The organism is Chloroflexia bacterium SDU3-3 (assembly GCA_009268125.1).
Classification (GTDB): domain Bacteria; phylum Chloroflexota; class Chloroflexia; order Chloroflexales; family Roseiflexaceae; genus SDU3-3.
In genome coordinates this window covers 1-57215 of sequence record WBOU01000019.1, presented here as the reverse complement: position 1 = coordinate 57215, position 57215 = coordinate 1, and the positions used below count along the sequence as shown (strand labels likewise).

Genomic DNA, 57215 nt, shown 5'->3' with positions numbered 1-57215 from the left:
TGCAGCTTCCCGTGCCGAATAATGCCGTCACCAACGTGCCGCTGGCGGCGGGCTACCTGAAGGCCTACGCCCACGCCATGGGCCTGCTGGATCGCGCCCAGATCGACATCCTGCCCCGCGCCCTGGCCGACGAGGCCGGCGACGCGCTGCTGGTGGATGCGATCGTGGAGCGCGCGCCGGATGTGCTGGGCCTGTCGCTCTACACCTGGAACAGCGAGCGCAGCCTGGATGTGGCCCGCCGCGCCAAGCAGCGCCTGCCCGGCCTGGTGGTGGTGGTGGGCGGGCCAGAGGTACAGCGCGAGAACGAATGGGTGCTGGGCCACCCCGGCGCGGATGTGTGGGTGTTTGGCGAGGGCGAGGCCAGCTTCGCCGCGCTGGTCGAGCGCTTCGCCGCCCGCCTGGCCGGGCTGCCCGCCCTGTCGCTCGACCACGTGGCCGGGGTGGCGTTCCGCGGCGCGGGCGGCCAGCTGGTGCACACGCCCGAGCGCCCCGCGCTCGATGACCTGTCGGTGGTGCCCTCGCCCTACCTGCTGGGCTACCTGCCGCTGGAGCCGGGCGGCATGCAGATGGTCGAGATCTCGCGCTGGTGCCCCTACGCCTGCTCGTTCTGCCTGTATGGCCGCAACATGGGCGCGAAGCTGGGCAGCCGCTACTTCCCGCTGGAGCGCGTGCTGGCCGAGATCCGCTGGGGCAAGGAGCGCGGCGCGGCCCAGGTGCACTTCATCGAGGCCAACCTGAACCTGGTGCCGCTGTTCCAGCCGCTGATGGCCGCGCTGGCCGACCTGAACGCCGACGGCCAGCTGGCGCTCTACGCCGAGCTGCGCGGCGAGCACCTGCGCGAGGACGCCGTGGCGGCGCTGGCCCAGGCCGGGCTGCGCGTGGCCGAGGTGGGCCTGCAGACGGCCAACCTGGATGCCCTGCGCGCCGCCCACCGCCGCACCGATCTGGCCAAGTGGGCCGCAGGCACCCGCCGCCTCTACGATCACGGCATCGAGGTGCTGCTGGATGTGATCGTCGGCCTGCCCGAGGATGACGCCCAGGGCATCCGCCAGACCCTCGACTTTATCGCCGCCGAGCGGCTGGGCGAGTACGATGCCTTCACACTGCAGGTGCTGCCGGGCACCGCCGTGCGCCGCGACGCCCAGCGCTACCAGATCGCCCACCAGCCGCTGCCGCCCTACTACGTGCTGGCCACCGACCGCATGGACTACGCCACCATGCGCCAGCTGCGCCGCGAGGTAAAGCTGGGCGCGGGGGTCGACCCCGATGCGGTGGAGGGCTGCCCCGAGCCGCGCCGCACGCTGGCGGGCCGCGAGGGCGCGCTACCGGCCACCCTAGCGCTGCCCCACCGCAGCCCGCCCGCCGCCGAGCAGCTGGCCTACCACGTGGATGTGGCGCTGCGCTGGGAGGATCGCGCCGAGCACCGCGCCCTGCTGGAGGCCTACCTGCGCGCCAACCCCAGCGGCCTGCTCGACCTCTACATCCACGCCGACACCACACCATCCCCCGCCGCGCTGCGGGCCTGGCGCGACGCGCTGCCCTTCGCGCCGGGCTACCTCGACCGCGTGGCCGTGTACCTGCGCGAGCAGCCAGGCCCCGGCTACGAGCGCATCCGCCCGCGCCTGTGGCTGGTGGTGCCCTGGACCGAGCAGATCGAGCCGGACGACTACGCGGGGGCCGCACAGGTGATCTGGCGTGCGGAGGCCGAGGGCGGCGAGGCCCCGCTGGGCGCGTGGCGGGCGGCGGGCGGCGCGGGCGTGTGGGTCGAGCAGGCCACGCCCGAGCAGGCCGCCCGCTGGGAGCGCGCGGGCGAGCTGCGCGTCTGGCACGGCCCGCTCCCGCGCTGATCATCCGCATGGCCGATGCGCAGGCAGCCTTTTCGCCCTCGCCGCATGGCCATTTTGCGCCTATCATAGCCGCAACGCAGCACTGCGCTCTTGGAAAGATACGAGGACACTATGTCAACATTTACAGCGTTGTTGGTTGGCGCGGGCGGCATGGGCCAGGCCTGGGCGAAGAACCTGCACGCCCACCCCGACGTGCGCATCGGCGGCTGGGTCGACATCCAGCCGGGGGCCGCCGCCAAGGCCGCCCAGAAGCTAGAGCTGCCGCCGCTGCACGCCGACACCGATCTGGCCAGCGCCATCGCGGCGGTGCGCCCCGACTTTGTGGTGGATGTGACCATCCCCGAGGCCCACCACGACGTGACCCTGGCCGCTCTGGCCGCCGGGCTGCCGGTGCTGGGCGAGAAGCCCATGGCCACATCCATGGAGCAGGCCCGCGCCATGGTGGCCGCCGCCGAGCGCGCTGGCAAGCTCTACATGGTCAGCCAGAGCCGCCGCTACGATGGCCGCCTGCACGCCTTCCGCCAGCTGATCGACCAGCACACCGGCCCGCTGGGCATCCTCAACTCCGACTTCTACATCGGCGCGCACTTCGGCGGCTTCCGCGACGCCATGCCCAGCCCGCTCATCCTCGACATGGCCATCCACACCTTCGACGCCGCCCGCTACCTGTGCGACGCCGACCCGGTGGCGGTCTACTGCGAGGAGTTCAACCCGCCATGGAGCTGGTACAGCGGCGACGCCAGCGCCACCGCGATCTTCGAGATGAGCGGCGGGCTGCGCTACACCTACCGCGGCAGCTGGTGTGCCGAGGGTCGCCCCACATCCTGGGAGGCCGAGTGGCGCGCGGTGGGGCCGAAGGGCACCGCCACCTGGGATGGCACAGGCGCGCCCAGCGCCGACGTGGTCGAGCAGCCCGGCGGCTTCGTGGCCCAGACCGGGCCGCGCAGCCTGGCCGTGCCCGAGGTGGCGGGCGGCATCGCGGGGTCGCTGGCCGATTTCCTGCGCGCACTCGATACCGGCGCGACGCCCATGGGCGAGTGCCACGACAACATCAAGTCGCTGGCCATGGTCTTCGCGGCCATGGAGTCGGCCCGCAGCGGGCAGCGCGTCTCGATCAGTATCTAGCGCGGCAGCTCCCCTGGCGCGCAGAACGTGGCATAGTCGTGCTATGGCATGGGCGTGGGGCACCAAAACGAAAGGGGGAGCTGATGACAACACGGATCGTGGGCGTATTCGCGCGGCGCGAGCAGGCCGAACAGGGGATCGAGCGCCTGATCGGCCAAGGCATCCCCGAGCGCGAGATCAACGTGATCATGCCTGCGGCAAAGGAGGGGCAGCAGCTGAGCGCCGCCGAGGCCGGGGGCACAGCGGTGGGGGCCGGGGCGCTGGCCGCGCTGGGCTTCGCCAGCCTGGCGATCATCGGCATCGGCCCGCTGATCGCGGCTGGCCCCTTCGCCGCCGCCCTGGTGACGGCGGCCAACGCCAACCGCAGGCACGCCGAGGCCCTGGCCCAGCTGGAGGAGGTGCTGGCCCACAGCGGCCTGAGCGAGGCCCAGGCCCGCGCCTACGCCCAGCGTCTCGGCGAGGGCAACAGCATCGTGGCGGTGGATGTGGCCGATGATCAGGTCGATGCCATCGCCGAGATCTTCCACCAGAGCGGCGGCGCGGGGCTGGACTACCGCCCGACCGACCAGCTCTAGCCCAGCGAACGGCCAGCGGCATGTGTGTGCCGCTGGCCGTTATGTATCGCGTTTCCACAATAATCATATGGTTCCACGGTAGACGACTGCGTCTCCACGATAGAAGACCGCGTTTCCACGGGGTAGACAGTCACATTCCCAAGATCACCCAGGCATAGGCGGCAGCACCATTGGCAGAGCCATGGTGAAGGTGCTGCCCTGGCCCAGCGTGCTGTCCACATTGATCGTGCCGCCGTGGCGCTCGACGATCTGGCGCACGATCGCCAGGCCCAGGCCAGTGCCGCCGGTGGCCTTCTCGGCGCGGTAGAAGCGCTGGAAGATCTGCGCCAGATCGGCCTGCGCGATGCCGCTGCCAGTGTCGGCCACCGCCAGGATGGCCTGATCGCCCCGCTGCTCAAGCCGCACCTCGACCCAGCCGCCAGATGGGGTGTGGTGGATGGCATTCACCACTAGGTTAATCAGGGCCTGCTTCAGGCGGTCGTGGTCGCCCTGGATGGCCACCTGCTCGCTGATGGCGGGCAGGATGCGCACCCCCGCCGCCAGCGGGTGCACCTCGCGCACCACCTCCAGCACCAGCTCATCGAGCGCCACTGTGGTGGTGTGCAGGGCCAGCCCGGTATCGGCCTGGGCCAGCACCAGCAGATCCTGCGTCAGTCGCACCAGGCGGGCCACCTCGCGCTCGATGCCCGCCAGCGACTGGTCGAGCGCCTCGGGGCTGCGGCCAGCGCCGCGCCGCAGCAGCTCGATATTGCCCAGCATAGCGGTGAGCGGCGTGCGCAGCTCGTGCGAGACATCGGCCACAAAGCGCTGCTGTGCGGTGAACAGCCGCTCCAGGCGGGCCAGCATCTCGTTGGTGGTGCGGGCCAGCTGGCCGATCTCGTCCTGCACCGCTGGCTCGGGCAGCCGCGCGGCCAGATCCTCGGCCCGCACGATCTGGGCGGCGGTCTGGGCGATCTGCTCGACGGGGGCCAGGGCCTGCCGCGCCAGCCAAGCCCCGCCGCGCGTGGCGGCGGCCAGCGCGATCGCGCTGGTGATCGAGAGCGTGGCCAGCAGCAGGGTGAGCGTGCGGTCGATATCGCTGAGCGGCTGGGCGATCTGCAGAAAGCCGACCCGCTGGGCATCGTCGATCAGCGTGCGGGTGAGCAGCATGATGCGGGTGTCGCCCAGCATCACCACCTCGCGCACCTGCTGGCCCTCCTCGGCCTGGGCCAGGGTGTGGGGCGAGAGCGGCAGGCCCAGCTGCCTGAGGCTGGGCGAGCGCAGCACGGTGCCGCCATCCGCCGATGTGGCCTGCACCAGCAGCGTGGGCGACTCCAGCTGCTCAAGCTGGGGCAGGTGCGAGCGCAGCATGAAGCCGGGGTCGTCAAAGTAGTCGCTCAGCTCGGTGTTGCTGGCGTCGAAGTCGTGCTGGATGAGCTGGGCGCTGGTGTCGAGCTGGCGCGAGACCTCGGCGAGCAGGGCCGCGCGCACGGTGAAGAAGATGCCAATGCATAGCAGGGCCAGCACCAGCCCGAAGAAGGCCGCGTAGCCCAGGGCCAGCCGGGCGCGCAGCGAGCGCATGCGGTCGCGCATGGGCTACTCGTCCACCCGCAGCACATAGCCCACGCCGCGTATGGTCTGGATGAGGCGCGGCGCGCCCTTGGCCTCCAGCTTCTGGCGCAGCGCCCGCACATACACCTCGATCACGTTGCTGTCGTTGCCGAAGTTGTAGTTCCAGACGCGGTCGTAGATCACCTCGCGGGTGAGCACCTGCTGGGGGTGGTGCAGAAAGAGGTCGAGCACCTCGAACTCCTTGGCGGTCAGCTCGACCAGCTGTCCGTTCACGCGCACCTCGTGGGCGGCGCTGTTGAGCACCAGCGGGCCGTAGCGCAGCGTAGTGGGCTGCTGCTGGGCCTGGCGCTTGCGCAGCTGGGCGCGGATGCGGGCCAGCAGCTCCTCGAAGGCGAAGGGCTTGGGCAGGTAGTCATCCGCGCCGCTCTCCAGGCCGATCACGCGGTCGGCCACGGTGTCGCGGGCGGTGAGCATGATGATCGGCACGTCGGAGACGGCCCGCAGCCGCCGCGTCACCTCCAGCCCATCGATGCCGGGCAGCATCAGGTCGAGCACTACCAGGTCGGGCATCTGCTCGCGGGCGAGGGCCAGGGCGGCGTGGCCCTCGGCGGCCACATCCACCGCGAAGCCCTCGTAGGAGAGGCCGCGCCGCAGGTAGCTGGCGATCTCGTCCTCATCTTCTACCACCAACAGACGGTATTCCATGGCAGCGCTCCTCGCGTGCTTAGTTGAGCGTGCGGCGGGCCAGGCGGTAGCCGCCGCGCCGCACCTCGATCTGGATCATGCTATTCATCTGCAGCAGCGCCTGGCTGAGGTGGGCGATCGAGCGGTCGAGGCTGCCGCAGGCGGGCAGGGCCGCGCGCAGGGACTGGGGCGGCACCACCTGGCCCCGGTGGGCGCGCAATATGGCTAGCAGCTGGGCGTCGTGGTGGCCCAGCTGCGCCCACTGCGGGTGCCAGTTGTCGGCCAGGGTGGGCCGTGCGCCTCGGCGCTGCAGGTGGGCCAGCAGATCGGCGGCGAAGGGGCGGCGCAGCACCGTGGTGGCCCCGCCGCGCAGCAGCGCCACGTGCTCGTCGAGCATGTCGGTGGCGGCCACCGCCACGATGGGCGCGGCGCAGATCGCGCCGAGCTGGGCGCAGCGCATGGCCGCCGCATCGAGCCGCGCATCCAGGATGACCGCATCAACCTGCGACACCGCCACCACGCGATGCAGCCAGCGCTCGGTGGCGATCCAGCGCACGCCAGCCAGCCCCAGCGACAGCACCTCTTCGACAAACTGCGGCTCGTGCGTGTGGATGAACACTTGCATAGGCTCCCCCAAGCACATGCAAAAGATGGCGGCGCAGCCTGCGCCCCACGCCGCAACTATGCCGCCCAGAGGTAAACCCCGCGTGAGCGCAGGATAAATGCTGCCTAATAAAAGCACCAAACGGAAGATTTAGCAAGGGCTTAGCGCACGCTCATTCCCAGCTTATGCGCGAGTGGCATACTACCTCTGGGCTGCTCGCCTCGCTGCGGCGAGGCTGGCGAGCGGCCGCTGGCGCGGCAGGCCGCGCCGCCATCACTGTGATCGGGGGAGGATATGGGCGAGCTAGGAATTCCTGAGCTGCTGATCATCCTGGCCATTCTGCTGGTGCTGTTCGGCCCGAGCAGGCTGGCTGGCCTGGGGCGCACGCTTGGCCAGGGCATCCGCGAGTTCCGCACCAGCATGCGCGGCGAGACCACGAGAGGCGAGAGCAAGGCTGCCGCCGACAGCGAGCCGCCCACCGCCCACGCCTAGCGCCACCCGCCTGCAAACACAGCCCCCGCCGCGCATGCTCTTGAGCGGGCGCGGCGGGGGCCTTCTGCATGGCGCTAGGGGCGCAGCGCCAGCTCCGCCGCAGCCTGGGCGTGCAACACGGTGGTGTCGAACACCGGCACCGGGCTGTCGGGCTGGCCCACCAGCAGGCCGATCTCGGTGCAGCCGAAGATGATGCCCTGCGCGCCCGCCTCAGCCAGCCGCGCCATCACATCGCGGTAGATCTGGCGCGACTCGGGCAGCACACGGCCCAGGCACAGCTCCTCGAAGATAATGCGGTGGATGGCCTCGCGCTCCTCGGGCGCGGGCACCAGCACCTCCATGCCATACTGCTGGGCCAGCCGCCCGCGGTAGAAATCGTGCTCCATGGTGAAGCGGGTGCCCAGCAGCCCCACGGTGCGGATGCCATGCCGCGCGATCGCCTGGGCGGTCGGCTCGACGATGTGGATGAAGGGGATGGCCACGGCGGCCTCCACGGCGGGCGCGACCTTGTGCATGGTGTTGGTGCAGACCAGCACCATGTCGGCCCCGCCGCGCTCCAGGCGGCGGGCGGCGTCGGCCAGCAGCGCGCCCGCCTCATCCCAGCGATCCTGCCGCTGCAGCGCGGCCACCTGCTCGAAGTCGACCGAGTACATAAGGCACTGGGCCGAGTGCAGCCCGCCGAGCGCGCGCTTGACCGATTCGTTGATAATGCGATAGTACGAGGCGGATGACTCCCAGCTCATGCCGCCGATCAGGCCAATAGTGCGCATAGCATCCTCTATCAAACAAAGCAAAAAACATCGCCCATGATAGCGGGCGCGGGTGGGGACGAACAGGGACAATCCGGCCCAGATGTGCGGGATAAGTGGGGTGGCGCGCAGGGCTGGCTCCTCAGCGGGAGCGCGGCGGTGGCGGGCCGACCGGCTGCGGCCTCGATGATGCAGGGTTCTCTTCGTTGGTGGGTACATGCCCTGCGCGGGCGGCACGAAGGGCTACGCGCCCTTGGAACCCCGCCAGGGGAGTGGCCACTGGACGCCAATTTGAGGCGTTCCTATGCTGCTCCCTAGCGGCAGGTGTTCGTGCATATGGCCATCAAAACATCAGCGGCACCGTCGCCGCATGGGCCAGGTGGGTGGGGTTTTGGCCGTGGCGAGAATGGGTGATTGCGGCCCTCTGGCCCAGCCCATCCGGCGAAGACGCGCGCAAAGGCATGCTGGCCATAATCTCCACCGTAGCGGGAAGGCCACGCCTAGCGCTGGCAGTCCAATTTTCCCCGATATTTCTCCCCTTCGTGCCCTCGCGTCTTCGTGGTGAATCGGCCCCTTGGTGCCTTGGTGGTGAAAATGCTTCGTGGTACAATGCGACGGGGCCGCCGGAGGCCTGCCAGCTGATCGCCCAGGACCGCCGCACATCCGGCCCGCGCCCTTTGCACCCAGGGGGCGTGTTTTTGTGTCATTAGGTCGAGGCGATCACAGAGGGATGGAGCGATCGTATGAGCACCGTCGCAATTATAGGTGTGCCGGTCGATCTTGGCGCGGGCCGCCGAGGCGTGGACATGGGGCCGAGCGCCATCCGGCTCGCCGGGCTGAAGGAGCGGATCGAGGAGCTTGGGCACACCGTGGTGGACACCGGCAATATCGCTGTGCCTCTGGCCGAGCAGTTCGCCATCCCCGACGCGGATGAGCGGCTGCGCTACCTCGACCCGCTGGTGGGCGTGAACCAGGCCCTGGCCCAGCGTGTGGCCGAGGCGGTGGCGGCCCAGCAGTTCCCGCTGATCTTGGGCGGCGACCACAGCCTCGCGATCGGCTCGGTGAGCGGCACCACCTGGGGCGGGCGGCGGGCGGGCCTGATCTGGGTCGACGCCCACGGCGACTTCAACACCCCCGAGAGCACGCCATCCGGCAACATCCACGGCATGAGCGTGGCCGCCCTGACCGGGCGCGGCCACCCCGCGCTGCTGGGCATCGGCCAGCGCACGCCGGTGCTGCGCGACCGCGAGGTGGCGCTGGTGGGCATCCGCGACCTCGACCGCGAGGAGCGCGCGGCGCTGAAGGCCTCGGGCATCCACGTGTTCACCATGCACGACATCGATAGGCGCGGCATGGCCACGGTGATGGAGGAGGCGATCGTGCACGCCAGCACGGGCAACGCCGGGTTCCACCTGAGCTTCGACATGGACGCTATCGACCCCAGCGCGGCCCCCGGCGTGGGAACGCCGGTGCCGGGCGGCATCAGCTACCGCGAGGCCCACCTGGCCATGGAGGTGGTAAGCGACTCGCGGCGCATGCTGAGCATGGATCTGGTGGAGGTAAACCCCATCCTCGACCAGCGCAACGCCACCGCCGAGCTGGCGGTGCAGGTGGCGCTCTCGGCGCTGGGCAAGCGCATCTACTAGCGCTTGGCAAAAAAAGACGCCAGGGGCAGCCCCTGGCGTCGCGGCGGGCGGGCTAGGCAGGCAAAATCTCGCCCAGCTTGCGCTGCCAGTTGCCGCCCATCACGGCATCCACATCGGCCTGGCTATAGCCCCTGGCCAGCAGCGCCTCGCCGATCTTCGGCAGGTCGGCGATGGTGTCGATCTCGCGCGGGGTGGCCTCGGTGCCGAACCCGCCGTCGGAGTCGCTGCCGATGCCCACGTGCAGCGCATCGCCCGCGATCTGGCACACGTGGTCGATATGGGCCACCACCGCATCCAGGCCCACCGCCCGCTTGCCCTGCTCCTGGGTCCAGCCCTCCACTAGGAAGCGGTTGTAGAGCACTGTGCCGATCACCGCGCCGCGCCCCACCAGCTCGCGGATCATCTCGTCGGAGAGGTGGCGGTCGGCGCGCGAGTTGGGCACCAGCGCGCGGCAGTTCGAGTGCGAGGCGATCACCGGGCCGTCGAACAGGCCCATCGCATCCCAGAAGCTCTGCTCGGCCATGTGGCTCACATCCAGGGTCAGCCCGGCGGCGCGCAGCTCGCCCATCAGCTCGCGGCCCAGCGGCGTGAGCGGCCCCGGCTGCCCCGTGCCGCCGCAGTAGCGGGTGGCCTTCCAGGCCGGGCCGATGATCCGCACGCCCCGCGCCTGCCACTCCGCCGCCTGGCTCGGCGCAAGCACCGGGTCGGCCCCCTCCATCAGCACCACCACCCCCTGCAGCTGCTGGCCGCGCGCGCGGGCCGCCAGCAGCGCGGCCATGTCGGCCTGGCGCTCCACCATCACCACATCGTGGCGGGCGCTCAGGCCGTGGTAGTAGGCCAGCTGATCGAGGGCCTGCTGATGCGCCTCCTCGGGGGTGTGGTAGACGATCGGCGAGTGCAGCGCATCCGCCGCAGGCGAGACAAACAGCGTGCCGAACACCAGCCCTAGGCCAGCCTTCAGCGCGTCGGGCAGGCCCACGGTGGCGATATCCAAATCGCGCGGGCCTTCGCGGCGGCGGGTCTCGGCGGCAGAAAGGGTGTAGTCGCGGCCAAAGTTGAGGGCGTTGTAGGCGATGTCGAGATGTGCGTCGATGATCATTAGCGGCCAGGCTTCCCAGCCGCCCGCAGTGCGCTGCTGCGGGTCGGCATCCTACAGGTGTACAGCACCGGTGTACTAGGCGGTATATGGTGCAAACAGGTGGGCGAACATGCGCTCGAACTGCTCGGCGTCGCTGTCCACCTGATCGAACAGCTGGATGACGCGGGCCGCCTGATCGCGGCGCTGCCAGATCGCGCTGGCGAAGGCGTCGTCATCGATGATCTTCTCGGCTTTGAGAAAGGCGTAGAACTGCTTGACCGAGGTGCAGATCTCGCGCACGTGGCGCTCGGTGCTGTTCATCACCTTGCGCGGGTAGAAGAAGAACAGAAACTCATCGAGCGTGGCGTAGCCGCCCGCATCCAGCGCGTGCCCGTAGTAGTGGCTCAGGAAATCGGCGTAGAGCCACAGGTCATCCGCGCGCGACTGGGATGTCTGGCGCGACTTGCGGTGGCGCACCTGGTAGTCGACAAACTGGGCCATCAGGGCCTTGCTGCGCGCCATGGCGCGGCGGGCTTGGCGGCTATCGACAAAGATGTCGATGTCCTCATCCCAGTCGTCGTCATCGTCGTCCTCGTCCCAGTCGTCGTCATCGTCGTCCTCGTCCCAGTCGTCGCCGTCCTCGTCATCGCTCCACGCCAGGTCGGGCGCGATCAGGTCGGGGGAGGGCAGGCCAGACAGATCGAGCGGTGCCCCCTTGGCCTGGATGTTGGCCCCGTTGGTGTCCAGCGAGCCATCGCCCTTGGCCACCAGCGGCACGAACAGCGATGGCTCGGTGCGCAGCAGGTCGGCTAGGTGGGGGCCAAGCACCTGCTGCACATCCTCCATGGTGCGGGCCGCATCCAGCCGCCGCTGCTCGTCGGGGGTGAGCGAGGCCATCAGGCGGCGGGTGGCCTCGGCCACCTCGGGGTTCTGCTCGACAAACGACTGCACGTCATCGATTGGCTCGAAGTCGCCCAGGCCGAAGCCCAGGCTCGGCATATCGCCAAGCAGCACCTGGGCATCCGCCGGGTCGGCCTCGTACTCTAGATCCGACAGGTTCTCCTCGATCGTCGCGGTGTGGTCCTCCAGCGTGTTGATCTTGCCGCCGTAGAGGATCTGCTGGGCGTGGTGCTCTAGGTCGAAGATCGTCTGCGCCGAGGATGCGCGGGCGCTAAAGCCATCCCACAGGCCGCGCGCGGCATCCTGGCGGCGCGTGGCCAGCAGCTCGTGCTGGAAGGCGAAGATCTCATGCAGCAGGTTGCTCTCCAGCTTGCTCTGGCCCTCCTCGTCCATCAGGAAGGTAAACATCGTGGTGGTGTTCAGGTTCTCGATCAGCGCGCCCTGGGCCAGGTGCAGCCGCCGGTCGGCCTGCACCACATGCTGCCAGGCGCTGCCGGGGTAGCCGGTGCGCCACGCGGCCCGCGCGAACACCGCCAGCACGCTGTTGTGGGGCTGGCGCGCCGCGCGGCTGCCGATCGCGGTGAGCGCCACCAGGGCGTCGGCCAGCTCGCGGTCCTGGCGCTCGGCCTCGGCACGGCGGAACGCGGCGGCAGGCTCGCGCTCCAGCACGATCACGCGCGGCGTGACGCTGGCCACGGTGGCCAGCAGGCTGTCGCCGGCCTGCACGCCCGCCTGGCGCATCCAGCCGCCCAGCGACAGCGCCGCAGGCTCGGGCCGCAGGTAGCGGTACTTGTTGAGATCGAGCGTGGAGAAGCCGCCTACGATCGGGCGCTGGGCCGCATCCACAAACTGCAGCGGCGTGGCCTCATCGGCCCCGATAAAGGGGTAGAGCGAGAGCGCCTGGATGGCCCCGGCGGCGATCTCGGCAGCCGAGGGGGTCAGGCGGAAGCGCAGGCCCTGCAGCACCACATGGAGCGGGATAAGCTCCTGCGGGCTGATCGACACCCAGCCCATGCTAGGGCCATCGGTGCGCAGCTGGTTGCGGATGACAGACTCTGGCCGCTTGGCGCTGGTGGGGCGGCGCTCAAGCACCCGCCCGTAGATCTCGCTCGCGGGGACCACCGCGTCATACTCGTTGGCGAGATCCCGCAAGATGCTGGCGATCGTCGGTTCGTTCGGTGCCACAGTAGCTCCTTCTAGGCTGAGCCGAGCTAAATCAAGCGCCCCAGCAGCGCACACCAGATCGGCTGCGAATACGATGCGATTGGCGCTCCATTGGGCTGCTGCGAGTGGCTACAGGGTAGCACCGCAGCAGAAGGGATGTCAAGAACCTAGCGGGGCAAATACGCAGGTAGATCGCGCAGCGCGGCGCTTTTGGCAGGTGGGATGTGCTGGTGCGCCATCGCCGATGCCGGTCATCCTGGCGCGGTGACGCGCGATCACATGGTGTCAGATTCTTGACGTGTTCCCCATAAAACGATGGCGGTAGTGTTTGATTGGTGGGTGCATGCCCTGCGCGGGCAGCGCCGAGGGGCCAGCCCCTCGGAACCCCGCGAGAGGGTGTTGCCCCCTTCAAAACCCCCAATTTGCAGCGTTCCGATACCGAATGCTGGCAGCTGGTGTTCGTGCATATGGCCAGCTGGCGCGAGCGGCACCTTCGCCACATGGGCCGGGTGGGTAGGATTCGTCGATGCAGCGCATTGCCCTCATCGTCCCAGCCCGATGCCCACGGCGTGTGCATCGCAATGCGCCATGGGCGGGCACGAGACCCGCCCCTACGGCCATGGTCGCATCGCTGGCAGTGACACCTGTTTTGGAGCCTTCGTGGTAAACATCTTCGGGGCTCATCGGCGCTAGCCTTTCTATCGCCCAGAAGAGAACCCGGCTCCTTGCGCTTCTCTCATCCAGCGCTAAAGCCCTGATGGTATACTGGCAACCACATCGACAGTCGGTAGCGCTATGGCGCATAGGAAAGAACGCAATGCAAGAATCACCCCTCCCACAGCGGCGCTTCCAGATCTCTGGCTGCATCGTGCTGCCGCTGCTGGTCTTCACCTTGGCGATCGGCCTGGCTGGCGGCTTTGTGGCCAGCAGCTTCCTGATGGGGCGCGGCCTGCTGCCCTTCCAGTCCAACGGCAGCTGCCCGCTGGCGCAGGAAGAGTGCAAGGAGTTCGCCACCTTCTGGCAGGCCTGGCAGATCGCATCCAGCAACTATGTCGATACCAAGGCGCTGGTGCCGCAGAAGATGACCGACGGCGCGATCGAGGGCATGCTCGACAGCCTGGGCGACCAGGGCCACACCCGCTACCTGCCCAAGGAGGTGGCCCAGGAGTACCAGGAGTCGCTCCAGGGCCGCTTCGAGGGCATTGGGGCCTACATCGATGTGAAGGACGGCCAGCCCCTGATCGTGCAGCCGATCGAAGGCTCGCCCGCCGAGAGCGCGGGCATCAAGCCAGGCGACCTGATCATGAAGGTGGATGGCAAGAGCGTGTTCGGCGTGACGGTGGAGGAGCTGCGCACCCTGGTGCGCGGGCCGCGCGGCACCACGGTGCGGCTGAGCGTCATCCACACCGGCAGCACCTCGGCGGTCGATATCGATGTGGTGCGCGACGAGATCAAGGTGCCCAGCGTCACCTGGCGCATGCTGCCCGATGGCGTGGCCCTGATCAAGCTCTCGCAGTTCTCGTCGCCATCCAGCGACGAGATGAAGCAGGCGCTTGAGGAGGCCAAACAGCAGGGCATGAAGTCGCTGGTGCTCGACCTGCGCAACAACCCGGGCGGCTACGTCACCTCGCTGGTCGATATCGCCAGCCAGTTCATGGCCGCCGACACCGTGGTGCTGCTGGAGGAAGATCGCGACGGCAAGCAGAGCCCCTACAAGACCCACGACGGCGGGGTGGCGCTGGATGTGCCCATGGTGGTGCTGGTGAACAACAACACCGCCAGCGCCGCCGAGATCCTGGCGGGCGCGCTGCGCGACCAGGGCCGCGCCAAGGTGATCGGCGAGCCGACCTTCGGCACCGCCACCGTGCTCAACCAGTACGACCTGAACGATGGCGGGCGCATCCTGCTGGGCACCTCGCAGTGGCTCACGCCCAAGGGGCAGGAGGTGCGTGGCGTGGGCATCGCCCCCGACGAGACCGTGACGCTCGACGCGGGCGCGCTGCCGCTCTCGCCCAGCGAGGCCTCGACGCTCACCCCCGAGCAGCTGAAGGAGACCACCGACAAGCAGCTGCACCGCGCCCTGGAACTGGTGGGCGAGCAGGCCAAGAAGTAGAAGCGAGGCACCATGCAGCCATTTCACCCCAGCGAGCTGGATGAGCGGGTCTACCTGGCGGTGCAGCAGATCCCGCATGGCCAGGTGGCCACCTACGGCGAGATCGCCGCCGTGGTGGGCGGGCTGGATGCCCGCGAGGTGGGCGCGGCGCTCGGCGGCCTGGCCGAGGCCCGCGCCGCCGAGGTGCCCTGGCAGCGCGTGGTCAGCCGCGAGGGCGGGATCAGCACGCGGGGGCTGCGCCAGCGTGAGCTGCTGGAGGCCGAGGGCGTGAGCTTCGACGATCAGGGCCGCGTGCGCATGGCCCGCCACCAGTGGGATGGCCCTAGCGCCCAGTGGGCCGCCGAGCACGGCTTCACCCCGCTGCCCGAGCGCGGCGAGCGCGGCGAGCAGCTCTCGCTGTTCTAGCCCGCCGTCCCTTCGCCCCGCCGATCAGGTCGCCCTGGTCGGCGGGGCGCTTTTTTTTATCACGAAGACGCGAAGACACCAAGGGACCGTTTTACCACGAAGGCACGAAGACACGAAGGGGAGAAAAAACGCAGGAGAAAGCGGCGGGCCAGCCCTACCCACCTGGCCCATGCGGCGAAGGCGCTGCTAACGTCTTGATGGCCATATGCACGAACACCAGCAGCCAGGGAAAAGCATTGGAACGCTCAACATTTGAAAATCGAAGGGGGTTACACCCTCAACAGGTGCCACGTTCTTGGGTGGGGTATCGGGATGAAACGGCGTGCCGGGCATGCGCGCGATGTCATCATTGCCATAGGGGCGGGCCTCGTGTCCACCCACGCCGCGTTTCATCGGTATCATCGGATACCGTGCGATGCGTACGATAAAACGCGGAGCGCATCGGAACACGCCATAAGCATCGGATCGGGCCTCGATGCACGCGGCGCATCGCGATGGGGCGGACACCAGGTCCGCCCCTACACCCGGTGCGGCTCATTGTAATCATCGGGTCGGGGGCGATAACCGCAATGCCTCATCATCGTCGATGCATCCCCACCTGGCCCATGCGGCGAAGGCGCTGCTAACGTCTTGATGGCCATATGCACGAACACCAGCAGCCAGGGAAAAGCATTGGAACACCTCAAATTGGGGGTTCCAAGGGGGCGATGCCCCATGGCGGGGTCACTAGGGGCTGGCCCCTAGTCGCCGCCCGCATAGGGCACGCACCCACCAACCAATAAAGAACCGTTTTACCACGAAGGCACGAAGACACCAAGGGGAGAAAAAACGCAGGAGAAAGCGGCGGGCCAACCCTCCCCACCTGGCCCATGCGGCGAAGGTGCTGCGACGGCAAGCTGGCCATATGCACGAATACCAGCGGCCAGGGAACAGCAGAGGAACGCCTCAAATTGGGGGTTCCAAGGGGGCGCAGCCCCATGGCGGGGTCACTAGGGGCTGGCCCCTAGTCGCCGCCCGCGTAGGGCATGCACCCACCAATCAAGAGAAACCATCATCATCACCAGAACCCGATTGCACCACCCAGGAACCCGATTGCATCACCCAGGAACCCGATTGCATCACCCAGGAACCCGATTGCATCACCCAGGAACCCGATTGCACCACCCAGGAACCCGATTGCACCACCCAGGAACCCGATTGCACCACCCAGGAACCCGATTGCACCACCCAGGAACCCGATTGCACCACCCAGGAACCCGATTGCACCACCCAGGAACCTGATTGCACCACCCAGGAACCCGATTGCACCACCCAGGAACCCGATTGCATCGCACCGATAGCGCCAAAATGCACCAGCCCCGCGTCAAAATGCACCGTCCCCGCGCTACAATAGGGCACACCGCCAAGACCTGCGCCAGAGCCAAGGGGCGCAGGCATAGCAGCAACGGAGATGCCCCATGACCGCCAACGAAGGCCCCTACGTCCTCACCATCGACATCGGCACATCCTCCACCCGCGCCCTGCTGTTCGACCGGCAGGCCCGACCGCTCGACGCCATCTTCGCCAAAGAGCCGACCGAGATGACCACGGGGCCGGATGGCGCCGCCATATTCGACCCGGAGGCGCTGCTGGACGCGATGGCGCGCTGCATCGACACCGCCCTGGCCAAAGCTGGCCCGCTGGCAGGCCAGATCGGCGCGGTAGCCATCGACACCTTCGTGTCCAACTTCATCGCCCTCGATGCGGCGGGCCAGCCGCTCACGCCCCTGATCACCTACGCCGACACCCGCAACACCGCCGACGCCACGCTGCTGCGCCAGCGGCTCGACGAGCGCGATACCCACCAGCGCACCGGCTGCCTGCTGCGCACCAGCTACTGGCCAGCCCGCATCGCCTGGCTGCAGCGCACCCAGCCGGACGTGTGGCGGCGCACCCGCGCCCTGGCCACCCTGGGCGAGCTGATCGAGCGGCGGCTGTTTGGCCGCAGCCGCGTGAGCAGCAGCGCCGCCTCGTGGGGCGGCCTGCTGGATCGGCGCACGCTGGGCTGGGATGCCGAGCTGCTGGGGGCGCTGGGCGTGCCGCGCGAGCTGCTGGGCGAGGTGGTGGATGCCAGCGCGCCGCTGATGGGCCTGGCCGCGCCGTTCCGCAGCCGCTGGCCCGCCCTGGCCCAGGTGCCCTGGCTGCCCGCCATCGGCGACGGCGCGGCGGCCAACCTGGGCAGCGGCTGCGTGGACAGCCGCACCATGGCGCTCACCGTGGGCACCACCGGGGCCATGCGCGTGGTGCGCGAGCATGTGGATGCGATGCCCGCCGGGCTGTGGTGCTACCGCGTGGATGCCCGCCGCGCGCTGCTGGGCGGCGCCACCAGCGAGGGCGGCAATGTCTTCGCATGGCTGCAGCGCACCACCCAGCTGCCCGGCCCCGGCGACGCCGCCCTGGCCAGCGTGGCCCCCGACAGCCACGGGCTGACCATCCTGCCCTTCTTCGCGGGCGAGCGCAGCCCCGGCTGGGCGGGCGACGCCCGCGCCACCATCACCGGCATGACCATGGCCACCACCCCGCTCGACATCGGGCGCGCCGCGCTAGAGGCGGTGGCCTACCGCTTCGCTCTGATCGCGCGGGCCATGCGCGGGGCCAGCGACGCCACGCCCACAATCCTGGCCAGCGGCGGCTCGCTGCTGCGCTCGGACGTGTGGATGCAGATCTGCGCCGACGCCATCGGCCTGCCGATCACCGCCTCGGGCGAGGGCGAGGCCACCAGCCGGGGCGCGGCGCTGCTGGCGCTGGTCGCCATCGGCGCGATCGCCGACATGGCCGATCTGCCCGCCGCCCAGGGCGCGACCTACGCGCCCGACCCGCAGACCCACGCGATCTACCAGGCCGCCATCGAGCGCCAGCAGGCGCTCTACCGCCAGCTGATCGGCGGGTAGCGCGGGGCGCACAAAAGGCGCTGGATGGGTATCCAGCGCCCTCGTGTCGATAGATTCTATGCGGCCTCGATCACGCGCCAAACACCTAGAAGAAAAAGACTCGACGACTCAAAAAATATGAGGAGACCTTCGAGCCATCTTCGTTTCCCTTGGTGTCTTGGTGGTAAAAGGTTCCCCCTTCGAGCCTTCGCGTCTTCGTGGTAAAGAATCTTCGGTGCGTAGGCCCTGCCTCGGTCAGGGTGCTGCGCTACTGCAGCTTGCTGGCCACCTCGGCCAGGTGCTGGGCCAGCGTGCAGCGCGAGTTTGCGCACGAAAGCTCGCGGTCGATCAGGTCGCGCGCCGCAGGCAGGTAGGCCGAGGCCCGCCGCACATAGTCGAAGGCCGTGGCGTTGGCGGCGATCTCCCTGGGGGCAACAATGCCCTGGTTGTGCCAGGCCGCCAGCGTGCGCCACGTCAGCGGCACGCCCTCGTAGCTGGCGCGGTCCACCCCGCGCTCCAGGTTCGCGGCCAGATACTCCACCGCCAGGTGCGGGTCGGCGATCTCGCGGGTGATCGCGCGGTACAGCTCGCTCTTGCTGGGGTAGGCCGCCGGGTCGATCTGGCTGCCCGCCACCACGATCGAGCGCGTGATCACGTTGGTGGGCGGCGGCACCGGCACGTGGCCGCGCAGGATCTCCTCGGCCACCGACGGCCGCAGGTTGGCGGGCCACACGCTCAGGTTCGCGCCGATGTGGTTGGCCTGGATCTGCAGGTCTTGGTAGAGCGGCGTGAAGCTGCGGGCGGGCTTCACCTCCTCCTCGAACCAGCCGAAATGCTCGTTGTAGAGCACCGCCGCGATCGCCACCGCAAACTCGTGGTTGCTCATCCCCGAGATCGCTGGGCGGTTGTGCCGCGCCGCCGAGGCCAGGATAGCCGGGCGCAGCTCGCGCATCTGGCGCTGGAACTCGGGGCGGATGAAGGCCTCGTTGGAGAGGCAGGGGGCCTGGCGCTCGGCGGCGCGGATGGGGTACTCGGCAAGCGATGGCGCAGACTTCGCGATCTCGCGAGGCCGCGTGTCAATGGCTGCGCTGACATTGAGCACGCGGTGTGGCAACATCAGCCACCCCCAACATAGCACCATTGCGAGCGGCACCCAGAGAAACTGGCGTGCTGCCACAATAACTCCTTATTACAACGCAGCCGCCGCAGGGCATACGCATCCAGCCGAGCCGCAGGCGGCGCGCTTATAGCGTAGACGTTTGGTTGGCGGCATAAGTTTCGGCTCGGCATCGTAGTATAGCGCACCCCAGCCGCAGCAGCGAGGGACAAAAGGCCGATCTTTCGCACCACAGCGGCCCAGGCCAGCGCGGCGCGCGGGGCCGAAGAGCGTTGACAGATCGCCACCCGGTTAACAGAATTCCACAGCGGGCCTGGAGCGCGGGGGCAGAAAAGCGCATCGCTATGGTATAATACCCAGAGCGTGCGGGGTAATGCCCGCTTTTGTTTGTATGCAATCGGCCCGCGCGGCGCGCGGCCCCAACCAAGCGGCAGCGAGATACCGCATCTCAGCCAGCTTTCCCACTGGAGATCATGGAATACCAACCAGATCTAAAAAATATCACAGGCGCGGGCGGCACGATCTCCGAGATTGAGCCAGACAGCATCGCCGAGGATCTTGAGCTCGCCCCAGGCGACATCCTTGTCTCGATCAATGGCAAGCAGCTGCGCGACGTGATCGACTACCGCTTCCTGATCGCCGAGGAGAATGTCGAGCTGGTGGTGCGCCGCGGCGACGAGCTCATGGCCTTCGAGATCGAGAAGGACGCCGACGAAGAGCTGGGCGTCGAGTTTGTCGAGCCGCTGTTCGACCGGCTGCGCACCTGCAACAACAAGTGCCCGTTCTGCTTCCTGACCCAGATGCCCAAGGGCTTCCGCAAGTCGCTGTATCTGAAGGATGACGACTACCGGCTGGGCTTCCTGTACGGCAACTTCGTGACGCTGACCAACCTGAAGGACGAAGACTGGCAGCGCATCGAGGAGCAGCACCTCAGCCCCATGTATGTCTCGGTGCACGCCACCGACCCGACGCTGCGCGCGATCATGCTGGGCAAGCACGACGTGCCCAACGTGCTCGACCAGATCAGGCGCTTCGGCGACCTGGGCGTCGCCGTCCACACCCAGATCGTCTCCACCCCCGGCGTGAACGACGGCCCGGCGCTGCACCAGAGCATCCGCGAGCTGGCCGCCATGCACCCGGTGGTGCAGTCGATCGCCGTGGTGCCAGTGGGCCTCACCAAGTACCGCTTCACCGGCAAGGCCCCGCAGACTATCCGCGCCGCCATCCACGTGCACGAGACGCCCGAGTGGATCGACACCAACTGGGAAAAGCAGCCGCTGTGGGATGAGGCCTTCGAGAAGCAGCAGGGCAAGCCCAGCGCCAGCATCCCGCTGGTGGGCAGCCCGGCGGCGCCCTCGGTGGGCGACACGCTGGGCTACTGCGCCCGCCAGATCGTCTCCACCGACGTGGCGATGCGCTGCTACACCCGCGAGGAGGCGGGCCAGATCATCGATCTGGTCGGCGGCTACCAGCGGCAGTTCCAGGCCCAGTACGGGCTGAACCTCGTCTACCCGTCGGACGAGTTCTACATCCTGGCCGGGCGCGAGATGCCGCCCGCCGACGCCTACGACGACATGCCGCAGTACTCGAACGGCGTGGGTATGACCCGCGACTTCCTCGACTGCTGGGCCAAAGAGCAGCGCAAGCTGCCCGCGCGCATGCCCAAGCCCAGCCAGCTGACCCTGGCCTGCGGCACCCTGATATCGCCCATCCTGCAGCGCGTGGTCGATCGGCTCAACGCCATCGAGAACCTGAGCGTGCGGCTGCTGCCGGTGGTCAACCAGTTCTTCGGCGAGATGGTCACGGTCTCGGGCCTGCTCACCGGCCAAGATGTGGCCAGCGCCCTGCGCGAGAGCGGCTCGCAGCGCGCCCTGCTGCCGCGCGTGATGTTCGACCACACCGGCAAGCGCACGCTGGATGAGTACACGCTCGACCAGATCACCCAGGAGTCGGGCGTGCCGGTGGCGATCGCAGGCGAGCCGGATGAGCTGGTGCGCTACGTGCGCGCCATGGCCAAGGCCGTCTAGGCACCTAGCCATCGAGGGCATCCCCATGGGGATGCCCTCGATGGCCGTCTTTTCTTTTTTGTTGAACAGTGGCTATGGGGTTCGGGTAGGGTCTGGGCAAAACAAGCGCGGGGCGCAACCCGCCTGCTGGTTGAAGAGAAATCCTGCTGAGCACACGAAAAATCACTGTTTTGCGCTTTGAGTAGAGCTACGAGCATATGAAGCCTATTGTCGCTATTGTTGGCCGACCGAACGTCGGCAAATCCACCTTCTTCAACCGCCTGGTCGGCGAGCGCCGCGCCATCGTCGAAGATCTGCCCGGCACCACCCGCGACCGCCTCTACGGCGACACCAACTGGAACGGGCGCGACTTCACCGTGGTGGACACCGCCGGCCTGCTGTTCGAAGAGGCCGACCTGACCGAGGGCACCCCCTACATCGAGATCGCCCGCCACGTGCGCCGCCAGGCCGAGCTGGCCATCCAGGAGGCCGACGCCATCCTGTTCCTCGTCGACTCCGACGAGGGCCTGACCACCGCCGACCAAGAGGTGGCCGACGTGCTGCGCAGCACCTACAAGCCGATCGTGGTGGTCGCCAACAAGGCCGACAACCCCGAGCGCGCCATGAACGCCGTGGAGTTCTACGCCCTCAACCTGGGCGACCCCATCGCCATGAGCGCCTACCACGGCCTGGGCACCGGCGATGTGCTCGACAAGCTCACCGAGTCGCTGCCGCCGCTGGATGAGGACGAGATCGAGGCCGACATCAAGATCGCGCTGGTCGGGCGTCCCAACGTCGGCAAGTCCTCGCTGCTGAACCGGCTGCTGGGCCACGAGCGCAGCGTGGTGAGCGACGTGCCCGGCACCACCCGCGACACCATCGACACGCTGATCGAGATCGACGGCATGCGCATCCTGCTGATCGACACGGCAGGCATTCGGCGGCGCGGCAAGATCGACCGCGGCATCGAGAAGTATAGCGTGCTGCGCGCCATGCGCGCGATCGAGCGCGCCGACGTGGCCCTGCTGCTGATCGACGCATCCGAGGGCGTGACCGCCCAGGATCAGCACGTGGCCGGCATGGTACTGGAGCAGATGAAGGGTGTGGCCATCCTCGTCAACAAGTGGGATAAGATCGAGAAGGACGACGAGACCTTCAACACCTTCACCCGCCACATGCGCGAGGAGTTCGCCTTTATGCCCTACGCGCCGCTGCTGTTCATCTCGGCGCTGTCGGGCCAGCGCGTCGACCGCATCATCCCCACCGCGCTGGAGATCCAGCACGAGCGCAAGCGCCGCATCTCGACATCCGAGCTGAACAACCTGCTGCGCCAGGCGGTGTTCGACCACCAGCCTACGTCCATCCACAAGGGCGCGCACCTGCGGCTGTTCTACGCCACTCAGCCGCAGACCGAGCCGCCGGTGTTCCTGTTCTTCGCCAACGATGCCGAGCAGGTGCACTGGGGCTACGGGCGCTACCTCGAAAATCGCATCCGCGAGACCTACGGCTTCACCGGCACGCCGATCAAGGTGGTGTTCCGCAGCCGCGAGGAGCCCGAGAAAGACAAGAAGAAGAAAAGCAAGAAATCCTAATGCCACCCCAGGCATGGCCCTACGCCAGCCGCGCAGATACACGAGGAGATCATATCATGGCCGAACCCTTTGCACAGAAGCTCCGCCGCTACGCCGATGTAGCCGTTCAGGTCGGCGCAAATCTCCAGCCGGGCCAGCACCTGATCGTGCGCAGCGATCTCGGTGCGGCCCCCCTGGTGCGGGAGATCGCCCGCAGCGCCTACCAGAATGGCGCGCCCTATGTGCACGTGTTCTGGGCGGATGAGCAGATCACGCTCAACCGCTACCGCTACGCCGCCCGCGACTCATTCGGCGAGTACCCCAGCTGGCAGGTGCGCAGCATCGTCGAGCTGATCGACGCGGGGGCGGCCATGATCAGCATCGCCTCGGAAGACCCCAGCCTGATGAGCGGCGAGGATCAGGAGCTGATCGCCCAGGCCCAGAAGACGGCGGCGGTCAACTCGCAGCCCATGCGCGCCCGCATTACCCGCAGCGCGCTGAACTGGTCGATCGTGGCGTCGCCCTCGAAGGGCTGGGCCGCCAAGGTCTTCGCCGACACGCCCGAGGCCGAGCAGCAAGAGCAGATGTGGGAGGCGATCTTCTCGATCTGCCGGATCGACCAGGCCAACCCGGTGGACGCCTGGCGCAAGCACATCGACCACCTGGCCGCGCGCAGCGCCTACCTGAACGCCAAGCGCTACAGCGCACTGCACTACACCGGCCCCGGCACCGACCTGACGATCGGCCTGGCCGACAACCACATCTGGATCAGTGGGGCGATGGAGAGCGAGCGCGGCGTGCGCTTTGTGGCCAACCTGCCCACCGAGGAGGTGTTCACCATGCCGCACCGCATGCGCGTGGATGGCACCGTGCGCGCCACCAAGCCGCTGGATGTGGGCGGCTCGCTGATCGAGGACTTCAGCGTGACATTCCGCGAGGGCCGCGTGGTCGAGGTCTCGGCCCGCAAGGGCGAGGAGCTGCTGCGCCGCCTAGTGCAGATGGACGAGGGCGCGGCCCACATCGGCGAGGTGGCGCTAGTGCCCGAGCACTCGCCGATCGCGCAGTCCAAGCGCATCTTCTACAACACGCTGTTCGACGAGAACGCCGCCAGCCACATCGCGCTGGGCATGGCCTACCGCTTCACCATGGAGGGCGGCACGACCATGGACAACGAGGCCTACACCGCAGCGGGCGGCAACGATAGCTCCATCCACGTCGACTTCATGATCGGCTCCGGCGAGGTCGATATCGACGGCGTCACCGCCGACGGCGCGCGCGAGCCGGTGATGCGCCAGGGCGAGTGGGCCTTCGAGGTCTAGCCCCACCCGCCAGGCACAGCGACGCCCCGCCCGCCGATCTGCTCGGCGAGGCGGGGCGTTGTGCATGCTACCTCAGCTCGCGCTCGCCCGAAGTCCACACTGGCGTGAACTTGACCCTAGAGAAGCGCCAGCCCACATCGGTGCGCGCCGCCACGAACTCGTAGCGCTCACCGAGCTGGTAGAAGGGCGAGCCCTTCTCGGCGCGGTGCACCATGGTGGCGATCAGGTTGGCCCGGATGTCGGCGCGGTCGCCGCGCAGGTCGATCAGGATGTTGGTGGTGACATGGTGGGTTTGCGCGAAGGCCATATGGTTGCGGCGGGCCTGCTCGGCCAGCTGGGCGAGGCCGCGCGCCACCCCGCCCGGCGACTCGACCTCGGCATCCTCGGTGAAGATCTCGCCCGCCCGCTCGAACTGCCGATCATCCAGCCACAGCCCCAGCCGATACACCAGATCGGTAATCTCGCTGCGGTCGAGCAGCTCCTGCACCCACGCCTGCCCCGCCTGCTCCCGCTGATAGCTCGCCATCGCTTTTGCTCCTTACGCTCGCTGTGCTCCGTTGGGGGAAGCATACGCCAGCGGCGGGTTCTGGACATGCGCGCCAAGGCCGAGTGGCATGTGATCTTTTGGACAGGGGTAGCCTCACATGATGTCGCTTTCTCGGGCGGCTCCCGTCCGCCCAATCGTAGGCAATGCTTCGAGCGTTACGCGGTCGGGCGGACCCGGCTGCGGCCTCGATCATGATGTTTCCTCGCGGTTGCTGGGTGACTGCCTCTATCGGCGCACTTTCTCGCGCAGCTCCGATCGGCCCGACCGGCTGCGGCCTCGATCATGATGGTTCCTCGCGGTTGCTGGGGGGTGCCCTGTGCGGGCGGGGTCCAAGGGCTCCGCGCCCTTGGACCCCGCCAGGGGCGTTGCCCCTCACATGGTGTCACTTTGTATGGTTTTCTGAGGCGTTGTTGACGAAACGGCGCGTTGCGGTTGATTGAGCCAGATTGCGCCTTCGTGGAATAGTGGGTGTTTTTGGATGGTGGTGCCTGCCCTGTGCGGGCGGCACCAAGGGCTCCGCGCCCTTGGAACCCCGCCAGGGGCGTTGCCCCTTGGAACCCCAATTTGCAGCGTTCCTATGCCAAAATCAGGCATCTGGTGTTCGTGCATATGGCCAGCAAAACATGTGCGGCACCTTCGCCGCATGGGCGGAGTGGGCTGGTATACCACGATCATGGGTTTGCGCATCGTTTATGGTATGCATGGTCTGGCACGCGTGATGGGGCGCGCTGCCGCATCCCGAAGTCCCGCTTCTAATAGTGACGCCCTGTGAGGGCGTTGCCCCTTGGAACCCCAATTTGCAGCGTTCCTATGCCAAAATCAGGCATCTGGCGTTCGTGCACATGGCCATCAAAACCGTAGCGGCATCTTCGCCGCATGGGCCGGGCGGAGGGCTGGGTCTTCTCACTTTTTAGCGCCGTTTGTTCCTTTGGGGGGAGCCTTCATGCAGCTACTCCTTGGGCACAAAGGCTTCGCGCACCGCCCAGTAGATGGCCTTGGGTGTGCCGTCGTAGGCGGTAAAGTTCCAGCTATCCTGGTAGGTGTAGGTACGCCAGGGCGTGCCAAACTGCCACAGGCAGGCCGCCGCCAGCCAGTCCCAGCCCTGGGCCATGCGGTAGGCCTCCACCGTCCAGCGCACCCGCTGCGAGGGCAGCACCGCCGCCGACCAGCGCGGGTTGTCGTTCCAGCCGCCCTCGGTGATAATCGCCTGCTTGGCGGCGTCGCCGTGCGCCACCATGATGGCGCGGGCCAGCTCGGTGCGGCGGAAGTTGACCTGGCCATCGGCGGGGGCGGCCTCGGGCGGGCTGGTGGAGCCATAGCTGTGCACCGCCCACATGTCGAAAGACGGTGCGGCCCCGGCGGCGTAGACCCGCTCCATATAGGCCAGGTCGTCCAGCCGCACATCGCCGCCGCCCAGATCTGGCCCCGGCGAGAGCGCGCCCGCGATCACCACAGCGTCGGGGGCGGCGGCGTGGGCGCGGGGGTAGACGGCGCGCAGCAGCGCGGCGTAGGCCTCGGGGTCGGGCGGGCGCTGGCCCCACTCCTGGGCCAGATTCGGCTCGTTCCAGATGATCACGTGGCGCACGCCCAGCGGGCGGTAGCGGCGCAGGAAGGCCTCGACATAGGCGGCGTAGTCATCGTAGCGGTCGGGGTCGAGGTGGCGGTCGGTGGTGCCGTGCGGCCTAGCCCACTCGGGCACGATATCGAGCCGCGCCACCACCGCCAGCCCTTGCTGGCGGGCGTGCTGGATGATCATGTCCGCGCCCTGCCAGTCGTAGCCGTAGCGCGAGCGCGGCTGCACGTAGGCCCAGGGGAACAGCTCCACCGCCCATGACGCGCCCATCTCGCGCACCTGGCGGTAGGTGCGCTCGGTCAGCTCCTCGGAGCTGTAGCCCGCCAGCCGCGTGTGGATGCCCACCTTGGGGTTGGTGGTGCGCACGGCCTGCTGCGCGGGCAAGTGCAGCCGCTGGGGGATGCGCAGCGCCATAAACTGGGCGGCGATCACGGCGGCGATCAGCAGGGCGGCGATGCGTAGGTGGCGCATGGGCGGGTGGCTCCTTCTCTGGGTCGGCTCGGGGCTATTGTAGCGGCTTTTGGCATCCTGATGGCGGGGATCGCTAGCGATGAAGAATCGCTGTGCAGATATCATGCTCGATATCATCGACCCAGTCAGTCGGCGGGGCTTCGCGATTCAGAAGCCCGAGCATCACGGGGATATCTGCTATTCTAGCAAGGTGCAGCCAATCATCTGGTAGCATGAACCCTACATCAGCGTAGCCATCCTGAAAAGCTGCATAGGTCGCATCGGTAATATATCGCTGAATATCTGGTGTTTTATTTCTAAAAAACTTGCCAATATCACGATAGCGACTTTCTGCAAGCGCATACTCAAAGTCGATAAAATAGACGCAGTCATCTGATATTAAGATATTTCCATTGCTCATATCGCCGTGGCACAGAACAAAATCGCAATCAATCCTGCCGAATATATCCTCGTTATGAAGCATATATTGCTCAAGGCCGTGCCTACAGCCACTGCTGATATAATCCCCAGGTTTGCCTGCTAAGCTCCTACGGATCAGCGCTCTCGTATCTCCCATACTCGCCTTTATTCGCAGCGCGCTATCAAGAACCCCGCTCTCCTGATAGACATTTTTGTGAATAGCCGCTATCTTTTGAGCAATATCACGCACTTTTTCTTCATCATAGCGTTTATGTATACTCACATACTCGCCAAAAGTTACGCCGTTAATAAATTCAATGATCGCATATGGGTGCGGGCAGATCTTTCTCGATTCGTCGTAGTAGAAAAACTCTGGCGTGCATTCGTGGCGCTTCAAAAACGTGTAGACGCTTGGTTCTATGCTTTCCGCATATGATGCGTAGATCTTCAGCAGATATTTCTTATCGCCAGAAACAGCACAATAGTTGCTTGTGCTCATACCGCCATGAAGTGGGATAAGCTGATCTACTTCAATTGTTTTGCTGAAACATCGAAACAGCCGACCAGCCATAGCTGTATCGCATACAAAATAGTCGTGTAATCGATCATCATTCATAGCTTGATGCAGTCTACATATATGTGCTGAAAGAATCTGCGCAGAAAGATGCCAGAGGCACAAATACGCAGCAAAAATCGCGCCCGCCGCCGGAATGTGGCGGCAGGCGCGATCAGAGCGATGCTACAGCAGGCTGGCCAGGCGGTGCACACCCTCGCGGATCTGCTCAGGGGTGATGGCGCAGAAAGGCAGGCGCACGAAGCGATCGCCGGGGATGGGCGAGCCGTCGTCCGAGTCGGCGTAGAAGGCCGCGCCGGGCGTCAGGATCAGGCCGATCTCCTTGGCGCGGCCCATCAAGTTATCGGTGTTGGCGCTCTCGGGCAGCAGCACGCTAACGAAGAAGCCACCGTCGGGGATGTACTGCGTCGCGCCGGAAAGCTCGCTGCGCACGGCCTCGGCCATGGCGGCCCAGCGCGGGCGGTACAGCTCCTTCAGCTTGTCGATGTTAGGCTGAAGCCAGCCGCGCCGGATGAACTCGGCCACCGCCGCCTGGGTCGGCAGCACCGGCGAGAGGATGGTGTCCTCGGCCAGCTTGGTGACGGCGCTCACCAGCTCGGCGGGGGCGATCAGGAAGCCCACGCGCATGCCGGGGCTGAGCAGCTTCGAGAACGACGACATGGTGATGACGTGCGTCGGGTCGATCTCGCGCAGCATCGGGATGTCCTCGCCGGTGTAGCGCAGCTTGCGGTAGGGGATGTCCTCGATCACCCAGAAGTTGTACTGGCTGGCCAGCTCCAGCACGCGCTTGCGCTTCTCCAGCGAGAGCGTCGCGCCGGCGGGGTTCTGGAAGTCGGGCACCAGGTACATGAACGCGGGCACATCCTTCTTCAGCGCCGCCTCCAGCCGCTCGATGCTGATGCCGTCAGTCTCCAGCGGGATGCCGACTACGCGCCCGCCGCGGCGGCGGAAGGTGCTGATGGCGCGGTCGTAGCTGGGCTGCTCGGTGAACACCACCGTGCCGGGCGTCTTGATCAGGTAGCTGGACACCAGATCCTGGAGGTGCAGCGAGCCGTTGCCGATCAGCAGCTGGCTTTCGGCCACGCCGTACTCCGCGGCGAGCTGGTGGCGTAGCGCGGGGTAGCCGGGCTGCTGGCCGTACTGAAGCACCACCGATGTGTCGGATGTGATCGCCGCATCGAAGCAGGCGGAGAGCTCTTTGACGGGGAATGCCTCGGTGGGCGGGACGCCGCGTGTGAAGAAAATCGTCTCGGGTGCCATAGCTGATTACGCTCCACTTCCTCTACTTAGGGGGCCGGGGCGCGGGCCGCTGCCTGCGCCGCTGGGCGGATCTGGCCCGACGAGACCGCCTCGCCGGGCCGCTGGCGAATCTTCTCGACCGGACTAGGATACCACACCTGTTGAGACCAAAAGCTCGGCGTTGAGCAGCGCGCCGCCCGCCGCGCCGCGGATAGTGTTGTGCGAGAGCACCACCATGCGCAGGTCGTTCAGCGGGCAGGGGCGCACGCGGCCAACCACCGCGCTCATGCCATTGCCCTCGCCGCCGTCGCGGCGCGGCTGGGGCCTATCGCCCTCGTAGCGCACCACGATAGCCTTGGCGGGCGAGCTGGGCAGCCCGCGCACCGCCTCGGGGGCCTGGTACTGCTCCAGCACGCGCAGGGCCTCCTCGGGGCTGGGCCTGCGCTCGAAGCCGATCGAGAGCAGCGCGGTGTGGCCGTCGATCACCGACACGCGCGTCACCTGGGCGCTCACGCCGATCGGCGCATCCACAAACCGCGCATCGGCGCTGACCGTGCCCAGCAGCTTCAGCGGCTCGGTCTCGATCTTGGCCTCCTCGCCGCCGTTTGCGATGTTGGGCACCACATTGCCCAGGATGTCTAGCGAGGGCACGCCGGGGTAGCCCGCGCCCGAGATCGCCTGGAGCGTGGAGGCGAACAGCTTGGTGATGCCGAAGGCATCGTGCAGCGGGCGCAGCGCCATCACGATGCCGATGGTCGAGCAGTTGGGGTTGGTGATCAGGCAGCCCTTCCAGCCGCGCTCGGCGCGCTGGCGCTCAAGCACGCTCAGGTGGTCGGGGTTGACCTCGGGGATGATCAGCGGCACATCCTGCTCCATGCGGTACGAGGATGCGTTCGAGCAGACCGCGACCTTCTCGGCCCACAGCGGCTCGTACTGCTTGGCCGCGTCGGTGGGCAGCGCCGAGAGCGCGATGGCCACATCGGCCACCTGCTCGGTGGGCTGCACCACCATCTTGGCCATATCCGCAGGCGGCTCACCATCCAGCACCCAGTGCACCAGCTCGCCGTAGGGCCGCCCGATGGTGCGCTCCGAGCCGGTGAGCGCGGCGATCTCGAACCAGGGGTGGCCCTGCAGCAGCGTGATCATGCGCTGGCCGACCGCGCCCGTCGCGCCGAGAATAGCGACAGGGATCTTCTTCTGAGCCATGGGAGTTCTCCTTACAGTGTAAAGGATTATTGGTCGTCCGGCATCACCCGCCGGTACATCAGCAGCTCGTCGTAGTAGGTGCCCTGGTAGCACAGCAGCTCGGGGTCGACGCCATAGACGCTGAAGCCCAGCTTGGTATAGGCGCGGATGGCGGGCGCGTTGGTGGCGGTCACGCCCAGCTTCAGCATGCGCAGGCCGCGCCCATGCGCCCAGGCGAACCCAGCGCGGAACAGCGCGGCCAGCACGCCCTGGCCCCGGAAGACGGGCTGCACATAGACCGAGTAGATATGGGCCTGGTGGCGCTCCTTGGCCCCGGTCTCCTGGAAGAAGCGCGACATGCCGACCAGCGCGCCGCCCGACTCGGCCACAAACGTGGCCTCGTACTCGCCGCCCGACTGCTCGCGCATGCGCTGCCGCCAGCTCTCCAGCGGGATCTGGGCGGCGCTCTCGGCATCGGCCCCGAAGGCGGTGGGGGCAGTGCGTAGCGCCTCCAGCCGCAGCTCGCGGAAGGCCGCCGCGTCATCCTCATTCACCAGGCGGATGGTGTAGGGTGTGGTCATCGCTCTCCTCTCATATGCCACGCATGGCCCGCAGCGCGCCGAGCACATGCGGCGCAAGCGCCACGGCTGCGGGCGGCGGCGCGGTGATCTGCGCGCGCAGGTAGGCCGCCATGCCCGGCCATGCCGACTCGGGCGGGTGCTCCAGCTGGAAGTGCAGGCTGATCAGGAAGCCGCGCACGTTGTGGTAGCGCGCCAGCCCCACCGGGTCCAGCCGCGAGGCCATGCTCAGGCGCTCGCCGCCCACCACGGTCAGCTGGTCGAGCCAGGCCTCGGCCACGCCATCCGGCAGGCCCCGGCCCAGCGCACCGATAGCCGCCGTGGCCAGCCTGCTCTCCTCGCTGTAGCGGAAGATCTGCTCGCCCTCGGCCTGCAGCCGCGCCGCGATGCCCCCCAGGATGCGGCCCCGATCCGCCGCGCCCAGGTGCGGGCTGTAGGCCAGCAGCCACAGCAGGTCGGCCACGTGGGCCACGCCGTGCGCCCAGCCCTTGCCCGGCACAAAGCCGCGCAGGTCGCGCTCCTCGGCTAGGTAGCGCAGGGCCGCGCCGAACACCGCGCGCAGCCGCTCCTCAGCTAGGAACGGGCGCTCGTTGTCCTCGCCCACCAGCTCGGCTAGGCCGAGCGCGGCGAAGGTGCGGCGGAACACGCGGTCGTCGCCAGGGCTGTCGATTCCCTCCAGCAGCCGCGCGGCCAGCTCCTCGGTGAGCGCACGCATTGCCTCGGGCGAGAGCCTGCCGCTATGCACCCAGGTGTCCAGCAGCAGGTAAGCCAGCTCGTCGCGCAGATCCGGGTCGGGCGAGGCCAGCGCCTCCAGCAGCTCGGGCAGCAGCTGCTCGGCGCTGCGGCCCGCAGGCGGCTCGCCATCGGCATCCAGGATGCCCTGCCAGAATGTGTGTGAGATCATGGGTCTCTTTCGCAGCCTAGGCCGCCGCGCCCCAGTCGCGCGCCAGCATGCCGTAGACATACATATCGACGTAGTGGTCGTACAGCCACTGCCCATCGCGGATCTGGCCCTCGCGCACGAAGCCCAGCCGCTCGGCCACGGCCTGGCTAGGCCGGTTGCCGGTGGCGGCGCGGATCTCCACGCGGTTGAGGCCCTGCCTGCCGAAGGCGATCTCGATCAGCGCGCGGCTGGCCCGCGTCATCACGCCCTGGCCGCCAAACGCCTCGCCCATCCAGTAGCCCATCTCCACCGCGCGGATGGTGTGGTTCAGGTTGTGCTGGCCCAGCGACCCGGCCAGCTCGCCGCGGTACCTCACCAGCGTGGTGTAGCCATCCTCGGCGGCCCACTGCGCCCTGGCCCCGCTGATGTAGCCCGAGAGGCTATCGGGCGAGGTGACGCCATCCACCCAGGCCAGCCACTGGCGCAGGCGCGCGCGGTTGCTATCGATCAGCGCGAAGAGCTGCGGCGCGTCGTGGTGCTCGGGCAGGCTCAGCTCGATGTCGGAGTCCACCGTCAGTCGAAACATGGAAAGGGGTTCCTTTTGTAAAAAGTGTGCCGCCGGACCGTCGCCCGCCCGGCGGCGCGGCGCTAGATCGCCAGCTCGTGGATGGCCCGCACCGCCGCGTCGCCATCCTGCGCGCCCACCACCACCGAGATGGCGCACTCCGAGGAGCCCTGCGCGATCGCGATCACGTTGATGCCCTGCGACGAGAGCGAGGTGAGCACCTGGGCGGCCACGCCGGGGCGCTCGCGCATGCCCGCGCCCACCGCCGTCACGATCACAATGCCCTCGCGCGCCCAGATCCGGTCGATATCGCGGCGCTCTAGCTCGTGGCGCAGCCCATCCTCCAGGGCCGCCACCGTGGCGCTGGCCGAGGCGGCGGGCACCACAAAGCAGATCGACTGCTCGGAGGAGGCCTGCGAGATCATCAGCACGTTGGCCCCCGCCGCCGCCACCGAGCCGAAGGTCTTGGCCGCCACGCCCGGCACACCGATCATGCCGCGCCCCTCGACCGTGACCATGCTCAGGTCTTTGATCGCGGCCACCGCGCGCACGGCCCGCCCGTCGTCCTCGGCCTGCTGCACCAGCAGCGTGCCCTCGTGCTCGGGGTTGAAGGTGTTGCGGATGCGCAGCGGGATGCCGCGCTCGACGCAGGGCCGCACCGTGCGGGGGTGCAGCACCTTGGCCCCGAAGTAGGCCAGCTCGCTCATCTCCAAGAACGACAGCACCGGCAGCACGCGGGCGTTCTTGGCCAGGCGCGGGTCGGTCGTCATCACGCCGTCCACGTCGGTGTAGATCGCCACCTCGTCGGCGTCCAGCGCCGAGCCGATGATCGCGCCCGAGTAGTCCGACCCGCCGCGCCCCAGCGTGGTGGTCACGCCGCTCTCGGTCGCGCCGATGTAGCCCGTCATCACCGGCACCGCGCCGCGCTCCAGCACGGGGCGCACGCGCACGGCGGCCAAGGCCCGTGTCTGCACGTGCAGCGGCACCGCGCTGCTGAACTCGTCGCTCGTCACCACAAACTCGGTCGCGTCGATCGACTCCGAGTCCAGGCCCCTGGCCCGCATGGCGCAGGCCACCAGCCGCGCGCTCATGCGCTCGCCCAGGCTGGCGATCGCATCGTGGGCGCGCGGCGTCAGGTCGCCCAGCACGTGTACGCTGCGGCACAGCAGCTCGAAGTCGTCGATCAGGCCGTTGATCGTGGCCAGCACCGCGCGGGTGTCCTCGCTCTCGCCCGCCAGCTCGGCCAGCGCCTCGGCGTGCTTCTGGCGCATCTTGGCCGCGTTGGCCTGGTACGGCGCATCATCGCCCGCCGCCGCCGCCTTGGCCCCGCCGATAAGCATGTCGGTCACGCCGCTCATGGCCGAGACCACCACGCCCACCTGATCCCAGGTCTTCCGCTGATCCACCGCTATCGACACCAGCTGCGCGATTGCCGCCGCGCTGCCCACCGAGGTGCCGCCAAATTTCATCACAAGCAGCGACATGATTCTTCAGTCTCCTGTGGTACAACGTGCGGCTACCAGCCCAGCCACTGAACGATCTTGTCCATCTCCGCAGCCACCGGCGTAGGCTTCTCGAACTGCTCGACCGCCAAGTTCGGGTCTTTCAGGCCGTGGCCCGTCACCACCGCCGCGTAGCAGGCATCCGGCTCGGCGCGGCCCTGCTGGATGAGCTTTCGCAGCCCGGCGATGCCCGCCGCCGAGGCCGGCTCGCAGAAGATGCCCTCCAGCCGCGCTAGGTCGCGCCAGGCCGCCATGATCTCCTCGTCCGTCACCGCGTCGATCAGGCCGCCCGACTCGTCGCGGGCCGCCACGGCGTACTGCCAGCTCGCCGGGTTGCCGATCCGAATGGCCGTCGCCACCGTCTCGGGGTGCTCCACCGGCGCGCCCAGCACGATCGGCGCGGCACCGGCGGCCTGGAAGCCCAGCATCTTGGGGCGGCTGCCCACCTTGCCCGCCTCGAAGTAGCGCTTGAAGCCCAGCCAGTAGGCCGTGATGTTGCCCGCGTTGCCCACCGGCAGGCATAGCCCGTCGGGGGCGCGGCCTAGCGCGTCGCAGATCTCGTATGCGCCCGTCGTCTGGCCCTCCACGCGGAAGCGGTTCACTGAGTTCACCAGCGTGGTCGGGAACTCGTCGGCCAGGTCGCGCACAATGTTCAGCGCCTGGTCGAAGTTGCCCTCGATCACCAGCAGCCGCGCGCCGTACATCAGCGCCTGGGCCAGCTTGCCCAGCGCGATCTTGCCCGCAGGCACCACCACGATCGCCTCGATGCCCGCGCGGGCCGCATACGCCGCCGCCGAGGCCGAGGTGTTGCCGGTCGAGGCGCAGATGATCGACTTCGCGCCGCTCTCCAGCGCCTTGGCCACCGCCATCACCATGCCGCGATCTTTGAACGAGCCGGTGGGGTTCATGCCCTCAAACTTGATGTGGAGCTCGCGCACGCCCAGCGCGGCGGCCAGCCGGGGCGAGTTGATCAGGGGGGTGCCGCCCTCGTGCAGGGTCAGGCGGGGCGTCTGGTCGGTGACGGGCAGGAACTCGCGGTAGTGTTCGATGAGCATCGCTTCCTCCGTAGCCTTGGCGGGCCGTGCGCCCCCAGGCGGCTGATACATGCGCCGTGGTACCGTATATCGTTCAAGGTCAAACAAAAACCCCCATCCTTTTCAGGAGGGGGTACAGCGTCTGCTGATCACCAGGATGACTCTTACACCCTCCCAAAATCGCCTGCCCCAATGGTATCGACCATTAGGGTGGTGGTAGTGGTGGTGGTAGTCATGTTGTGGCGAGCGTTGAACAGCATATAGGTGCTCTCAGATTTTTTGCTACTATAATCGCTCATGCCCAGCCTGTCAAGCTGGGCAGCCTAGCTTCTTTACCACCAAGGCTCCAAGACACCAAGGGAAGAAAAGGGCCGCTTCACCCCGCAGCCGCGAGGGCGCGAAGCGGGAAAAGACAGGAAAAAGCGGCCTGCCAGCGCTGGGCGCAGCCTTCCCGCTTCGGTGAGGATTATGGCCAGCTGGCATATGCGTGCACCTTCGACGGATGGGCCAGGCCGCTGTGCTGCAATCGCGGGCCGCTGGCTTACATTCGCGGGCCGCTGGCTTGCACTCGCGGGCCGCTGGCTTACATTCGCGGGCCGCTGGCTTACACTCGCGGGCCGCTGGCTTACACTCGCGGGCCGCTGGCTTACACTCGCGGGCCGCTGACCTGCACTCGCGGGCCGCTGGCTTGCGCTCGCGGGCCGCTGGCTTGCGCTCGCGGGCCTCAATGCTAAAACCCTACCCACCTAGCCCATACAGCGAAGGTGCTGCTCGTGCAAACTGGCCATATGCACGAACACCAGCAGCCAGCGAACAGCATAGGAACGCTCAAAATTGGCGTCCAGGGGCCACTCCCCTGGCGGGGTTCCAAGGGCGCGTAGCCCTTGGTGCCGCCCGCACAGGGCATCCACCCAGCAAACAAACACCACCCTCATCATCGAAGCCGCAGCCGCTCGACCCGACCAAACAACGCCCAAGAAAGTAACCATGGTACGGGGCATCCGCATAAAAAAGCCCCTCCCCCAGCGCGTGGGGAAGGGGCGCGGCAGCAGCGGCGCTAGGTCATGCGCCAGCCGCCATCCACATACAGCGTCTGCCCAGTGATGTACGACGCCAGCGGCGAGGCCAGAAACACCACCGCCGCCGCCGCCTCGTCGGGCGTGCCCACGCGGCGCAGCGCGATCACCTTCTCGCCCCAAGCGCGGCGCTCCTCGGGCAGCACATCCAGCTGCGGCGTCTCGATCAGGCCGGGGGCAACCGCATTGGCCGTGATGTTCCAGGCCGCCGCCTCGCGGGCGAACGCACGGGTGAAGCCCAGGATCGCCCCGGTGGCCGCCGAGTAGTCGGCCTGCTGCGGGCCGCCCGCCGCACCGTGCAGCGCGGCCACGTTCACCACCCGACCGCTGCGCTGCTTCATCATCGGGCGCAGCACCGCCTTGCACAGCCGGTACACCCCGTTCAGGTTGGTGTCCATCACCTCGCGCCACTGGCTGGTGCTCACATCCAGCAGCGGCGCGTAGTCCACAAACCCCGCGCAGTTGATCAGGATGTCCACCTTGCCCCAGCGCTCGATCCCGGCCTGCACGAAGGCATCCGCCGAATCCTTCGAGCGCACATCCACATAGTGGGCCGCCACACCGCCATCCAGGCCAGCGCAGCTCGCCACCAGCTCCTCGGCGCGGTCGCCGTGGGTGTGGTAGCCAGCCAGCACCTGCGCGCCGCGCTCGGCCAGCATTCGTACGATACTCCGCCCGATCCCACCCGATCCGCCGGTGACGAGGGCTGTCTGGCCTTGAAAGTTCATAGGCTTCGCTCAGAAAGAGGACGGGGGGCGGCCAGGCCGCCGCCCGTCAGATTGAGGTGCGGTTCATTGTGCTGCGAGAAATGCCTCAACGCTCGGCGCGCCGCCCACCGAGATCAGCGTGGCCTCGGGCGTGATCCGCTTCAGCAGGCCCGCCAGCACGCTGCCCGCGCCGATCTCCACAAATCGGGTCACGCCGCCCGCCGCCATCTGCTGGGCCGAGGCGATCCAGCGCACCGGCGAGGTGATCTGGGCGATCAGCTCGGGGGCAAAATCGCCCGCCGATGTCAGCGGCTGCGCGGTCACATTCGAGAACACCGGCACGGCGGCATCGCGGAACCCCGCCGCGCGCAGGTCGGGCGCGAGCGCGTCGGCGGCATCCTGCATCAGCGGCGAGTGGAAGGCCCCGCTCACCTTCAGCGGCAGCGCGCGCTTGGCCCCCTGGGCCTTGGCGTCGGCCATGGCCTGGGCCACGCCCTCGGCGGTGCCGCTGATCACCAGCTGGCCCGACGAGTTGTAGTTGGCGATCACCACCGCGCCGTGGGCGGCGCTGGCGGCCTGGCAGATCTGCTCCAGGGGCCCCTCATCCAGGCCGATGATCGCGGCCATCGCGCCGCCGCTGGCCTGGGCCATCAGCTCGCCGCGCCGCCGCACCAGCCGCAGCGCGCTGGGGAAGTCGAGCGCCCCGGCGGCCACCAGCGCGCTGTACTCGCCCAGGCTGTGCCCAGCCAGCGCCTGGGCGCGCTCGGCCACAAAGGCCGGAATGCGGTCGAGGCCGCCCGCCAGCGCGGCCAGCACGGCCACGCTCATGGTCAGCAGGGCGGGCTGGGCATTCTCGGTGGCGGTCAGATCCTGCTCCGGCCCCTCGAAGCACAGCCGCGATATCGCGAGGCCCAGGGTGGCATCGGCCAGGGCGAACACCTGGCGCGCCGCCTCGGCGCTGGCCAGATCGCGGCCCATGCCCACAGCCTGCGCGCCCTGGCCCGGGAAAACAAACGCTGTCGTCATAGCTTCTCTATCACTTTTACCACAAAAAAAGGCGGAGCCAGGTGACAAGCTGCTCACAAGCTCGCCCTGCCGCCCGCCAAGCCCTAGGGCCGCCCCCAGCGCACCACCGCCGAGGCCCATGTCAGCCCGCCGCCGAACGCGGTGAGCAGCACGTGGCCGCCCTCGTGCAGGCGGCCCTGCTCGGCGGCCTCCACCAGCGCTATGGGGATGGTGGCAGCCGACGTGTTGCCGTAGCGGTCGATGTTCACCATCACGCGCTCCATGGGCACGCCCAAGCGCTTGGCCGCCGCGTCGATGATCCGCAGGTTGGCCTGGTGGGGGATGACCAGCTCGATCTGGTCGGTGGCCACGCCCGCCCGCGCCATCGCCTCGGTCGACGAGTCGCCCATGCCGCGCACGGCCAGCTTGAAGATCTCGCGCCCGTTCATGTACACGTACTGGCGGCCCTGCTCCAGCAGCTCGGGCGTGGCTGGCAGGCGCGAGCCGCCCGCATCCACCGCCATCAAGTCCTCGCTGCCGCCGTCGGCCCCCATCACGCAGGAGAGCATGCCCAGCGACTCATCGGTGGCCTGCAGCACCACCGCGCCCGCGCCGTCGCCAAACAGCACGCAGGTGTTGCGGTCATTCCAGTTGATGTACTTGGTGAAGACATCGGCGGCGATAAACAGCACGTTCTTGGCCGCGCCCGCGCGCACCATGCTAGTGGCCACATTCAGGCCATACACGAAGCCGCTGCACGCCGCCGCCAGATCGAAGGCGGGCGCGCCGGTGATGCCGAGGTTGTTCTGGACCGTGCATGCGGTGGCGGGGAATGGGCGGTCGGGGGTGCAGGTGGAAAGGATGACGAGGTCGATCTGGCCGGGCTCGATGCCGGCCTTGGCCAGCGCGCGGCGGCCCGCCTCGGTGGCGAGCGTGGATGTGCTCTCGCCTGGCCCCACGATACGGCGCTCGCGGATGCCCGTGCGGGTGGTGATCCACTCATCCGACGTCTCGACCATGCGCTCGAGATCGGCGTTGGTCAGCCGACGCTCGGGCACGGCCATACCCCATCCCGTAATCGCTGCGTAGTGTGACATGTGCCCCTCTGGGTGCCGCACATCGGCCCTGCCTGGGGCCGCTGGCGTTTACAAAGAAGGGGTTATTGGCTCGCTGGCGACAAGCCAATAACCCCTCGGAACGAAATCAGTTTCGCCTACTCGTCATCCGCAACCTTGCTGCGGATCTCGATCACCTGGCGGCCACGGTAGGTGCCGCAGCTCTTGCACACGTGGTGTGCGCGGTGCAGCTGGCCGCACTGCGAGCAGGGGACCAGGGTCGGCGCGCTCAGCGCGAGGTGGCGGCGGCGGTTGCCGCGGTAGTGGCGGGAAACCTTTGTCTTCGGTACAGCACCCATGCTCGTCTAGCTCCTTATCGGTTTTTATCTAAAAGTTGTTGTAGTACACTTAGTCGGTCGTCGCCATCGTCATCGCTGCAGCTGCACTGGGTGGTGTTGCGATCCACGCCGCACTGCGGGCATAACCCTTTACAGTCCTCGCGGCAGAGCGGGCGCATCGGCATCTCGATCAGGCCGTACTCGCGGATGGCCTCGCCCAGATCCAGCAGGTGGTTCTCGTTGATGAAGAACGGGTCATCCTCGGCTGGCTTGGGCAGCGGGCTGCCGGTGTTGACCTCGACCATCGAGTGAAACTCATCTCGGAAGGCCAGCTCAAGCGGCACCTGCACGGCGGTGAGGCAGCGGATGCACTGCGTCTCCACCACACCGCGCACATCGGCATCGGCCAGCACGCCGCTTGCGGTGCGGGTGAAGCGAACCTCGCCCACGATCTTCCGCAGCATGGTCTCCTCGTCGAGCAGCAGCGCCTCCTCTTGGAAGGTATAGCTCCGTCGACCGCCGATGTCCTCGCGCAGCAGCTGCGCGACGTTAAACTTTAGGTCGGTTAATGGCTTGTTTATGTGCATAGCAATGCGCGCGCTCCTCCGCGCTCACAGAGGCCACATTATAGGCGAGTTGTAGCGCAGTGTCAAATGTTAGGAGCGGGCGTTGGGAAGCGGGCGCTGCCTAGCGCGTGCTGTTCTGACGCAGCTCGCCCAGGCCGTTCTGCACGCTGGCGGTGAGCTTCTGGAGCCGCTGCTCCAGCTCGCTGAGCACCTGGGTGGCGTACTCGTCGGCGCCTGCGCGGATGCTCATGGCATCGCGCTCGGCCTGCTCGATCAGGCGGGCGCGCTCGGCCTCGGCGGCGGCCAGCAGCCCCTGCTCTTCGAGGGCCTGCTGCACCTTGGCCTGGGCCTCGGCCAGCAGCCGCTCTTGCTCGCTGATCACCCGCCGCGCCTGCTTCACCTCTTCGGGCAGCGCCACACGCATGCGGTCGATCACATCCAGGATGCGGTCCTCATCGATCAGCAGACGCCCGCTAAATGGAACCCTCCGCCCCTCGGCAAGAATATCCTCTAGCTCGTCGATGAGATCATCGAGTTCGATGGCGAATCACCCCCCATCATCACAGAACGGCGCGGGGCCGCTGTGCAGCGCTATTCATGGCCGTAGGCGCGCTTGAGGGCCAGCACCACGTGGGGTGGCACCAGCCAGGTCACATCGCCATTCAGCGAGGCCAGCTCGCGCACAGTGCTTGAGCTGAAGAAGGTATACTTCTGATCCGACATGAAGGTGATGTGCTCGATGTCGGGGGCCAGGGTGTGGTTGATCTGGGCCAGCTGGAACTCGTGCTCGAAGTCGCTCACGGCGCGCAGGCCGCGCACGATCACGCTGGCGCCCACGCTGCGGGCGTAGTCAACCGTCAGCTGCGAGTAGGTGTCGACCCGCACATTCGGCATGTCGCGCGTGGCCTCGCGCAGCAGCTCGAGCCGCTGCTCGGTGCTGAACAGCAGCCGCTTATTGTTGGGCGTGTCGAACGCCGCCATGATCACGGTGTCGAACAGGCGGGCGGCCCGCGCCGCTATGTCAAGATGGCCGTTGGTGACAGGGTCAAAGCTTCCAGGGTAGACGGCGATCGTCACGCCATGCTCCTTAGTGCCCCTCGGGCGCGGGCGTCTCCGCCGCCTCGCCGGAGGGATCTGGCTCGAAAATAGAAAAGCATGAGTCGCCGAGCCGACGGAACTTGATCCGCCGCAGTGGCTCATACTGATCTGCAAGTTCGACGCGGGGCGAGTGGCCAACGATCACCAGACCCTCGGGGTCAAGCAGGCCGGATGTCGCCACCGCACGAATCGTATCTTCTATCGCTGGATCTGCGTAGGGCGGGTCCATGAAGATTATAGCATACTTCGATTCTGGCTTAGCGGTGGTCACATAGCGCATCACCGGCATCTGGTGCACCTTGCCGCGCTCAGTAAAGCGGGTGTGCTCCAGGTTCTCGGCGATGATCTTGCAGACGTGGGGGTTGCGCTCGACGAAGTCGGCGTGCGCGGCCCCGCGCGACAGGCACTCGATGCCCAGCGAGCCAGTGCCCGCAAACACATCCAGCACATTGCCGCGTATTGGGCCGTAGCCCTCCAGCACCGAGAACACCGCCTCCTTCACCCGATCGAGCATGGGGCGTGTGCCCATCCCCTTGGGAGCCTTGAGGTGGTGGCCCTTGGCCGAACCAGTGATCACTCGCATAGTAGCCCTCTCACATCCCAAACTCGAGCCGACGGACCAGCGCGGTGGGCAGCTGGGCCTCGCGCATCTGCCGCTGGGTCTTGGCGATATCGTACTCGATCCGCATGAAGCGCACGCTGCCAGCATCGGTATCGAGGATGGCGTAGGCCGAGCGCGGATCTTGGTTGCGCGGCTGGCCCACGCTGCCGGGGTTGATAAAGTAGCGCACGCCATCCTCAAGCTGCAGCGTGTCGCCTGCGGTGGGCAGGATGGGGTTGCTGTACTGGCCATCGCTGGTCTTCACGAAGATCAGCGGCACATGCGAGTGGCCGATAAAGCAGACCTGCTGGCTGCACACCTCGAAGTTGGCCGCCGCCTGATCGCGCGCGAGCATATACTCCCACACCGGATCGCGCGGGCTGCCGTGGGCCACCATAAAGCGATCATCCACCACCGTGCTGGGCGGCAGCATGTCGAGCGCCGCGCGATTATCGGCGGTCAGCTGCTCGCCGTTCCACAGGTTGGCGAGCTTCGCATCGGTGTTGAAGTCGGTCAGGTCAACCTTGCCGATGCAGCCCAGATCATGGTTGCCAGCGATCATCACCGATGCCAGCGCGCGCATCGATTCCATGCACTGGTTGGGGCGTGGCCCATAGCCAATGGTGTCGCCAAGGTTCCAGAGCTGGTCGAAGCTGCCCACGGCGCTCAGCACCGTCTCAAGGGCTACTAGGTTGGAGTGGATGTCGGAGACGATAACAATTCTCATAGTCTTCTGGCCATTAGCTAGCAGCGTACCGCCGCGCGTGCTTCCTGTGCATCCCGCCCATGCGGGGCGCGGTGCGCCGTACAAACCGTGGTAGTGGCGGCGCACGAGCTGTTAACGTCCGGTAATGGTTCTCCATCCCGGTCGCTCATGGCCTGCCGTTATAATGTGTAGCAACATCGTACCACCGGGCCATAAGGAGCTGCGGCGACACGTTATGGAACCATCTGGCCACTGCCCATACCTGGGCCTCAAGCAGAATCGTGCGATTCGCTTCGCCTCACCAACCACCGAACATCGCTGCTATGTGAGCGGCGAGCCGATCGATATTCCTGTCAATCAGGCGAGCTTCTGCCTTGCTGCCGGGCATGTGCACTGCCCATTATACACGGGTTCCATGCTCCCCACAACGCAGGATGTGCCCGCCCCCCCCGCCGAGCCGCCCGCCCAGGCCGAGGGCGGCATGCGCAGCTGGCTGGCCACGCTGGCCCCGCGCGACCGCGCGATCTACACCCTGATGCTGGTGATGCTGGGGCTGATCGGCGTCATATCGCTCACGCTGGGGCTGCGGGCGATCTGGGGCAAGGGCCAGGCATCCGCCGCGCCCACCGCCAGCCCACAGCTGGCCACCCTGGTTCCTACCGATAGCACAGCCCATGCCAGCGTCACGGTGCTGCCGGCCACGCCCACGGTGCTGCCCACCACGCTGCCTACCAGCACGCCCACGCTGGCCGCCACGGCCCAGCCCACCATGGGCAACGTGATGTTCCCGCCCACCCAGCCCGCCGAGCCAGCGCCCACGCAGGCCACCAGCGCCGCCCCGTCCGCAGCGCCCAGCAGCACCAGCGCGCCCAGCGCCACCCCGACGGCCGCGCCCAGCGCTACCCTGCCCAGCCGCACGCCGCAGAGCACCCCCACCGCCACCATGGCCGCAGCCAGCCAGCAGCAGCTCACGCTCTACTTCGGCGATGCGTCGGGGACACTCTACATCCCGGTGCAGCGCACGGTGGCGGTGGCCCAGGGGCGCGAGGCCGAGGCCGCCGTGCGCGAGCTGATCGCCGGATCGCGCACCGGCCTGGTGGCGCTGGTCGGGCCAGAGGTACATCTCATCAGCGCTGGGGTGGCCGGTGGTACCGCTACCATCAACCTCGACCAGCGGCTGGGCGAGCGTGCCCAGCAGGCCCTGGTGCTCACGCTCACCCAGCTGGCGGGGGTGCAGCGCGTGCAGTTGCAGGTGAACGGTGCCAGCAGCGGCCAGCCAGCCAGCCGCCCGGTGCTCAACCCGCTCAACCCCGATGGTCTGGCCGAAGACACCAGCATGTCCGAGTTCCTACCGCTCTACTTCCCGCTAGCCGATGGCAGCCACGACGTGCGAGTGATGCGCGTGGTGCCCAAGACCAAGGACACCGCCAGCGCCACCGTGCAGGCGCTGCTGGATGGCCCGGGCAGCTACGGCCCCACCCTCCAGCGCGTCATACCGCAGGGCACAGCGCTGCGCCAGCTGGCGCTCGATCGCGCCACACGGGTGATCACCGTCGACCTCAGCGAGGCATTCAGCCGGGCCGACAGCCGCGAGGCTGCGGTGCGCAACCTGGTGCAGTCGCTCACCACGCTGCCCGATGTGCGCGGGGTGCAGATTCTGGTCGAGGGGAAATCGCTGGGAGACTACTGGGGCGAGGCCTACCGCAGTGGCTTTGGCAGGCCCCAGATCAATCCTGAGTAGCGCCTAGCTCGTGCTCGTGCAAGCAGTGGTCGCACACGTGGAAGGGGATGCCGGTGAGCGTCTCAAGGCATAGGCGCTCGCGGCTGCCGCAGTAGCGGCACACGCTCAGGTTCTCGATATCATCGGCACACCAGAGCTGGGGCGAGAAGATCAGATCCATGCGGCGGTGGATGGAGAGGATGCCCAGGCGCACGCAGACAGCCGCCGGAAAGGTCTCGACCACCCGCGCAAACAGCTGCAGCGGGTAGCAGTAGACCTCGTCGCCGACGGCGATATCGCGCATCCGGGGGTGCTGGGTGATCTTGAGTTTCATCGTAGATTCTGGATGAGCGCCGCTAGCTCGCTGGTATCTAGGCCGAAGCCGGGGTCGTCGCAGAACATCAGCGCGTCGAGCGCATCGGCAAGCGCGCCCTCTGCCCCCGGCTCATAGACCTCGTTCCCCAGCTCCTCGGCGTAGAACCGATCGAAGGCCCACCCGGCCAGCGCCGACTGGGCCAGCTGGCCCGCCAGCCGCGCCTCGATCCGCTCGATCACCTCGGATCGGCGGATCTGCTTCTTTTCACCTGTCGCCGTATCGCTCACAGTGTCCTCTTCTCTGCTCACAGCGCGTCATCACAGATCGTGTAGAAGCCACAGCTGCGGCAGCGCTGCGACTCGTCGTGGCTGCGCGCGCAGTCGGCCACATCCAGCAGCGCGCGCATCTCATCCATCAGGGCCAGCACATCCTCGCGCACCTGCTCGGTATAGTTGAGCCGGAAGGTGCGCTGGGCGTAGCGCAGCAGGCCATAGGGCGGCGGCTGGCCCTCGGTCTCCTCGATCAGCAGGCAGTAGCTGGCCAGCTGCATCAGGTCCGAGTCGTAGGGCGTGGGCGACCGGCGCGAGGGCTTGACCTCCACCGGTATGAGCGCCCCGCCGATCTCCAGCAGATAGTCGGGCTTGCCGGTGAGCCCCAGCCTGCGCGAGAACAGCGGCTTCTCTAGCTCGCGGCCCAGCACATCCTGCGAGCGCACCGGCACCCACGGCAGGCCGGTACGTCGACGGATGGAGCTAGCCCAGATCGCGCACGCCACCGCCAGCACCAGCAGCGCCAGCCCAAGAGAGATGCCCATATGCCCTACCTAGCGCGCGCCAAACAGCACCAGCCCAAGCCCCGCCAGCACCAGCAGCAGGGCCACTAGGGCCAGCGCTCGGCTGCCCTGCACCGCCATGCCGTGCCTGCGATGCAGCTGCGCGCCGCGCTCGCGCCGCTCGCGGCCCTCCGGCTCCAGGCCCTCCACGCGGCGCAGCCACCAGCTGCGGGCGCAGTAGACATACTCGCCGATCTCGCTGGCACGGATGATGGGCAGGCGTGGGGTAGGCATGCCATAGCTCCTAGATCAATAGAGAAGCGGCGAACCGCAGGCTTTCGCCCCGCATGTTCGCCGCCAATGCGTCACCGATGCCCTCTATTGCCCAAGCACCGATCCGCCACCAATCCAGTTGGCCACATCCGAGATGGTGACGACGACCATCAGGCCCATCAGCATCGCGAAGCCAACCGCGTGTACCAGCGCCTCTTTCTCAGGCGGGATCTTTTTGCCGCGCCGCGCCAGCTCCACCAGCGAAAACAGGATGTGGCTGCCATCCAGCGCGGGGATGGGCAGCAGGTTGAACAGGAAGAGGTTGAGGCTGATCAGCGCCATCCACTCCCAGAAGCCGGTCGCGCCGTGCTTCTCGATCACCTCGCCCGTGCCGCGCGCCATGCCCACCACCCCGGTGAAGCCGCCCGGCACCGGCTCGTTATGCCCAACCAGGCCACCCACCAGCTTGCCGATCGCTGCGACAAAGCTCTGCAGCGTGGTGCCGGTCTGCTGTGCGCCTACCACCAGTGCGCCAAACGGGCTAACCGGCAGATACTCGACGCGGCTGCTGTACGAGAAGCCAAAGCCGCTCTCAAACACTTTCTTGGTCTCGGGGTCGGTCCACTGGCCAGGGGTGACCGTGAGCGTCTGCTCTGCGCCATCGCGCAGCACCAGCGCCGAGATCGGCGTATCGGTGTTCTGCTCGGCGATCGATCGGATGACATTGATGTCGGTACCGATCTCCTGGCCGTTCATAGCGATCACGCTATCGCCCGCCTGAAAGCCAGCGCGAGCCGCCGGGGTGCCCGCCACCACGCCATCCAGCGTGATCCCACCCAGCTGGTGAGGCACACCGTTGGCGAACATCAGGCCGCAGTAGATCAGGTAGGTAAGCAGCAGGTTCATCAGCGGGCCAGCCAGCAGCACCAGGATCTTTTTCCACGGCGCGGCTGCGGCCAGGCTGCCGCCAGCGCCATACAGCGACTCGCCATCGCCGCCGAAGCGCACAAATCCACCGATAGGTAGCCAGTTCAATGTATATTGCACGCCCTTGTGCTCGAACAGCACCTTGGCGCGAGGGGGGAAGCCAATGCCAAACTCATCGACCGCGATACCCAGCCAGCGCGCGGTGAGAAAGTGCCCAAGCTCGTGCACCAGCACCAGCACCGCAAGCATCGCAAGAAAGATGATCAGTGTGAGAATACCGCCTGTAAAGCCTTCCAATGCCCGCTCCTTTAATGGTTATGGGGGTGGTCGCAGGTATGACATGGTGCGGCGGGAGACCGCCATGCATCTGTGCCGGGTAGTGTACCCCAAAGCCATGGCCGCTGTCAACGAATGAGCGAGGCTCAGCCGCTGTACGTTTGGCGGGCGGTGCCGCTAGTGGAAGTGCAGCAGTAGAATGATGTAGTAGAGGATGGGGGCGGTAAACAGCAGGCTGTCGGAGCGGTCGAGCAGGCCGCCGTGGCCAGGGATGATGTTGCCCGCATCCTTCAGGCCCACCTGGCGCTTCATCAGCGACTCGGCCAGATCGCCCACCGGGCCGACCACGCCGCCCACCAGCGCCAGCAGCGCGGCCTGGGGCAGCGAGAGCGGCAGGCAGAACAGGTAGATGCCCGCCAGCGCTCCGGCGAACGCGCCCAGCATCCCGCCAGCAGCGCCCTCCCAGGTCTTCTTGGGCGACAGGGCGGGGGCCATCTTGTGCTTGCCAAAGCGCTTGCCCACAAAGTAGGCGAAGGTATCCTGCAGCCACGTGATCGCCATCACGCCAAACAGCCAGGCCGCGCCGGACGGCAGGCCCAGGCCCGCCAGGAAAGAGGGGCGGAGCGGCGTCTCCAGCAGGCGCAGGCTGAGCACGAAGCTATACATCCAGCCCACATAGATCGCGCCAGCCACGGTCAGCGCCCAGCTCGCCAGCCCACGCTCCTCCGAGCTACGCGACAGCGTGGCGGTCAGGCTGCCTGCGATCAGCAGCGTGATCACCAGGCCCAGCAGGTCGAAGCCGCCTAGGATGGGGCGCAGCGCCACGCTGGCCACCAGGCCCAGCGCGCCCGCGATGCCGACCCAGGTGTGCGGGCGATAGCCGCCGTGGGTGTAGGTGCCGTACAGCTCGAGCAGGGCCAGCACCACCACCGCGCCCAGCACCAGCGACATCGCCCAGTAGTTCCACCACACGATGATGATGATCACCGGCAGCAGCACGGCGGCGCTGGCCACGCGGGGCAGCAGCGAGCTTGGCTTGTTAGCTTTTGATGAGGCCGCCGAATCGGCGTTCGCGTTGTCCATATTCCTGGATCGCCTGTCGCAGTTGCAGCGGCCCGAACTCTGGCCAGTAGACTGGCGTGGTCCAGTATTCGCTATAGGCCGCCTGCCAGATCAGAAAGTTCGAGAGCCGAAGCTCGCCGCTGGTGCGGATCACCAAGTCGGGGTCGGGCATGCCCTGGGTCGAGAGGTGGGCCGCGATCTGCTCCTCGGTGATCTCATCCGCCGAGATGCCGCTGGCCACCAGGCGGCGCACCGCGTGGGTGATATCGGCCCGGCCGCCGTAGTTGAAGGCCACCGCCAGCGTGATCCGCGTGTTGTCGCGGGTCAGATCGCAGGCGTTCTGGATCTTGCGCTGCAGCGCGGGCGACACGTTTTCCATGCTGCCCAAGTGCCGGATCTGCGCGCCCTCGCGGTGCAGGTTCTGCAGCTCGCGATCCATGAACTCGCTCAGGATGAGCATCAGGCCCTCCACCTCGGCGGAGGGGCGTGTCCAGTTCTCGGTCGAGAAGGCGTAGAGAGTCAGGCAGCGGACGCCCTGCTCCACACTCTCGGTCACAATCCGGCGGATATTTTCCGTGCCGGCGCGGTGGCCTGCCAGGCGGGGAAGCCCGCGCTGCTTGGCCCAGCGGCCATTGCCATCCATGATGATCGCAATATGTTTCGGCACGCGAGAATACGCGTTCGCTTCTGACGACATGATTGTACCTCAGAACATAGGCGGCGCTCGCGGCGGGCGTACCGACCGCAAGCGCCATGCCTAGCTCCTATCTAGACCTCCATGACCTCGGTCTCTTTGGCCGAGCCAACAGCATCCAGCTCGCGGGTGTAGCGGTCGGTTAGCTCCTGGAGCTTCTCCTGGCCGCGGCGCTGCTCATCCTCAGAGATCTGCTTGTCGGCAAGCAGCTTCTTCACATCCTCCAGCGACTCGCGGCGGATGTTGCGCAGCGCCACCTTGCTCTCCTCCACGCGGGCCTTCACCTGCTTGGTCAGCTCCTTGCGGCGCTCTTGGGTGAGCGCGGGCAGCACCAGCCGGATGATCCGCCCGTCGTTCGAGGGGTTCAGGCCCAGATCCGAGTTCTGGATGGCCTTCTCGATGGCCTTGAGCGTCCCGGCGTCGTAGGGCTGGATGATGATCATCTTAGCCTCGGGGATGTTCACCCCGGCGAGCTGATTCAGCGGCATCGTCGACCCATAGGCCTCGACCTCCAGGTCCTCAACGAGTGCCGGCGACGCTCGGCCCGTGCGAATGCTGCTCAGGCTGTGGCGCAGCGCTTCGACGGTCTTTTTCATTTTGCCTTCGGTTTCGCGTTGGATGTCACTGATCATACGCCTATCTCCGGGTTGTGCGCGCAACAACTTGTTGCGGCGGAAGCCAATGATCTATTCGCCGCTGCTGACCAGCGTCCCCAGCTGCTCGCCCAGCACGATCCGCTCGATCGAACCGACCTGCATCGAGTCAAAGACGATGATCGGCAGCTTATTATCCATACAGAAGGTGAGAGCGGTGCTGTCCATCACCGTCAGGCCGCGGCTCAGCGCCTCCATGTATGTGATGTGCCCAAACTTGGTGGCCGAGGGGTCGTGGCGGGGATCGGCGCTGTAGATGCCGTCGACACCGTTTTTCGCCATCAGGATAACCTCGGCGTGCATCTCTGCCGCGCGTAGGGCGGCGGCGGAGTCGGTGGTGAAGTAGGGGTTGCCAGTGCCCGCCGCCAGGATGATCACGCGGCCCTTTTCGAGATGGCGGGTGGCGCGGCGGCGGATGTATGGCTCGGCAACCTCATCCATGCTGATGGCGGTCATCGCGCGCGTGAACACGCCGTGGCGCTCTAGGGCGTCCTGCAGGGCCAGCGCGTTGATCACGGTGGCCAGCATGCCCATGTAGTGCGACTGCGCGGCGTCCATCCCGCGAGAGATGGCCTTGTTGCCCCGCCAGATATTGCCCCCGCCGAGGACGACTGCCACCTCAACACCGTGGCGATGGACAGACTTGATTTCCTGGGCGTAGTAGTCGAGGACCGACTGGTCGAGGGTGTTGCTCTTGTCACCGGCCAGGGCCTCGCCGCTCATCTTCAGCAGCACCCGGCGGTAGATGGGTTGTGTCATGCTTGTTGGGAAGGAAAGCACAGAGCGCTCGCGCGAGCGCTCTGTGCTGCCTTCATCTTAGCCGCCGATCTCGTAGCGGACGAAGCGGCGGATGATGATGTTCTCACGAACCTTCGCGACGGTGTCTTTGACAAGGTCCTCGATGGTCTTGGAGGGGTCGCGGACGAAGGGCTGGTTGAGCAGCACGTAGTTCTCGTAGAACTTCTCGGGCTTCTCGCCGCTGGCCTCGATCGCATCGGCGGGCACCTCGTCGGGGCGGATGTAGCGCGGGTTCATCGCGGCGATCTGCATGGCGAGCGCGCCGCAGAGCTTGATGAAGTCCTCGTTGCGGCCCACAAAGTCGGTCTCGCAGTCGACCTCGACCAGGGCGGCCAGGCGGTTGCCGGGGTGGATGTAGACCTCCACGCGGCCCTCGTTCGCGGCGCGGTCGGCGACCTTCTCGCTGACCTTCAGGCCCTTCTCGCGCAGGATGGCGATGGCCTTGTCCATATTGCCTTCGGTCTGGGTCAGGATGTCTTTGCAGTCCTTGATGCCGGCACCGGTGCGCTCGCGCAGCTCCTTCACCATCTGTCCTGTAATCTCTGCCAAGGTAGTGCTCCTTTACGTGTGGCTCTCTGCCTGGCGAGGTGGCCGCGCCGCGCCCGTGGGCGGGGCCGCTGGCGCCCTCGCGCGCAGGCGGCGTTTCACCCCTGCGCATCGCTCAAAGTTGATTGCATAAAAATGGGAAGAGAGGAAGCGACAGCCGCGCCGCGCTTCCAATCTTCCTCACGAGTATGAAGCGCTGTTGTCGCGCCAGTTTACTCGGCGGCCTCGGTCTCGGCGGCCTCGGCCTGCTCGACCGGCTGCGCATCGTACTGGCCACCGCGCATGGCATCGGCCTGCGAGGTCTCGCGGCGGGTGGAACCCTCCACGGCGGCGTCGGCGATCTTGCCGGTGATCAGGCGGATGCTGCGGATCGCGTCGTCGTTGCAGGGGATGATATAGTTGATCGGATCCGGATCGCAGTTGGTGTCCACCATCGCGACGATCGGAATACCAACCTTCACCGCCTCCTTCACCGCCAGATCTTCCTTGTGGGGATCCACGATGAAGAGGGCCGAGGGCAGGCGATCCATCGTCTTGAGGCCAGCGAACACGCGGTTCAGCTTCTCGATCTCCTGCTCAAGCTTCAGGCCCTCGGCCTTGGTAAGCTTGGCGAAGTCGCCGCGGTCGCGCTGGGCCTCAAGGTCGTTGAGGTAGCGGAGCCGCTTGCGCATGGTGCTGAAGTTGGTGAGCGTGCCGCCGAGCCAGCGCTGGGTGATGTAGAGCTGGCTAGCGCGCCCGGCCTCCTCGGCGATCACATCCTGGGCCTGCTTCTTGGTGCCGACAAACAGGATCTTGCCGCCAGCGGCCACCGTCTCGGTGACGAAGCGGTAGGCGTCGGTCAGGCCAGCCGTGGTCTTCTGCAGGTCGATGATGTGGATGCCATTGCGCCCTGCGAAGATATAGGGCTTCATCTTGGGGTTCCAGCGCTTCGTCTGGTGCCCGAAGTGAGCGCCTGCCTCAAGCAGGGACTTGAGGGGGATGAGCCGCTGCGTTGCCTGGGTCATGGGTACGGTACTCCTTAAGGTATCTTGATTCCGCCACCGCTCTTGCATGCTGGCCCGACCGATCGCCTGATCGGCAGATAGGCAAGTGCACCAAGCGGTGTGTGTGTTTCGCACTGAAGGCGCGATGTGGTGCAGTATATCATACAAGCGCGAGTGCGGCAAATCGCTTCCCCATGCGCCAGATCGGCCAGTGCCGCGGCTACGCATGTGCTATGCTGCCACCAACATTGGCGAGAAAGCGAGATCTTTATGGAAACTCAGCATAATCCGTTCACCCAGCGGGGGGCCATCCGCGACCCGCGCTTCTTTGCTGGGCGCTGGGGCGAGCTGTCGCTGCTGTTCGGCGCGATGGAGCAGCGCATGCCGGTGGCGGTAGTGGGGGTGGCCGGGGTGGGGAAGTCGTCGCTGCTGCACCATGTGGCGCAGTCGGCGGCGGTGAATCTGGAGCAGCTCGACCTGATCGCGATCTCGCTCGATCTGGCGGGCGCGGCCACATCCAGCGCCGCCGAGGTCTACCGCCTGATCATCCGCGCGCTGGCCCAGCCCGGCGAGACGCCGACGGCGCTGCTGCGCGCCCTGGCCGGCACGCCAGCGCCGGTGCTGGTGTGCCTCGACAACGCCGAGCAGGCGCTTCCCACTGCCTGGGGCGCCGAGCTGCTCGACAGCCTGGCGCGGCTGGCGCGCGGCGGCCATCTGCTGTTGGCCTGCGCCTTCGGGACCGAGCCGCCCGCGCTGGGCGAGCGCTTCGCGCTGGTGCGGCTGGGGGCCTTCGCGCAGGCCGAGGTGCGGCTGTTCACCGAGGCCTACCTTGAGGGTACGGGGGTGGCCTTCGGCCCGCGAAACCTGCAGCAGCTCTACCAGCTGAGCCTGGGCCACCCCGCCTACATGCAGCGCGCGGCCTACCATCTCTTCCAGGCGGCGCAGCAGCCTAGCTACCCCTGGGCCAGGGCCTACCTCGATGAGGCGCGCGACATGCCCATCCCAGGGTCGCCGCTGCCACCGCAGGTGTTCGCCGCCGCCGCCGCAGCGGGCGAGGCCGCCTTCACGCTGGACACCGGCGAGGGCCAGCGCCAAACGCCGCCAGCGCCCGCCACCATGGAGATCGAAGCGCCGCCCACCTGGGTGGTGGCGGCGCTGGTGGGCCTGGTGATTCTGGTGATCGTGCTGGCGCTGCGCTAGAGAAAGTAGACCCCAACGGCGATCACCAGCAGGATGAAGGTGAACAGCGTGGCGTACTGCAGCATGCTCCACGGGCGGCGCGGCGGCGCGGGTGGCAGGTGCTGCTGGATATCGATGCCTAGGTAGCGGCTGTAGCGCTGCAGCGCCGAGCGCAGCTGCTGCTTGGGCACATAGGCGAAGTTCTCTTGCTCGATCGCCTGCAAAAACTCCCAGCGCGTGCTGCAGTCGCGGGCGGCCTGGATGAGCGGGATACCCTTGGCCAGCCGGGCATCGCGCAGCTGCAGGCCCACGCGCCTGGCCTGGGCGGCGGGCGAGGGCGCAGCCGCCGCAGGCAGCGGCAGATCCGAGAGATCGAGGCTGGGCGGCGGCGGGGCGGCAGGCGCAGGCGGTGGCGAAACGGCGGGCTCAGGCGGCGGGGCGGGGCGCTGCTTGAGCCCGCTGGTGCCTACCGTGCGCGGGCGCGGGCTAGCCTGGGTGCGGCGCAGCACGGCCTCGATCCGGGCTTGCAGATGCGCCATGTTGAAGGGCTTGGAGATATAGTCATCCGCCCCTGAGGATAGCCCGGTGATGATGTCGGCATCCGAGCTTTTGGCCGTGAGCATGATCACTGGGATGCTGGAGTAGGCGCGGATCTGTCGGCACACCTCCCAGCCGCTCAGCGTGGGCATCATCACATCCAGCAGCACCAGGTCGGGCTGCTCGCGCTCGATCCGCTCAAGCGCGCTCAGGCCGTCGGAAACGTAGCTCACCGCGTAGTTGCACCCGCGAAGCTGGTAGGTCAGCAGCTTGCCAATCGCAGGTTCGTCGTCGACGATCAGGATCTTGGTATTCATATGGCGTTCTCCGCTGTGCGCCTGGTGCGGTGCGAGATGACGCTGTAGGGCATCCCCCGCCGTGGCGCAGCGTTGGTTAGGCAGCAGCCGCTGTGGTCTCAAATCGATTGGGCACCCGCTGCGCCCGGCTGGTGGCGATCATCTGCGTGATCGCGCCATAGAGTGCGGCGCGGGCATAGGCGCGGATCGCGTGGCTCTGGCTTGCGCCCTCGGCCAGGTTGCCCAGGGTGGTGCAGGCCGCGCTGCCGCCGATAGCGCCCAGCGCCTGGATGCTGGCCACACGGATCGGCTCGGCACCATCGGCGGCCAGGGCGACCAGGGCTGGCACGGCGGGGGTGTAGCTATGGTCGCGGATGGCGCGGATGGCGCGCACCCGCAGCTCGGGCAGCTCGTCCTCGGCGGCGGCCAGCTGCTCCATGGCCGGGCAGGTCTCGACATAGGCCGCGCAGGCGGCCAGGGCGCGCAGCCGCAGCGGCATCGGCAGCACGGTGTGCCGCGCGATCGCCAGCAGGTCGGTGGCGCTGGCCTCGGCGCTGATCAGGTGCTCCAGCGCCTGCAGGCGCAGCGGCAGCGGCCCCTCTTCCAGGTAGCTGCGCAGCAGCGGGCGGTAGCCCTCGCCGCCGATCTGCATCAGCGTGCCGATCGCGCGCAGTCGGGTGGCCCGCTCGGCGGCGGGGTTCTGGGCCACGCGCACCAGCACGGGGGCCACACTGCCGTCATTCAGCTCGGCCAGGGCCTTGAGGGCGGCGCGGGCCACATCGGCGCGCTCGTCCTGGGTGTAGCGCAGCAGCAGCGGCAGCGACTCGCTGTCCTGCACGCGGCCAAGCACCATCAGGATGCCAGCGGTGATCGGCTCGGGCTGGCGCTCGCGGCGCAGTACCTCGCGCAGGATGCGGCGGCCCTCGGCGCTAAGCGACTGCGGCAGGTGCTCGGCAGACAGGCCGCGAAGCGCCACATCCTCGCGCGGGTCGGAGAGCAGGCGGATAAGCACAACCTCGGTGGCAGGCTCGTTCAGCATGCCCAGGCCCACCACCGCCTGCGAGCGCAGGTGCAGGTCGCCGGTCGTATCATCCAGCAGCTGGCGCAGCAGCGGCAGCGCCGCAATCGCACCGCGCTGGCCCAGGGCCTCGGCCAAAGCCCCGCGCGTAAAGCTGTCGATGCCGCTCTGGCCGAGCGTGCGCAGCATCACATTTTCGCCCATCGGGTGGCTGCGCAGGTGCTGCACGGCCATCCAGCGCACCATCGCGCTCACCTCGGCGCTGGCGATCAGGTGGCCCAGCGCCTCGGCGCTGCTGATGCCGGTGTGCGCGAGCGCGCTCACCACGCTGTCGCTCGCGCTGCCCGCCGCGTCATCGATCAGCGCGGCCATCAGGGCGGCCTGGGCGGTGTTGCTGCCGATGGCGGCCAGCGCCTCGGCGGCGGCGGCGCGGATGCGGTCGGCCTCCTCGTGCAGGAACTCGCGCACCACCGTGGGCTGCTCGGCCTGGGTGGCGGCGCGGGCCAGGGCCTTGGCCAGGCCGGTGGCCAGCGGCGCGGGCATCGCCTCGTTGGCCAGGGCCTCGGCGCTGGGCATGCTGTGCAGGGCCTGCGGCACCGCGCGCTCAAGCCGCGCCAGCGCGCCAGCGCCCACCAGATCGCCCAGGGCGCTGGTGGCCTCCTCGCACTTCAGGCGGCCAAGCACATCGACGATGGCGATCGTCAGGTCGACATCGGCCTCGGCGCGGTCGAGCTGGCGCAGGATGGGCGCGTACAGGCTGGGGTCGGCGGCGCTCAGGCCCGCGCAGATGCCCTCGACCAGCTCGGCGGGGGTGGCCTCATCGGCCAGCATGCTGCGCAGCAGCGGGATGTAGCTGGTCTCCTCGGAGCTGCTCAGCCGGGTGGAGGCCAGCGAGCGCACCAGCGCGCCGGTGGCGGGGTCGCGCACGATGTCGGCGATCGGGCCAAGCGCCGCATCGCCCAGGGCCGCCACGCTCAGCAGCTGGGCGTAGATCGGCAGCGTGACATCGCGGGCGCAGCGGGCCAGCAGCGGCTGCGACTCTTCTGCAAAGCGCAGCACCAGGCGCTCGACCGCGCCGATGCGCGTGTCGCCGGGGGCGTCGTGATCGAGCGCGGCGCGGCTCAGCGCGGTCTGGCCCCGGCTGGCATCGCGCGAGGCCAGCTCGCCCAGGGCGGCCTGGCGCACGCTGGCATCCTCATCGTAGCAGGCCCGCTCGATCACCGTCAGCGCGGTGGGCTGGCTGTTGCCGCTCAGCAGGCTGAGCGCGGCGGCGCGGTGGGCCGGCGGGATCTGCGGGTCGTCGATCAGGGCCGCCGCCACGCGCAGCAGCCGCGCATCATCCACCCCGAAGCTGGCCAGATCGCCGATGGCCTCGCCGCCCAGCACGCAGGCCATGGCGGCGCGGCTCTCGGCGCTGTGCAGCGACTGCACGTAGGTCCAGCGGGTGCGGGCGGGTGGCTCTAGGGGCGGTGCCATCGGCACATTGCGCGTCGGGAACTGCGAGACCAGCAGCTCGGCCACATCCCAGGCCAGCTGCGGGGCGGTGGCGGCATCGTAGGCCAGCCGCTCGGCGAATGGCACGGCGATCTCGTCGGGCAGCAGGCTGATCATGCGCGGGATGACGCGCTGCGAGTCGTCATCGGCCTGGGCCAGCGTGGCGAAGGTGGCCTCCAGGGCCGCCCGGCACTGGCGCAGCAGCGCCATGGCCTGGCTGCGCTGGGCTGGCCTGCCGTTGCGGGCCAGCAGCGCCATGGCCCCGGCCACGCGGGTGGCCCAGCGCGGCGGCGTGTCGGGCCGCTCGCGCAGGCACACGCCGAGGGTCAGCAGCAGGTCGGCGCTGGGCTTGCCATCGCCCCACAGCGCCAGGTAGAGCGGCGGCAGGTCGACCGCGATCGCCGCGCAGAAACGCGCGATCTCGCGCTGCTCGGCGGGGGCCAGCAGCCGGATCAGGTCGTAGCGGCCCTCGGCGGCCAGCTGGCGGGCGGCCAGGTAGCGGCGGAACAGCGGCGGGTTGAAGCGCAGCTGCCCCGAGCCGGTCGGCTCGACTAGGCCGGGCGGGAGGCTCTGGGGCCGCTCGTCGTAGGCGGCCAGCAGCTGCAGCGCCTCCAGCGACTCGCGGGCGCTCTCGCGCTGGCGGTTCAGGCCATATAGCCGATCGAGCGCGGCATCGTAGAGCGCGGCGCGGTTGGTGGGCAGCGCGCCCATGTCGGACACCAGCGCCAGCAGCGCCACCTCGAACAGGCGCGTGGCCAGCGGTGCCAGCGCCGCGCCGGGGCGCAGCGCGGCGGTCACGGCGGCGCGGCGCTCCACTGGCACCAGCAGCTCGATCCAGCGCTCGATCGCGCCCTCCTGCGGTGGGGCCACCATCAGCGTGGTGAAGCCCGGCCAGCGCTCCTCGTCGCGGTCGGCGGCGACCACCACCATGGTCTCTGGCCACTGGTCGGGGGCCAGCTGCAGCACCGCGCGCCACGCGTCCTGGCGCTGCGGCGTCAGCTCATCCAGGCCGATCAGCAGCAGCGCGCTGCCGGCGATGCGCTCGGCCAGCGGCGGCTGGGGCGGCGGGCGGCGCGAGATGGTGCGCGGCTGCGGGCTGTAGCTGGCCAGCGCATCCGAGAGCAGCGCGTGCGGGTCGCTGCGGCTGTCGTCGATCTTGGGCAGCACGATCAGGCACGGCGCAGGCCTGCCCTCGGCGGCCAGCAGCCGCTGGGCGATCTGCTGCAGCGCGGTGGCGCGCCCGCTGCCCAGCGCGCCGGTCAGCAGCACGTAGGGGGTCTGATCGAGGGTGTCGTCAAGGTGCCGGGGCGCGCCGTCGACTCCCAGGATCGGCAGGGGGATGTCGAGCAGCGCTGGCAGCTGCTGAAGAAGCGCGTTCTGGGCTATCTCGGCGGCCAGCTTGCGTCGGTGGGCGCGCTGGTCGTTGCCATGTCGTAGGCGCTGGACAACGTTAAGGGCAACCATAGCATCCTCCCTGCGGGTGGGGTAGTAAGACAAGGGAAATGGTATGCTATGGCGTCCTGAGGGGCAAGCGGTAGGAATTACAGCGCCATTACATGTAGCGCGCCGCGCTGCTGCATACGCTGTCTCGACCAGGTCAGAATCAACCTCGACCGGGTCAGAGTCAACCTCGACCGGGTCAGAGTCAACCTCGACCGGGTCAAAATCAACCTCGACCGGGTCAGAATCAACCTCGACCGGGTCAGAATCAACCTCGACCGGGTCAGAATCAACCTCGACCGGGTCAGAATCAACCTCGACCGGGTCAGAGTCAACCTCGACCGGGTCAGAGTCAACCTCGACCGGGTCAGAATCAACCTCGACCGGGTCAGAGTCAACCTCGACCGGGTCAGAATCAACCTCGACCGGGTCAGAATCAACCTCGACCGGATTGTGCTTTCCTTATCAGCGCTGGCGGTGGTGGTGGCGAGGTGGGTGGATGCCCTGCGCGGGCGGCGGCTCGGGGCCTGCCCCTAGCAACCCCCCCAGGGGGCGATGCCCTCACATGGTGTCACTTTATCGGGTGTTCCGAGGCCGTTTTAGCGAAACGGTGCGTTGGTATTCGTTCGGCTTGGGTGCGCCTTCGTCGATAGTGGTCATTTTTGGATGGTGGT

53 protein-coding genes and 1 pseudogene (1 of these 54 running past the window's edge) are annotated in these 57215 nt (G+C 67.6%); 14 read left to right on the top strand and 40 right to left on the bottom strand.

Annotated features, from left to right (window positions below):
* The 3 genes from F8S13_23595 to F8S13_23585 form a co-directional block, all read left to right on the top strand.
* Positions 1-1847, top strand: partial view of a B12-binding domain-containing radical SAM protein gene (locus F8S13_23595; GenBank protein ID KAB8140462.1) — the 3' portion only. Its footprint begins 19 nt before the window's first position; 1847 of the gene's 1866 nt are visible here — the last part of the coding sequence; its start codon lies off the left edge, out of view; its stop codon occupies positions 1845-1847.
* 111 nt (positions 1848-1958) lie between these two features.
* Positions 1959-2972 (top strand): Gfo/Idh/MocA family oxidoreductase, encoded by a 1014-nt coding sequence (locus F8S13_23590; GenBank protein ID KAB8140461.1) that lies wholly within the window; start codon positions 1959-1961, stop codon positions 2970-2972.
* A gap of 83 nt (positions 2973-3055) precedes the next feature.
* The gene (locus F8S13_23585) at positions 3056-3547 is read left to right on the top strand and encodes a hypothetical protein (protein KAB8140460.1); all 492 of its coding nucleotides are present in this window, start codon (positions 3056-3058) and stop codon (positions 3545-3547) included.
* Between the two features lie 144 nt (positions 3548-3691).
* Here the strand turns inward: F8S13_23585 and F8S13_23580 are convergent, their stop codons facing one another.
* From F8S13_23580 to F8S13_23570, 3 genes are read right to left on the bottom strand one after another with little or no spacing between them, the layout of a single operon-like run.
* Positions 3692-5119, bottom strand: a complete 1428-nt coding sequence (locus F8S13_23580) for a HAMP domain-containing histidine kinase (protein KAB8140459.1) — start codon at positions 5117-5119, stop codon at positions 3692-3694.
* Positions 5120-5122: 3 nt separating this feature from the next.
* On the bottom strand, positions 5123-5803 hold the full coding sequence (locus F8S13_23575) for a response regulator transcription factor (protein ID KAB8140458.1): 681 nt from the start codon (positions 5801-5803) through the stop codon (positions 5123-5125).
* 19 nt (positions 5804-5822) lie between these two features.
* A complete protein-coding gene (locus F8S13_23570) occupies positions 5823-6407 on the bottom strand; it encodes a response regulator transcription factor (GenBank protein KAB8140457.1) in 585 nt (194 codons plus the stop codon).
* Positions 6408-6680: 273 nt separating this feature from the next.
* Between F8S13_23570 and F8S13_23565 the strand changes: the two genes are divergently transcribed.
* A complete protein-coding gene (locus F8S13_23565) occupies positions 6681-6878 on the top strand; it encodes a twin-arginine translocase TatA/TatE family subunit (protein KAB8140456.1) in 198 nt (65 codons plus the stop codon).
* Between the two features lie 74 nt (positions 6879-6952).
* On the opposite strand, the gene F8S13_23560 is transcribed toward F8S13_23565, so the two are convergent.
* A complete protein-coding gene (locus F8S13_23560) occupies positions 6953-7648 on the bottom strand; it encodes an aspartate/glutamate racemase family protein (protein ID KAB8140455.1) in 696 nt (231 codons plus the stop codon).
* A gap of 722 nt (positions 7649-8370) precedes the next feature.
* Between F8S13_23560 and rocF the strand changes: the two genes are divergently transcribed.
* Positions 8371-9273 (top strand): arginase, encoded by a 903-nt coding sequence (rocF, locus tag F8S13_23555; protein ID KAB8140454.1) that lies wholly within the window; start codon positions 8371-8373, stop codon positions 9271-9273.
* 52 nt (positions 9274-9325) lie between these two features.
* On the opposite strand, the gene F8S13_23550 is transcribed toward rocF, so the two are convergent.
* Positions 9326-10372: a peptidase M19 gene (locus tag F8S13_23550; GenBank protein KAB8140453.1), complete on the bottom strand. Its 1047-nt coding sequence runs from the start codon at positions 10370-10372 to the stop codon at positions 9326-9328.
* 75 nt (positions 10373-10447) lie between these two features.
* Positions 10448-12436 carry a hypothetical protein gene (locus tag F8S13_23545; protein KAB8140452.1) on the bottom strand — a complete coding sequence of 663 codons (1989 nt, stop codon included), beginning with the start codon at positions 12434-12436 and terminating at the stop codon, positions 10448-10450.
* Positions 12437-13232: 796 nt separating this feature from the next.
* On the opposite strand from F8S13_23545, the gene F8S13_23540 reads away from it, so the two are divergent.
* Both F8S13_23540 and F8S13_23535 read left to right on the top strand, forming a co-directional pair.
* A complete protein-coding gene (locus F8S13_23540; GenBank protein ID KAB8140451.1) occupies positions 13233-14528 on the top strand; it encodes a S41 family peptidase in 1296 nt (431 codons plus the stop codon).
* A 12-nt stretch (positions 14529-14540) separates the two neighbouring features.
* Positions 14541-14933, top strand: a complete 393-nt coding sequence (locus F8S13_23535; GenBank protein ID KAB8140450.1) for a 6-O-methylguanine DNA methyltransferase — start codon at positions 14541-14543, stop codon at positions 14931-14933.
* Positions 14934-15971: 1038 nt separating this feature from the next.
* Here the strand turns inward: F8S13_23535 and F8S13_23530 are convergent.
* Positions 15972-16307, bottom strand: a complete 336-nt coding sequence (locus tag F8S13_23530) for a hypothetical protein (GenBank protein KAB8140449.1) — start codon at positions 16305-16307, stop codon at positions 15972-15974.
* 83 nt (positions 16308-16390) lie between these two features.
* Here F8S13_23530 and F8S13_23525 point away from each other — a divergent pair, with 83 nt between their 5' ends.
* A complete protein-coding gene (locus F8S13_23525) occupies positions 16391-17863 on the top strand; it encodes a gluconokinase (GenBank protein ID KAB8140448.1) in 1473 nt (490 codons plus the stop codon).
* A 247-nt stretch (positions 17864-18110) separates the two neighbouring features.
* Here F8S13_23525 and F8S13_23520 read toward each other — a convergent pair whose 3' ends face one another.
* A complete protein-coding gene (locus F8S13_23520; GenBank protein ID KAB8140447.1) occupies positions 18111-18959 on the bottom strand; it encodes a hypothetical protein in 849 nt (282 codons plus the stop codon).
* A gap of 473 nt (positions 18960-19432) precedes the next feature.
* Here F8S13_23520 and F8S13_23515 point away from each other — a divergent pair, with 473 nt between their 5' ends.
* The 3 genes from F8S13_23515 (at position 19433) to F8S13_23505 (ending at position 23855) form a co-directional block, all read left to right on the top strand.
* Positions 19433-20986, top strand: coding sequence for a DUF512 domain-containing protein (locus F8S13_23515; GenBank protein KAB8140446.1), 1554 nt, complete (start codon positions 19433-19435; stop codon positions 20984-20986).
* A 197-nt stretch (positions 20987-21183) separates the two neighbouring features.
* Complete coding sequence (locus F8S13_23510; GenBank protein ID KAB8140445.1) at positions 21184-22557, top strand: ribosome biogenesis GTPase Der; 1374 nt, start codon at positions 21184-21186, stop codon at positions 22555-22557.
* 56 nt (positions 22558-22613) lie between these two features.
* Entirely contained in the window at positions 22614-23855 is a 1242-nt protein-coding gene (locus F8S13_23505) for an aminopeptidase (protein ID KAB8140444.1), read from the top strand.
* A 67-nt stretch (positions 23856-23922) separates the two neighbouring features.
* Here F8S13_23505 and F8S13_23500 read toward each other — a convergent pair whose 3' ends face one another.
* The 10 genes from F8S13_23500 to F8S13_23455 form a co-directional block, all read right to left on the bottom strand.
* Complete coding sequence (locus tag F8S13_23500) at positions 23923-24381, bottom strand: nuclear transport factor 2 family protein (protein KAB8140443.1); 459 nt, start codon at positions 24379-24381, stop codon at positions 23923-23925.
* A 970-nt stretch (positions 24382-25351) separates the two neighbouring features.
* Positions 25352-26446 carry a hypothetical protein gene (locus F8S13_23495; protein KAB8140442.1) on the bottom strand — a complete coding sequence of 365 codons (1095 nt, stop codon included), beginning with the start codon at positions 26444-26446 and terminating at the stop codon, positions 25352-25354.
* A gap of 73 nt (positions 26447-26519) precedes the next feature.
* Entirely contained in the window at positions 26520-27461 is a 942-nt protein-coding gene (locus tag F8S13_23490; GenBank protein ID KAB8140441.1) for a phosphotransferase, read from the bottom strand.
* A gap of 123 nt (positions 27462-27584) precedes the next feature.
* Positions 27585-28679, bottom strand: a complete 1095-nt coding sequence (locus F8S13_23485; GenBank protein ID KAB8140440.1) for a PLP-dependent aminotransferase family protein — start codon at positions 28677-28679, stop codon at positions 27585-27587.
* A gap of 123 nt (positions 28680-28802) precedes the next feature.
* Positions 28803-29864 (bottom strand): aspartate-semialdehyde dehydrogenase, encoded by a 1062-nt coding sequence (gene asd, locus F8S13_23480; GenBank protein KAB8140439.1) that lies wholly within the window; start codon positions 29862-29864, stop codon positions 28803-28805.
* Positions 29865-29890: 26 nt separating this feature from the next.
* Entirely contained in the window at positions 29891-30472 is a 582-nt protein-coding gene (locus F8S13_23475; protein ID KAB8140438.1) for a GNAT family N-acetyltransferase, read from the bottom strand.
* Positions 30435-31421: a DUF2785 domain-containing protein gene (locus tag F8S13_23470; protein KAB8140437.1), complete on the bottom strand. Its 987-nt coding sequence runs from the start codon at positions 31419-31421 to the stop codon at positions 30435-30437. Before F8S13_23470 ends, F8S13_23475 begins: the two co-directional genes overlap by 38 nt.
* Positions 31342-31890, bottom strand: a complete 549-nt coding sequence (locus F8S13_23465; GenBank protein ID KAB8140436.1) for a GNAT family N-acetyltransferase — start codon at positions 31888-31890, stop codon at positions 31342-31344. The genes F8S13_23470 and F8S13_23465 overlap by 80 nt, the downstream gene beginning before the upstream one ends.
* A 62-nt stretch (positions 31891-31952) precedes the next feature.
* Positions 31953-33353: an aspartate kinase gene (locus F8S13_23460; GenBank protein ID KAB8140435.1), complete on the bottom strand. Its 1401-nt coding sequence runs from the start codon at positions 33351-33353 to the stop codon at positions 31953-31955.
* Positions 33354-33385: 32 nt separating this feature from the next.
* Positions 33386-34426 carry a threonine synthase gene (locus F8S13_23455; protein ID KAB8140434.1) on the bottom strand — a complete coding sequence of 347 codons (1041 nt, stop codon included), beginning with the start codon at positions 34424-34426 and terminating at the stop codon, positions 33386-33388.
* 462 nt (positions 34427-34888) lie between these two features.
* On the opposite strand from F8S13_23455, the gene F8S13_23450 reads away from it, so the two are divergent.
* Positions 34889-35071: a hypothetical protein gene (locus F8S13_23450; protein KAB8140433.1), complete on the top strand. Its 183-nt coding sequence runs from the start codon at positions 34889-34891 to the stop codon at positions 35069-35071.
* Between the two features lie 391 nt (positions 35072-35462).
* Here F8S13_23450 and F8S13_23445 read toward each other — a convergent pair whose 3' ends face one another.
* From F8S13_23445 to F8S13_23405, 9 genes are all read right to left on the bottom strand, one after another.
* Positions 35463-36209 (bottom strand): SDR family oxidoreductase, encoded by a 747-nt coding sequence (locus tag F8S13_23445; protein KAB8140432.1) that lies wholly within the window; start codon positions 36207-36209, stop codon positions 35463-35465.
* A gap of 63 nt (positions 36210-36272) precedes the next feature.
* Positions 36273-37214 carry an ACP S-malonyltransferase gene (gene fabD, locus F8S13_23440; protein KAB8140431.1) on the bottom strand — a complete coding sequence of 314 codons (942 nt, stop codon included), beginning with the start codon at positions 37212-37214 and terminating at the stop codon, positions 36273-36275.
* Between the two features lie 83 nt (positions 37215-37297).
* A complete protein-coding gene (locus F8S13_23435) occupies positions 37298-38290 on the bottom strand; it encodes a ketoacyl-ACP synthase III (GenBank protein KAB8140430.1) in 993 nt (330 codons plus the stop codon).
* Between the two features lie 116 nt (positions 38291-38406).
* Positions 38407-38607, bottom strand: coding sequence for a 50S ribosomal protein L32 (gene rpmF, locus F8S13_23430; protein ID KAB8140429.1), 201 nt, complete (start codon positions 38605-38607; stop codon positions 38407-38409).
* Positions 38608-38621: 14 nt separating this feature from the next.
* Entirely contained in the window at positions 38622-39173 is a 552-nt protein-coding gene (locus F8S13_23425; protein ID KAB8140428.1) for a DUF177 domain-containing protein, read from the bottom strand.
* Between the two features lie 100 nt (positions 39174-39273).
* Positions 39274-39693: a hypothetical protein gene (locus F8S13_23420; GenBank protein KAB8140427.1), complete on the bottom strand. Its 420-nt coding sequence runs from the start codon at positions 39691-39693 to the stop codon at positions 39274-39276.
* A gap of 50 nt (positions 39694-39743) precedes the next feature.
* The gene (coaD, locus tag F8S13_23415; protein KAB8140426.1) at positions 39744-40229 is read right to left on the bottom strand and encodes a pantetheine-phosphate adenylyltransferase; all 486 of its coding nucleotides are present in this window, start codon (positions 40227-40229) and stop codon (positions 39744-39746) included.
* Between the two features lie 10 nt (positions 40230-40239).
* On the bottom strand, positions 40240-40833 hold the full coding sequence (gene rsmD, locus F8S13_23410) for a 16S rRNA (guanine(966)-N(2))-methyltransferase RsmD (GenBank protein ID KAB8140425.1): 594 nt from the start codon (positions 40831-40833) through the stop codon (positions 40240-40242).
* Between the two features lie 10 nt (positions 40834-40843).
* Positions 40844-41578 carry a metallophosphoesterase family protein gene (locus tag F8S13_23405; GenBank protein KAB8140424.1) on the bottom strand — a complete coding sequence of 245 codons (735 nt, stop codon included), beginning with the start codon at positions 41576-41578 and terminating at the stop codon, positions 40844-40846.
* Positions 41579-41792: 214 nt separating this feature from the next.
* Here F8S13_23405 and F8S13_23400 point away from each other — a divergent pair, with 214 nt between their 5' ends.
* Positions 41793-43298, top strand: coding sequence for a GerMN domain-containing protein (locus tag F8S13_23400; protein ID KAB8140423.1), 1506 nt, complete (start codon positions 41793-41795; stop codon positions 43296-43298).
* On the opposite strand, the gene F8S13_23395 is transcribed toward F8S13_23400, so the two are convergent.
* The 11 genes from F8S13_23395 to rpsB all read right to left on the bottom strand — a co-directional run bounded on the left by F8S13_23395 (position 43285) and on the right by rpsB (position 50598).
* Positions 43285-43611: a hypothetical protein gene (locus F8S13_23395; GenBank protein ID KAB8140422.1), complete on the bottom strand. Its 327-nt coding sequence runs from the start codon at positions 43609-43611 to the stop codon at positions 43285-43287. The genes F8S13_23400 and F8S13_23395 overlap by 14 nt on opposite strands.
* The gene (locus F8S13_23390) at positions 43608-43880 is read right to left on the bottom strand and encodes a hypothetical protein (GenBank protein KAB8140421.1); all 273 of its coding nucleotides are present in this window, start codon (positions 43878-43880) and stop codon (positions 43608-43610) included. The genes F8S13_23395 and F8S13_23390 overlap by 4 nt, the downstream gene beginning before the upstream one ends.
* A gap of 17 nt (positions 43881-43897) precedes the next feature.
* Complete coding sequence (cas4, locus tag F8S13_23385) at positions 43898-44407, bottom strand: CRISPR-associated protein Cas4 (GenBank protein KAB8140420.1); 510 nt, start codon at positions 44405-44407, stop codon at positions 43898-43900.
* A gap of 9 nt (positions 44408-44416) precedes the next feature.
* Complete coding sequence (locus tag F8S13_23380) at positions 44417-44659, bottom strand: hypothetical protein (protein KAB8140419.1); 243 nt, start codon at positions 44657-44659, stop codon at positions 44417-44419.
* A gap of 84 nt (positions 44660-44743) precedes the next feature.
* Complete coding sequence (locus tag F8S13_23375) at positions 44744-45814, bottom strand: site-2 protease family protein (protein KAB8140527.1); 1071 nt, start codon at positions 45812-45814, stop codon at positions 44744-44746.
* 204 nt (positions 45815-46018) lie between these two features.
* On the bottom strand, positions 46019-46855 hold the full coding sequence (locus F8S13_23370) for a phosphatidate cytidylyltransferase (GenBank protein KAB8140526.1): 837 nt from the start codon (positions 46853-46855) through the stop codon (positions 46019-46021).
* Between the two features lie 25 nt (positions 46856-46880).
* On the bottom strand, positions 46881-47600 hold the full coding sequence (locus F8S13_23365) for an isoprenyl transferase (GenBank protein ID KAB8140418.1): 720 nt from the start codon (positions 47598-47600) through the stop codon (positions 46881-46883).
* A 71-nt stretch (positions 47601-47671) separates the two neighbouring features.
* Positions 47672-48229, bottom strand: coding sequence for a ribosome recycling factor (locus tag F8S13_23360; protein ID KAB8140417.1), 558 nt, complete (start codon positions 48227-48229; stop codon positions 47672-47674).
* Positions 48230-48283: 54 nt separating this feature from the next.
* Positions 48284-49009 carry a UMP kinase gene (locus F8S13_23355; protein ID KAB8140416.1) on the bottom strand — a complete coding sequence of 242 codons (726 nt, stop codon included), beginning with the start codon at positions 49007-49009 and terminating at the stop codon, positions 48284-48286.
* Positions 49010-49066: 57 nt separating this feature from the next.
* Entirely contained in the window at positions 49067-49597 is a 531-nt protein-coding gene (locus F8S13_23350) for an elongation factor Ts (GenBank protein KAB8140415.1), read from the bottom strand.
* A gap of 209 nt (positions 49598-49806) precedes the next feature.
* The gene (gene rpsB, locus F8S13_23345) at positions 49807-50598 is read right to left on the bottom strand and encodes a 30S ribosomal protein S2 (protein KAB8140414.1); all 792 of its coding nucleotides are present in this window, start codon (positions 50596-50598) and stop codon (positions 49807-49809) included.
* A gap of 249 nt (positions 50599-50847) precedes the next feature.
* On the opposite strand from rpsB, the gene F8S13_23340 reads away from it, so the two are divergent.
* Entirely contained in the window at positions 50848-51777 is a 930-nt protein-coding gene (locus F8S13_23340) for an NACHT domain-containing protein (protein KAB8140413.1), read from the top strand.
* A gap of 476 nt (positions 51778-52253) precedes the next feature.
* Here the strand turns inward: F8S13_23340 and F8S13_23335 are convergent.
* A pseudogene (locus F8S13_23335) lies at positions 52254-52610 on the bottom strand (response regulator transcription factor).
* 76 nt (positions 52611-52686) lie between these two features.
* On the bottom strand, positions 52687-56565 hold the full coding sequence (locus F8S13_23330) for a hypothetical protein (GenBank protein ID KAB8140412.1): 3879 nt from the start codon (positions 56563-56565) through the stop codon (positions 52687-52689).
* Between the last annotated feature and the right edge of the window lie 650 nt (positions 56566-57215).

Coding starts and splice junctions, on each gene's coding strand:
- F8S13_23590 (KAB8140461.1), top strand. CDS start 1,959: ATGTCAACATTTACAGCGTTGTTGGTTGGCGCGGGCGGCATGGGCCAG.
- F8S13_23585 (KAB8140460.1), top strand. CDS start 3,056: ATGACAACACGGATCGTGGGCGTATTCGCGCGGCGCGAGCAGGCCGAA.
- F8S13_23580 (KAB8140459.1), bottom strand. CDS start 5,119: ATGCGCGACCGCATGCGCTCGCTGCGCGCCCGGCTGGCCCTGGGCTAC.
- F8S13_23575 (KAB8140458.1), bottom strand. CDS start 5,803: ATGGAATACCGTCTGTTGGTGGTAGAAGATGAGGACGAGATCGCCAGC.
- F8S13_23570 (KAB8140457.1), bottom strand. CDS start 6,407: ATGCAAGTGTTCATCCACACGCACGAGCCGCAGTTTGTCGAAGAGGTG.
- F8S13_23565 (KAB8140456.1), top strand. CDS start 6,681: ATGGGCGAGCTAGGAATTCCTGAGCTGCTGATCATCCTGGCCATTCTG.
- F8S13_23560 (KAB8140455.1), bottom strand. CDS start 7,648: ATGCGCACTATTGGCCTGATCGGCGGCATGAGCTGGGAGTCATCCGCC.
- rocF (KAB8140454.1), top strand. CDS start 8,371: ATGAGCACCGTCGCAATTATAGGTGTGCCGGTCGATCTTGGCGCGGGC.
- F8S13_23550 (KAB8140453.1), bottom strand. CDS start 10,372: ATGATCATCGACGCACATCTCGACATCGCCTACAACGCCCTCAACTTT.
- F8S13_23540 (KAB8140451.1), top strand. CDS start 13,233: ATGCAAGAATCACCCCTCCCACAGCGGCGCTTCCAGATCTCTGGCTGC.
- F8S13_23535 (KAB8140450.1), top strand. CDS start 14,541: ATGCAGCCATTTCACCCCAGCGAGCTGGATGAGCGGGTCTACCTGGCG.
- F8S13_23525 (KAB8140448.1), top strand. CDS start 16,391: ATGACCGCCAACGAAGGCCCCTACGTCCTCACCATCGACATCGGCACA.
- F8S13_23520 (KAB8140447.1), bottom strand. CDS start 18,959: ATGTTGCCACACCGCGTGCTCAATGTCAGCGCAGCCATTGACACGCGG.
- F8S13_23515 (KAB8140446.1), top strand. CDS start 19,433: ATGGAATACCAACCAGATCTAAAAAATATCACAGGCGCGGGCGGCACG.
- F8S13_23510 (KAB8140445.1), top strand. CDS start 21,184: ATGAAGCCTATTGTCGCTATTGTTGGCCGACCGAACGTCGGCAAATCC.
- F8S13_23505 (KAB8140444.1), top strand. CDS start 22,614: ATGGCCGAACCCTTTGCACAGAAGCTCCGCCGCTACGCCGATGTAGCC.
- F8S13_23500 (KAB8140443.1), bottom strand. CDS start 24,381: ATGGCGAGCTATCAGCGGGAGCAGGCGGGGCAGGCGTGGGTGCAGGAG.
- F8S13_23495 (KAB8140442.1), bottom strand. CDS start 26,446: ATGCGCCACCTACGCATCGCCGCCCTGCTGATCGCCGCCGTGATCGCC.
- F8S13_23490 (KAB8140441.1), bottom strand. CDS start 27,461: ATGAATGATGATCGATTACACGACTATTTTGTATGCGATACAGCTATG.
- F8S13_23485 (KAB8140440.1), bottom strand. CDS start 28,679: ATGGCACCCGAGACGATTTTCTTCACACGCGGCGTCCCGCCCACCGAG.
- asd (KAB8140439.1), bottom strand. CDS start 29,864: ATGGCTCAGAAGAAGATCCCTGTCGCTATTCTCGGCGCGACGGGCGCG.
- F8S13_23475 (KAB8140438.1), bottom strand. CDS start 30,472: ATGTGCTCGGCGCGCTGCGGGCCATGCGTGGCATATGAGAGGAGAGCG.
- F8S13_23470 (KAB8140437.1), bottom strand. CDS start 31,421: ATGGGCAGTGGCTGTACGACCACTACGTCGATATGTATGTCTACGGCA.
- F8S13_23465 (KAB8140436.1), bottom strand. CDS start 31,890: ATGTTTCGACTGACGGTGGACTCCGACATCGAGCTGAGCCTGCCCGAG.
- F8S13_23460 (KAB8140435.1), bottom strand. CDS start 33,353: ATGTCGCTGCTTGTGATGAAATTTGGCGGCACCTCGGTGGGCAGCGCG.
- F8S13_23455 (KAB8140434.1), bottom strand. CDS start 34,426: ATGCTCATCGAACACTACCGCGAGTTCCTGCCCGTCACCGACCAGACG.
- F8S13_23450 (KAB8140433.1), top strand. CDS start 34,889: ATGCGTGCACCTTCGACGGATGGGCCAGGCCGCTGTGCTGCAATCGCG.
- F8S13_23445 (KAB8140432.1), bottom strand. CDS start 36,209: ATGAACTTTCAAGGCCAGACAGCCCTCGTCACCGGCGGATCGGGTGGG.
- fabD (KAB8140431.1), bottom strand. CDS start 37,214: ATGACGACAGCGTTTGTTTTCCCGGGCCAGGGCGCGCAGGCTGTGGGC.
- F8S13_23435 (KAB8140430.1), bottom strand. CDS start 38,290: ATGTCACACTACGCAGCGATTACGGGATGGGGTATGGCCGTGCCCGAG.
- rpmF (KAB8140429.1), bottom strand. CDS start 38,607: ATGGGTGCTGTACCGAAGACAAAGGTTTCCCGCCACTACCGCGGCAAC.
- F8S13_23425 (KAB8140428.1), bottom strand. CDS start 39,173: ATGCACATAAACAAGCCATTAACCGACCTAAAGTTTAACGTCGCGCAG.
- rsmD (KAB8140425.1), bottom strand. CDS start 40,833: ATGCGAGTGATCACTGGTTCGGCCAAGGGCCACCACCTCAAGGCTCCC.
- F8S13_23405 (KAB8140424.1), bottom strand. CDS start 41,578: ATGAGAATTGTTATCGTCTCCGACATCCACTCCAACCTAGTAGCCCTT.
- F8S13_23400 (KAB8140423.1), top strand. CDS start 41,793: ATGGAACCATCTGGCCACTGCCCATACCTGGGCCTCAAGCAGAATCGT.
- F8S13_23395 (KAB8140422.1), bottom strand. CDS start 43,611: ATGAAACTCAAGATCACCCAGCACCCCCGGATGCGCGATATCGCCGTC.
- cas4 (KAB8140420.1), bottom strand. CDS start 44,407: ATGGGCATCTCTCTTGGGCTGGCGCTGCTGGTGCTGGCGGTGGCGTGC.
- F8S13_23380 (KAB8140419.1), bottom strand. CDS start 44,659: ATGCCTACCCCACGCCTGCCCATCATCCGTGCCAGCGAGATCGGCGAG.
- F8S13_23375 (KAB8140527.1), bottom strand. CDS start 45,814: ATGCTTGCGGTGCTGGTGCTGGTGCACGAGCTTGGGCACTTTCTCACC.
- F8S13_23365 (KAB8140418.1), bottom strand. CDS start 47,600: ATGTCGTCAGAAGCGAACGCGTATTCTCGCGTGCCGAAACATATTGCG.
- F8S13_23360 (KAB8140417.1), bottom strand. CDS start 48,229: ATGATCAGTGACATCCAACGCGAAACCGAAGGCAAAATGAAAAAGACC.
- F8S13_23355 (KAB8140416.1), bottom strand. CDS start 49,009: ATGACACAACCCATCTACCGCCGGGTGCTGCTGAAGATGAGCGGCGAG.
- rpsB (KAB8140414.1), bottom strand. CDS start 50,598: ATGACCCAGGCAACGCAGCGGCTCATCCCCCTCAAGTCCCTGCTTGAG.
- F8S13_23340 (KAB8140413.1), top strand. CDS start 50,848: ATGGAAACTCAGCATAATCCGTTCACCCAGCGGGGGGCCATCCGCGAC.
- F8S13_23330 (KAB8140412.1), bottom strand. CDS start 56,565: ATGGTTGCCCTTAACGTTGTCCAGCGCCTACGACATGGCAACGACCAG.